Annotated in this window: 48 protein-coding genes, 1 pseudogene and 1 riboswitch (1 of these 50 running past the window's edge); of the genes and pseudogenes, 33 read left to right on the forward strand and 16 right to left on the reverse strand. The window is 34.2% G+C overall.

The window, feature by feature from the left end; genetic code table 11:
* The 6 genes from H603_RS0109570 to H603_RS0109595 form a co-directional block, all read left to right on the forward strand.
* Positions 1-1,618: the 3' portion of a phenylalanine--tRNA ligase subunit alpha gene (locus H603_RS0109570; RefSeq protein ID WP_026708390.1), read on the forward strand. The gene continues 17 nt to the left of window position 1, outside the view; 1,618 of the gene's 1,635 nt are visible here — the last part of the coding sequence; its start codon lies off the left edge, out of view; it ends in the stop codon at positions 1,616-1,618.
* Entirely contained in the window at positions 1,618-2,619 is a 1,002-nt protein-coding gene (locus tag H603_RS0109575; RefSeq protein ID WP_026708391.1) for a vWA domain-containing protein, read from the forward strand. The genes H603_RS0109570 and H603_RS0109575 overlap by 1 nt, the downstream gene beginning before the upstream one ends.
* Positions 2,620-2,719: 100 nt before the next feature.
* Positions 2,720-3,751, forward strand: a complete 1,032-nt coding sequence (locus H603_RS0109580) for a VWA domain-containing protein (protein ID WP_026708392.1) — start codon at positions 2,720-2,722, stop codon at positions 3,749-3,751.
* Positions 3,752-3,802: 51 nt separating this feature from the next.
* Positions 3,803-4,579, forward strand: a complete 777-nt coding sequence (locus tag H603_RS0109585; RefSeq protein ID WP_026708393.1) for a tetratricopeptide repeat protein — start codon at positions 3,803-3,805, stop codon at positions 4,577-4,579.
* An 88-nt stretch (positions 4,580-4,667) separates the two neighbouring features.
* A complete protein-coding gene (locus H603_RS0109590) occupies positions 4,668-6,422 on the forward strand; it encodes a BatD family protein (RefSeq protein WP_026708394.1) in 1,755 nt (584 codons plus the stop codon).
* A gap of 57 nt (positions 6,423-6,479) precedes the next feature.
* Positions 6,480-7,223, forward strand: coding sequence for a tetratricopeptide repeat protein (locus tag H603_RS0109595; RefSeq protein ID WP_026708395.1), 744 nt, complete (start codon positions 6,480-6,482; stop codon positions 7,221-7,223).
* A gap of 4 nt (positions 7,224-7,227) precedes the next feature.
* Here the strand turns inward: H603_RS0109595 and H603_RS0109600 are convergent, their stop codons facing one another.
* Positions 7,228-7,776, reverse strand: a complete 549-nt coding sequence (locus H603_RS0109600; protein ID WP_026708396.1) for a CvpA family protein — start codon at positions 7,774-7,776, stop codon at positions 7,228-7,230.
* Positions 7,777-7,919: 143 nt separating this feature from the next.
* On the opposite strand from H603_RS0109600, the gene H603_RS0109605 reads away from it, so the two are divergent.
* The 3 genes from H603_RS0109605 to H603_RS0109615 all read left to right on the forward strand — a co-directional run bounded on the left by H603_RS0109605 (position 7,920) and on the right by H603_RS0109615 (position 9,882).
* Entirely contained in the window at positions 7,920-8,276 is a 357-nt protein-coding gene (locus H603_RS0109605) for a hypothetical protein (RefSeq protein ID WP_026708397.1), read from the forward strand.
* A 101-nt stretch (positions 8,277-8,377) separates the two neighbouring features.
* Positions 8,378-9,397, forward strand: a complete 1,020-nt coding sequence (gene pheS / locus H603_RS0109610) for a phenylalanine--tRNA ligase subunit alpha (RefSeq protein WP_026708398.1) — start codon at positions 8,378-8,380, stop codon at positions 9,395-9,397.
* A 77-nt stretch (positions 9,398-9,474) separates the two neighbouring features.
* On the forward strand, positions 9,475-9,882 hold the full coding sequence (locus H603_RS0109615) for a hypothetical protein (protein WP_026708399.1): 408 nt from the start codon (positions 9,475-9,477) through the stop codon (positions 9,880-9,882).
* Between the two features lie 75 nt (positions 9,883-9,957).
* Here H603_RS0109615 and H603_RS0109620 read toward each other — a convergent pair whose 3' ends face one another.
* The 4 genes from H603_RS0109620 to H603_RS0109635 all read right to left on the reverse strand — a co-directional run bounded on the left by H603_RS0109620 (position 9,958) and on the right by H603_RS0109635 (position 14,029).
* Entirely contained in the window at positions 9,958-10,695 is a 738-nt protein-coding gene (locus H603_RS0109620) for a DUF6503 family protein (protein WP_051219262.1), read from the reverse strand.
* A 34-nt stretch (positions 10,696-10,729) separates the two neighbouring features.
* Complete coding sequence (locus H603_RS0109625; protein WP_026708401.1) at positions 10,730-11,725, reverse strand: NAD(P)H-dependent glycerol-3-phosphate dehydrogenase; 996 nt, start codon at positions 11,723-11,725, stop codon at positions 10,730-10,732.
* 286 nt (positions 11,726-12,011) lie between these two features.
* Complete coding sequence (locus H603_RS0109630) at positions 12,012-13,169, reverse strand: iron-containing alcohol dehydrogenase (RefSeq protein ID WP_026708402.1); 1,158 nt, start codon at positions 13,167-13,169, stop codon at positions 12,012-12,014.
* Positions 13,170-13,258: 89 nt separating this feature from the next.
* Complete coding sequence (locus H603_RS0109635) at positions 13,259-14,029, reverse strand: type 1 glutamine amidotransferase domain-containing protein (protein ID WP_026708403.1); 771 nt, start codon at positions 14,027-14,029, stop codon at positions 13,259-13,261.
* 87 nt (positions 14,030-14,116) lie between these two features.
* Here H603_RS0109635 and H603_RS0109640 point away from each other — a divergent pair, with 87 nt between their 5' ends.
* Complete coding sequence (locus H603_RS0109640; protein WP_026708404.1) at positions 14,117-15,013, forward strand: LysR family transcriptional regulator; 897 nt, start codon at positions 14,117-14,119, stop codon at positions 15,011-15,013.
* Here H603_RS0109640 and nadD read toward each other — a convergent pair whose 3' ends face one another.
* The 6 genes and pseudogenes from nadD to H603_RS0109665 all read right to left on the reverse strand — a co-directional run bounded on the left by nadD (position 15,014) and on the right by H603_RS0109665 (position 18,665).
* A complete protein-coding gene (nadD, locus tag H603_RS0109645; RefSeq protein ID WP_026708405.1) occupies positions 15,014-15,595 on the reverse strand; it encodes a nicotinate (nicotinamide) nucleotide adenylyltransferase in 582 nt (193 codons plus the stop codon).
* A gap of 32 nt (positions 15,596-15,627) precedes the next feature.
* A pseudogene (locus tag H603_RS17315) lies at positions 15,628-15,810 on the reverse strand (four helix bundle protein); the annotation flags it as partial.
* Positions 15,811-15,864: 54 nt separating this feature from the next.
* A complete protein-coding gene (gene gmk, locus H603_RS0109650; protein ID WP_026708406.1) occupies positions 15,865-16,437 on the reverse strand; it encodes a guanylate kinase in 573 nt (190 codons plus the stop codon).
* 42 nt (positions 16,438-16,479) lie between these two features.
* Positions 16,480-17,340 carry a YicC/YloC family endoribonuclease gene (locus H603_RS0109655; RefSeq protein WP_035675817.1) on the reverse strand — a complete coding sequence of 287 codons (861 nt, stop codon included), beginning with the start codon at positions 17,338-17,340 and terminating at the stop codon, positions 16,480-16,482.
* A gap of 76 nt (positions 17,341-17,416) precedes the next feature.
* Positions 17,417-18,313 carry a DMT family transporter gene (locus tag H603_RS0109660; RefSeq protein WP_026708408.1) on the reverse strand — a complete coding sequence of 299 codons (897 nt, stop codon included), beginning with the start codon at positions 18,311-18,313 and terminating at the stop codon, positions 17,417-17,419.
* On the reverse strand, positions 18,306-18,665 hold the full coding sequence (locus H603_RS0109665; protein ID WP_026708409.1) for an arsenate reductase family protein: 360 nt from the start codon (positions 18,663-18,665) through the stop codon (positions 18,306-18,308). The genes H603_RS0109660 and H603_RS0109665 overlap by 8 nt, the downstream gene beginning before the upstream one ends.
* Positions 18,666-18,737: 72 nt before the next feature.
* Between H603_RS0109665 and H603_RS0109670 the strand changes: the two genes are divergently transcribed.
* Positions 18,738-19,193 carry a DinB family protein gene (locus H603_RS0109670; RefSeq protein ID WP_026708410.1) on the forward strand — a complete coding sequence of 152 codons (456 nt, stop codon included), beginning with the start codon at positions 18,738-18,740 and terminating at the stop codon, positions 19,191-19,193.
* Positions 19,194-19,298: 105 nt separating this feature from the next.
* Here H603_RS0109670 and H603_RS0109675 read toward each other — a convergent pair whose 3' ends face one another.
* Positions 19,299-20,042 (reverse strand): DUF3298 and DUF4163 domain-containing protein, encoded by a 744-nt coding sequence (locus H603_RS0109675; protein WP_026708411.1) that lies wholly within the window; start codon positions 20,040-20,042, stop codon positions 19,299-19,301.
* Positions 20,043-20,146: 104 nt separating this feature from the next.
* Between H603_RS0109675 and H603_RS0109680 the strand changes: the two genes are divergently transcribed.
* Entirely contained in the window at positions 20,147-21,289 is a 1,143-nt protein-coding gene (locus H603_RS0109680; protein ID WP_026708412.1) for a cystathionine gamma-synthase, read from the forward strand.
* Positions 21,290-21,341: 52 nt separating this feature from the next.
* On the opposite strand, the gene H603_RS0109685 is transcribed toward H603_RS0109680, so the two are convergent.
* On the reverse strand, positions 21,342-22,139 hold the full coding sequence (locus H603_RS0109685) for a THC0290_0291 family protein (protein WP_026708413.1): 798 nt from the start codon (positions 22,137-22,139) through the stop codon (positions 21,342-21,344).
* 272 nt (positions 22,140-22,411) lie between these two features.
* Between H603_RS0109685 and gdhA the strand changes: the two genes are divergently transcribed.
* From gdhA to H603_RS0109740, 11 genes are all read left to right on the forward strand, one after another.
* Positions 22,412-23,755, forward strand: a complete 1,344-nt coding sequence (gene gdhA, locus H603_RS0109690; protein WP_026708414.1) for an NADP-specific glutamate dehydrogenase — start codon at positions 22,412-22,414, stop codon at positions 23,753-23,755.
* A gap of 169 nt (positions 23,756-23,924) precedes the next feature.
* Entirely contained in the window at positions 23,925-24,638 is a 714-nt protein-coding gene (gene recO / locus H603_RS0109695; protein WP_026708415.1) for a DNA repair protein RecO, read from the forward strand.
* Between the two features lie 123 nt (positions 24,639-24,761).
* Positions 24,762-26,084 (forward strand): TolC family protein, encoded by a 1,323-nt coding sequence (locus H603_RS0109700; protein WP_026708416.1) that lies wholly within the window; start codon positions 24,762-24,764, stop codon positions 26,082-26,084.
* Between the two features lie 4 nt (positions 26,085-26,088).
* On the forward strand, positions 26,089-27,303 hold the full coding sequence (locus H603_RS0109705) for an efflux RND transporter periplasmic adaptor subunit (protein WP_026708417.1): 1,215 nt from the start codon (positions 26,089-26,091) through the stop codon (positions 27,301-27,303).
* A 5-nt stretch (positions 27,304-27,308) separates the two neighbouring features.
* The gene (locus H603_RS0109710) at positions 27,309-28,055 is read left to right on the forward strand and encodes an ABC transporter ATP-binding protein (RefSeq protein ID WP_026708418.1); all 747 of its coding nucleotides are present in this window, start codon (positions 27,309-27,311) and stop codon (positions 28,053-28,055) included.
* Between the two features lies 1 nt (position 28,056).
* Positions 28,057-29,277 (forward strand): ABC transporter permease, encoded by a 1,221-nt coding sequence (locus H603_RS0109715; RefSeq protein WP_026708419.1) that lies wholly within the window; start codon positions 28,057-28,059, stop codon positions 29,275-29,277.
* An 11-nt stretch (positions 29,278-29,288) separates the two neighbouring features.
* Positions 29,289-30,323, forward strand: coding sequence for a sensor histidine kinase (locus H603_RS0109720; RefSeq protein ID WP_026708420.1), 1,035 nt, complete (start codon positions 29,289-29,291; stop codon positions 30,321-30,323).
* A gap of 58 nt (positions 30,324-30,381) precedes the next feature.
* Entirely contained in the window at positions 30,382-31,107 is a 726-nt protein-coding gene (locus H603_RS0109725; protein WP_026708421.1) for a LytR/AlgR family response regulator transcription factor, read from the forward strand.
* Positions 31,108-31,389: 282 nt separating this feature from the next.
* On the forward strand, positions 31,390-34,854 hold the full coding sequence (gene ileS, locus H603_RS0109730) for an isoleucine--tRNA ligase (RefSeq protein WP_026708422.1): 3,465 nt from the start codon (positions 31,390-31,392) through the stop codon (positions 34,852-34,854).
* A 10-nt stretch (positions 34,855-34,864) separates the two neighbouring features.
* The gene (locus tag H603_RS0109735) at positions 34,865-35,245 is read left to right on the forward strand and encodes a TraR/DksA family transcriptional regulator (protein WP_026708423.1); all 381 of its coding nucleotides are present in this window, start codon (positions 34,865-34,867) and stop codon (positions 35,243-35,245) included.
* Positions 35,246-35,332: 87 nt separating this feature from the next.
* Positions 35,333-35,929, forward strand: a complete 597-nt coding sequence (locus H603_RS0109740) for a lipoprotein signal peptidase (protein WP_026708424.1) — start codon at positions 35,333-35,335, stop codon at positions 35,927-35,929.
* A gap of 191 nt (positions 35,930-36,120) precedes the next feature.
* Here H603_RS0109740 and H603_RS16680 read toward each other — a convergent pair whose 3' ends face one another.
* The 3 genes from H603_RS16680 to H603_RS0109760 all read right to left on the reverse strand — a co-directional run bounded on the left by H603_RS16680 (position 36,121) and on the right by H603_RS0109760 (position 39,220).
* Complete coding sequence (locus H603_RS16680) at positions 36,121-37,263, reverse strand: hypothetical protein (protein WP_051219264.1); 1,143 nt, start codon at positions 37,261-37,263, stop codon at positions 36,121-36,123.
* Between the two features lie 107 nt (positions 37,264-37,370).
* A riboswitch (cobalamin riboswitch) is annotated at positions 37,371-37,574 on the reverse strand.
* Positions 37,575-37,683: 109 nt separating this feature from the next.
* On the reverse strand, positions 37,684-38,256 hold the full coding sequence (locus H603_RS0109755) for a 5-formyltetrahydrofolate cyclo-ligase (protein ID WP_026708425.1): 573 nt from the start codon (positions 38,254-38,256) through the stop codon (positions 37,684-37,686).
* Positions 38,243-39,220 carry a succinylglutamate desuccinylase/aspartoacylase family protein gene (locus tag H603_RS0109760; RefSeq protein ID WP_026708426.1) on the reverse strand — a complete coding sequence of 326 codons (978 nt, stop codon included), beginning with the start codon at positions 39,218-39,220 and terminating at the stop codon, positions 38,243-38,245. Before H603_RS0109760 ends, H603_RS0109755 begins: the two co-directional genes overlap by 14 nt.
* 136 nt (positions 39,221-39,356) lie before the next feature.
* On the opposite strand from H603_RS0109760, the gene uvrC reads away from it, so the two are divergent.
* The 10 genes from uvrC to H603_RS0109815 form a co-directional block, all read left to right on the forward strand.
* Complete coding sequence (uvrC, locus tag H603_RS0109765; protein ID WP_026708427.1) at positions 39,357-41,159, forward strand: excinuclease ABC subunit UvrC; 1,803 nt, start codon at positions 39,357-39,359, stop codon at positions 41,157-41,159.
* A gap of 44 nt (positions 41,160-41,203) precedes the next feature.
* Positions 41,204-43,405, forward strand: coding sequence for a patatin-like phospholipase family protein (locus tag H603_RS0109770; protein ID WP_051219265.1), 2,202 nt, complete (start codon positions 41,204-41,206; stop codon positions 43,403-43,405).
* Between the two features lie 182 nt (positions 43,406-43,587).
* Positions 43,588-44,745 carry a homogentisate 1,2-dioxygenase gene (locus H603_RS0109775; RefSeq protein WP_026708429.1) on the forward strand — a complete coding sequence of 386 codons (1,158 nt, stop codon included), beginning with the start codon at positions 43,588-43,590 and terminating at the stop codon, positions 44,743-44,745.
* Between the two features lie 246 nt (positions 44,746-44,991).
* Positions 44,992-46,152 carry a 4-hydroxyphenylpyruvate dioxygenase gene (gene hppD / locus H603_RS0109780; protein WP_026708430.1) on the forward strand — a complete coding sequence of 387 codons (1,161 nt, stop codon included), beginning with the start codon at positions 44,992-44,994 and terminating at the stop codon, positions 46,150-46,152.
* A gap of 290 nt (positions 46,153-46,442) precedes the next feature.
* Positions 46,443-47,210: a DUF3108 domain-containing protein gene (locus tag H603_RS0109785; protein WP_026708431.1), complete on the forward strand. Its 768-nt coding sequence runs from the start codon at positions 46,443-46,445 to the stop codon at positions 47,208-47,210.
* Between the two features lie 2 nt (positions 47,211-47,212).
* Positions 47,213-48,154 carry a tryptophan 2,3-dioxygenase family protein gene (locus H603_RS0109790; protein WP_026708432.1) on the forward strand — a complete coding sequence of 314 codons (942 nt, stop codon included), beginning with the start codon at positions 47,213-47,215 and terminating at the stop codon, positions 48,152-48,154.
* 18 nt (positions 48,155-48,172) lie between these two features.
* Positions 48,173-49,405: a M23 family metallopeptidase gene (locus H603_RS0109795; protein WP_026708433.1), complete on the forward strand. Its 1,233-nt coding sequence runs from the start codon at positions 48,173-48,175 to the stop codon at positions 49,403-49,405.
* A 180-nt stretch (positions 49,406-49,585) separates the two neighbouring features.
* Positions 49,586-51,229, forward strand: a complete 1,644-nt coding sequence (pgi, locus tag H603_RS0109805; protein ID WP_026708434.1) for a glucose-6-phosphate isomerase — start codon at positions 49,586-49,588, stop codon at positions 51,227-51,229.
* 538 nt (positions 51,230-51,767) lie between these two features.
* Positions 51,768-54,467, forward strand: coding sequence for a TonB-dependent receptor (locus tag H603_RS0109810; RefSeq protein WP_316930266.1), 2,700 nt, complete (start codon positions 51,768-51,770; stop codon positions 54,465-54,467).
* Positions 54,468-54,596: 129 nt separating this feature from the next.
* The coding region (locus tag H603_RS0109815) for a helix-turn-helix domain-containing protein (protein WP_245576105.1) at positions 54,597-54,862 on the forward strand (266 nt) is incomplete at its 3' end.

Genomic DNA, 54,862 nt, shown 5'->3' on the forward strand with positions numbered 1-54,862 from the left:
CCTACTTTTAATTCTATTTTGTTCTACTGTTTTTGCGCAACAAAAGCGAGTAGTAACTGCAATAGATACCACAAAAAACAAAATTGGAGCCGAATTTAAGCTCACCGTAAGAACAGATGTAGACACCTTGTCTAAAGTCGTTTTTCCAGGTTTAAAAAATATTGGAGCGTTAGAAGTTATTAAATCGTATCCTATCGATACTGTTAGAAAGAACGATCGATACGAACTAATAAAAAAGTACGGTTTAACTCAATTTGATTCTGGAAGCTACACCATTCCAAGTATCAAAATCATGATTAATAGCAAGCCGTATTACTCAGATTCAATACGTGTTGATGTTGCTAATGTGCAAGTAGATACATTAAAGCAAAAAATGTATGACATTAAAGATATTACAGCTGCCGAAAGCCCAATGGGTAACTGGTGGAAATATCTCTTAGTGTTCTTATTGCTTGTAGGAATAGGAGCATTAGTTTATTATATCGTTAAAAAACGCCAACAGAAAAAAATAGAAGAAGAGGTTTATAAAACTCCTATCGAAAAAGCGACAAGCTTACTAAATAACTTGGAGCAAAAAGAATTATGGCAAAAAGGAGAGGTGAAATCATACTACTCTGAACTTACTGATATTGCTAGAAATTATATCGAAGAAGCCATAGAAATTCCAGCAATGGAAAGTACAACGGCCGAATTAATTGCAGGATTGCGCGCAGCATCATTAAAAAAGAAAATGACGCTGACTCCTGAAACTATCGAAAACTTAGAACGTGTCTTGAAACAAGCAGATTTAGTGAAATTTGCCAAATCAAAACCATTAGATTTCGAAATTACAGAGGATAAAAACAAAATCCAACGTGTTATTTTGACTTTGGACGACGCCATTCCAGTTGAGGTTGAAGTGGAAGAGGACGCAATATTGAACGAAGCGCAAAGACAAAAACAAGTTGCAATTCAATTAAAGAAAAAAAGAACCAAACGTATTGCCACGGCTATAGCATCAGTGCTACTATTGATCATCTTAGTAACTACTTATTTTATTGCAACTAGAGGATTTACCTATGTAAAAGATAATGTTTTAGGAAATGTTTCTAAGGAATTGCTTGAAGGAGAATGGGTAAAAAGTGAATACGGAAACCCTGGTGTTATCATCGAAACGCCTAAAGTATTAAAACGTATTGATCTCACTAAGTCTCTTCCTAAAAACGGATTAGCTTTAATCAAGGAGATGAATTCATTTGCTTACGGTAGCGTTTCAGATAATTTCTATTTGATGGTTTCTACTTATAAATACAAGCAAGATACCACAACAGTAGACTTGAAAAAATCGATGGAGGTGAGTTTGCAAACATTAGAATCGCAAGGGGCCTTGAATATGATTGTTAAACAAGAGGATTTTCAAACTCCAGAGGGCGTTAGCGGTTTAAAAGGATATGGAACATTCTCTAGAGTTAATCAATTAACAAGTAGTAGTGAGAAGTTGTACTATGAGCTATTGTTATTTGGACAAGAGGGCGGTTTACAACAAATTATGATTTTTCATGAAGAGGGAGATGCCTACGCAAATCAAATTTCGGATAGAATATTGAGTTCTGTCGAATTAAAAAAAGTAAGTAAATAATGGGTAAGATAACTTTTTTAAATCCTGAATTTTTCTGGTTGTTTCTTTTAATTCCATTAGCAATAGTGTGGTTAATCTATACTAGAAAAGATCAGGCAGCAACTTTAAAAATCAGTTCGATTCAAGGTTTCAAAGCTAATGATACTTTCTGGGTTAAATTGAGACCTTATTTGAGTGCTTTTCGTTTATTGGCGCTAAGCTCAATGATTGTCGCTTTGGCTCGACCAAGAACGGTAGATGTGAGCAATAAAACTAAAACTACAAAAGGAATTGATATTGTTATGGCGGTAGATGTTTCTGGAAGTATGCTCGCAAAAGATTTAAAGCCCAATCGTATGGAAGCTTTAAAGAGAGTAGCGGCAGATTTTGCTGGTGAACGTCCTAATGACCGCATAGGGTTAGTTGTGTACGCATCTGAAGCTTATACAAAAACACCCGTAACAAGCGATAAAGCAGTTGTTCTTGAAGCAATTAAAAGCATTAAATATGATAATGTTTTACAAGATGGTACTGGAATTGGTATGGGTCTTGCAACAGCAGTAAATAGATTGAAAGATAGTCAAGCTAAGAGTAAAGTAATTATCTTACTTACAGATGGTGTAAACAATGCGGGTTTTATCGAACCTGAAACGGCAGCTGATATTGCTAGACAGTATGGTATCAAAGTGTATACCATAGGAATTGGTACAAATGGGATGGCTGAATTTCCTTATGCGATAGGCCCAAATGGACAGTTCTTGTTCCAAAGAATGAAAGTCGAAATCGACGAACGTTTAATGCAAAGTATCGCTAAAAAAACCGACGGAAAGTATTTTAGAGCAACTAGTAATAGCAAGTTAGCTGAGATCTACGGCGAAATAAATAAACTAGAAACTACCGAAATCGAAGAGCTTAAGTTTTATGACTATGATGAAAAATTCAGACCTTTTGTATTATTAGCGGGACTGCTTTTATTGATAGAAATAGGATTGCGAAATACAGTATATAGAAGTTTTATTTAGTATCCTAACCCTAGTCATTCCTTAAGGAAAAGGAGACTGAACGTGAAAATTGGAATCTAAAATTTGTCTTGATAGTACGAGACTGATATTTAAAAATAATATGGAATTAGACGAATCAAAATATTTATACCTGCTTTTCTTATTACCAGTGGTGGTGGCTTTATTCCTTTTCAATTTGTATTGGAAAAGAAAGAAACAACGCGAATTTGGAGATCTTGAATTAGTTAAAAAATTAAGTCCTGAAAGCTCTACATTCAAACCAGTTTTAAAATTGGTGGTTATAGTACTGGCGTTTCTTGGATTAATTTTTGGATTAGTGAATCCTAAGATTGGAACTAAGATGGAAACGGTAAAGCGTGAAGGAATCGATATTGTCTTTGCAATGGACGTTTCTAAGAGTATGCTTGCTGAGGATATCGCCCCAAGCCGTCTTGAAAAAAGCAAACAAATTGTTTCTCAAATTATCAATCAACTAGGGAACGACCGCATAGGAATCGTGGCTTATGCAGGAAGTGCTTTTCCTGTGCTGCCTATTACAAGTGATTACAGCGTTGCTAAGATGTTCTTGCAGAGCATGAGTCCTGACATGGTTTCTTCTCAAGGAACTTCGCTTGATGAAGCAATACAATTATCGGGTACGTACTTTGATGATAAAAGCAAAACAAGCAAATTATTGATTTTAATTTCTGATGGTGAAGATCATTCAGAAGGTGCTCAAGTTGCAGCAGAGGAGGCAAACAAACAAGGAATGCGCATTGTTACCATTGGGCTAGGAACCGAAAAAGGTGGAACAATCCCACTAAAAGTAAATGGTAAAGTACAAAGTTACCAACGCGATAATAACGATGAAGTGGTGGTGACCAAATTAAATCGTGCTAGTTTACAGGCTATAGCCAAAGCGACTAAAGGTGGTTATGTTGATGGAAACAATACTAAGGAAGTTCTTGAATACATAAAAAACACGCTAAATACCATTCAAAAAACAGAATTTGAAGCCACGCAAATGGCCGACTTTCAATCGCAATTTCAATGGTTTTTAGGGATTGCTTTTGCTTTGTTATTCTTAGACCTTTTCTTCTTAGAAAGAAAAACCGAATGGGTAAAAAAATTGAATCTATTTAATGAAAAGTAATTGCAAGCTATAGCAAATGCAGTCTTTTTTTGATGAACAGAATAAATGAAAATGAGAAATATTAAAATATACATGTCCGCTTTTGTGCTCTTCCTTTTTATAGGGATAGGTACTACATACGCTCAAGAAAAAGATAATATTTTACCAGAAGCTAATAAAGAATATACGGCTAAAAATTATGTTGATGCTGAGGCAAATTACAGAGTCTCAAATTCAAAATTTTCTAGTAAAACAAATTCAGCTTATAATTTAGGGAACGCGATTTACAGACAAAATCAAGCTTCAGAGGCAAAGTATGCTTATGCAAATGCTTTGAAAACGGCAATGACGGCTACTCAAAAACATAAAGCATTTCACAATTTAGGCAATGTGTTTATGAAGGAGAAAAATTATACTGAGGCTGTCGAGGCTTATAAAAATGCTTTAAGAAACAATCCTTCAGATGATGAAACAAGGTACAATTATGCTTTAGCTAAAAAAATGTTGAAAGAGAATCCGCCAAAAGACGATAAGGATAAAAAAGACGACAAAAAAGATAAGGATAAGAACAAAGACAAGAAGGATCAAGATAAAAAAGATCAAGACAAGAAGGACGATAAGAAAGACGGCGATAAAGATAAAAAGGACGACAAAAAAGACGGAGATAAGGATAAAAAGGACGGTAAAAATGATAACAATGGGGAACCTAAACAAGAACCTGGAGGAATGTCACCGCAACGTTTAAAAAATCTTTTGAATGCTGTTAATAACGAAGAAAAGAAAGTTCAAGATAAGGTGAATGCCAACAAAGTAAAAGGTAAAGCAACTAAAACAGAGAAAGACTGGTAAGATTTAATTGGCTATTTGTGGATTTGTTTCTTTCGAAAACAAGCACTACTCAGAATCATATTCGCGAATAAATGAATAAACATTAATAATGAAGAAATTTTTATTTTTAATACTGTTAAGCTTTCAGGGACTTCTTGCTCAGGTGCAATTTGAAGCAAAAGTTAGCAAGACAACATTAGGCCTTAATGAGAGGCTACGTATTGATTTTGCCATGAATATTGATGGAGATAATTTTAACGAACCTTCTTTTGACGGTTTTAGGGTTATCGCTGGACCTAGTCAACAAGTGAGTCAGTCGTGGGTAAATGGTAAGAGCTCTTTCGAGAAAATTTACTCTTATTATTTGTTGCCTACTCAAAAGGGGACTATAACCATTAAATCGGCTACGATTGAATATAACGGACAAGTTTTTAAAACGAGTCCAGTAAAAGTAAACGTTACTAACGCAGTTGAACAACCTAAGGATCCTAACGACACTAGTATTTCTGCTGATGATAACTTATATCTTGTAGCAGATGTTTCTAAGACAAATCCTTATTTGAATGAGCCTATATCGGTGGTTTATAAATTGTATTTTAGTAACAACATTGGGATTTCTAATTTAGGAGAATTAAGTAAGCCTAAGTACAATGATTTTTGGAGTCAGAATATTGACATGAACCAACAATTTACGGCGCAACAATCCATGTTCAAAGGACGTGAGTTTCGTTATATTGTTCTTAAAAAGGTGGTTTTATATCCTCAAAAATCAGGTAAACTAGCTATTGAGCCACTTGTGTTAGATGTAGAGGTGCAATTACCAACGAATAGACGTGATGTTTATGGTAGAATGCAAATTCGAAATGAAAATAAAAGAATTTCGGCTGGTGCCAAAACGATTGCTGTAAGAGCACTCCCTGAAAAAGGAAAACCAGATGACTTCACAGGAGCAGTAGGTTCGTTTGACTTTAAAGTGACGCCGTCTAAAACTAGTTTAAAAAATGGTGAAAGTTTAGATCTTACTGTAAGCGTTACTGGAAAAGGAAACATGAAATTGTTTAGTTTGCCAGAGCCAGTAGTTCCAAACGCTCTTGAAAAATATGATCCTGTTCATGAAGAAGATGTAAAAACTTCTCTTGCTGGGATGTCAGGTAAAATATCAGATCGGTATACTATTGTGCCACAGTACAGAGGAAATTATCCTGTAAAACCTATTCGTTTTTCTTATTTTGATGTTACTTCAGGTACTTATAAAGTCGCAGTATCACCAGAGATTATGATCAATGTGTTAAGCGGTCCAACAGATACTCGCGCTAAGGATAGTTTGAAAGCAAACTCAGGTAAAAATGCTATTGATATTGAGCAATTTAAATACATCAAACTAGATACACAATTGCAAGCGACAAATGAGAAAGACTTCTTTGGTTCTAAGTTGTACTTATTGCTATTGTTACTGCCGTTCTTATTAGTGCCAATTGTAATTTTAGCCAAGAATAAAAAAGATGCTCTTGATGGTGATGTAGTAGGAAATAAAATTAGAAGAAACAATAAGCTAGCTAGAAAGTATTTATCACAAGCTAAAAAACAGATCAATAATAAAGAACCGTTTTATGTTGCTCTTGAAAAAGCAATGCATAATTTCTTGAAAGCGAAGTTGCATATTGAAACTTCAGAGATGAGTAAGGACAATATTAAAATTATCCTGCTAGATAAAAATGCAAATCCTACTACTGTAGATGATTTTATCACGCTTACTGAAAACTGTGAAGTGGCACGTTATGCTCCGGCATCTAGCGCTACAATTCAAAAAGATTATGATAAAGCGGTAGCAATCATATCAGAATTAGAGAAAGAACTTAAGTAATTACTATTACTGCTTCAGGAATAAAAATTTCTTGTTGCCAAATCATAAATCATAAAAATGAAAAATATTCTATATCTATTTTTATTATTCACACAAGTTTTCTTTGCTCAATCGGGTTTTGATGCAGGAAACGAATTGTATAAAAATGGAAAATATGAAGAAGCAGTAAACGCTTACAACGCTGTTTTGAAATCAAAAAAGCAATCTGCTGAGTTGTATTATAATTTAGGGAATTGCTATTATAAATTGAACGAGGTAGCGCCAGCTATTTATAATTACGAAAAAGCATTGGTTTTAAAACCTAATGATGCCAATACAAAAAACAATTTACGATTTGCTCAAAAGAGAACTGTTGATGAAATAAAAGTGATTCCTAAAGTGGGATTTGCAAAGATACTTCGAGATTTTACAGCTTCATATAATTACAATATTTGGGGTTATATTTCTGTTGGATTTTCAGCCTTGTTCCTAGTAGCTTTTTTAGGATACTATTTTTCGAAAAACAGTGCAGTGAAACGTGTCTTCTTTTTTGGAATGTTTGTTATGGTTGTATTGATGGTGATTAGTATTCTTGCTGCAATATTTGAAATGGATCAATTTAAAAATGAGCGTCCAGCAATAGTATTTGCCGAAGCAGTAGATATTAAAAAAGAACCACAGAGTGCGAGTAAAACTATAATAGCGCTACATGAAGGCGCAAAAGTCTATGTGCAAGAAACAGTTAATAACTGGAAGAAAGTGCAATTAACGGATGGGACAGAAGGCTGGATAGAAAAAAGTGCGATTGTAGAAGTAAAATAACCGTTTACTTGCTTGGTTCTTCTTCTGCTTTTTCTTCTGGGTTTGCGGTGTGTTTTTCTTTGAATTCCACATACCATTTCTCAAGCGTAGGGTAAAAAAATCGAGAGGTCTGTTGGATAGGATTGTAAAAAGCAGAATTGTCCATAGTCTCTTGTTTCATCAACATGTTATTGAAATTCACTTTTTCGAACAAATTAAAAAGCACACTCAATAGCAAGACCGCTTTTAACACACTAAAAAAAGCTCCTGCAAGTTTATTAATCCATCCTAGAAAGGCAAAATCCATTATTCCCGTTAATATTTTTGCGAGTAGGTGAATCGTGACTACCACAGCGATAAATGTAAGAGCAAAGGCAAATATTTCGATATATTTAGGTGACCAAGAAACGTGATTTGCCAAAGTTTCTCTCACAATATGAGAACATTTTATAGCCAAGTAAATACCTAAAAGCAACGATAAAAACGAAGCTAATTCTACAAACAAACCATTTATAAGTCCTTTGTATAGCGCGTATATTAAGATTGCTGCTAAAAAAATATCCAATAAGCTCATAATAAGGTTCCTTAATTTAAGGGCAAATATAAAATAATTCAAACATCCATTGTCAATTTACAAGTCGTTATATTTGCAAAAATAATAGCTTAGTTGCAAGATATACAATGTTGTAATTGAAGCAAACCACAATAAATAAGACAATGTCAAGAGATATACAACTTAAAGAACGCTGGGAACAGCTTGTTGAAATGCTATCTAATCAATTTTCGCAAGGAGAAGATTTAGATTTAGATGCAATCATTTACCTAATAGGAGTTCAAGAATTAGGGAAAGTGCATCAAGAATATAAAAAAGATGAAAAATTAAATTTAATGCATATCGCTATTTGTAGATTATTAGAGCCTTATGGATTTTATGAATTTGAATTTTTTGATGAAGATGGTTGGCCTCATTACAAAGTGAAAGAAGAGTTACCGCCTTTAAAAGCTGGAGAACAGTCCGTTTTGATGAAAGAAGCAATTGTAAATTACTTTATCGAAAAAGACTTAATTTCGTAATTTACAAATGCAGTAACAGTTTTGAGTGTGAATCTACTTTGAACTGAGACTGAAAACTGAAAACTTTTCCCTAAATTTGCCCTCTCAATTACCGGACGAAAATGATAGATAAGATAAAAGAATATATTGGCGAAGCACAAGCTTTTTCAACACAAGACAAAGCAGAATTAGAAACTTTTAGAATTAAATTCTTAGGAAGTAAAGGACTTCTTAAAGATTTTTTTGCCGAATTTAAAAATGTACCAAACGATCAAAAGAAAGAATTTGGACAAGTAATTAATTTGCTAAAATCTTCTGCTGAGGAAAAAGTGAAATCTATTCAAGAAGCATTAGAAAGTAAGGAAGAAACTAAGGGTTTTTATGGCGATTTAACGCGTTCTGCAGAGCCAATCGCTATAGGTTCTCGTCATCCTATTTCTATCGTTAAAAACCAAATTATTGATATTTTTGCTAATATTGGTTTCAACGTTTCTGAAGGACCAGAAATTGAAGACGATTGGCACAATTTCACAGCATTAAATTTGCCAGAATATCATCCGGCGAGAGACATGCAGGATACATTTTTTATACAAACAAATCCAGATACCCTTTTGCGTACACACACTTCGTCGGTGCAAGTGCGTTACATGGAGGAAAATAAACCACCTATAAGAACTATTTCTCCAGGTCGTGTTTTTCGTAATGAGGCAATTTCATCACGTTCGCACTGTATTTTTCATCAGGTTGAAGGATTGTATATTGACAAAGAAGTGTCATTTGCCGATTTAAAACAAACGCTTTTATATTTCACAAAGGAGATGTTTGGTAAATCAAAAATTCGATTGCGCCCTTCGTATTTTCCTTTTACAGAGCCTAGTGCTGAGATTGATATTTACTGGGGATTAAAAACAGAGACAGATTACCGAATTACCAAAGGAACTGGTTGGTTAGAAATTGGTGGTTGTGGTATGGTAGATCCTAACGTTTTGAAAAATTGCGGAATCAATCCTGAAGAATTCAATGGTTTTGCATTTGGAATGGGAGTAGAGCGCATTGCAATGTTGTTATACCAAATTGGTGACATTCGTATGTTTTATGAAAACGACGTTCGTTTCTTAGAACAATTTAAGGCTTCGATTTAATACATAAAAAGAAGCATTAAAATATAAGAATAATTCATTTATAGACCAGTTGTTGTAATTATAGTAAGTTAGAAAGTATGAAAAAAGATATAGTTATTCCTGAAGTTGAAAACGTTTTTGTGGCGACAGTCCAAGAATGGAGCGATGACTTTATGGAAAAAGTATGGTATGCTTATTTAGTGAATGATAGTGATTTTCTTATCGAAAGCGTTATGGTTGTTTCAAAAGCTTTTGGTACAATCGATGGTGAAATGAAAAAGACTTCGCTATTGCGTCATGCTTTTGTAGAAGTTCCTGCTGTTTCGGTGGTTAAAATCGAAATGATTGAGAAAAGTGTATTAGTGCTTAACAATGAATTTTCAGTGTCTTATTTCATCGGAAATAAGATGTATGATAAGAAGTTTATTTTTAAAGCAAATGCAATGAATGAACAAGAACTTGAAGAAGTGCCTATTCTATTTGTAGATGGCCTAATCGTGAGATAACGGTAGCATAAAATATAAAAAAGCAGCAATCTTAGAATATTAAGGTTGCTGCTTTTTTTATTGCTTACTTTTAGTTTAGATTTTTGAAAGTGTATCTGTGGCTAAATATTTTTCGTCTTTGTTTAAATACCATGCTCTCACTTTTGGAATTTTAATCCCTGACAACTCTTCTTCTTCGCTTAAAAGAATATATTCTCCATCATTCTTTGTCTGGTCGTGGTAAAACTGATAGACTTTTAAAGCATATGTTGTTGGATCGAAATAAAAGAACCAAACGTCTTTACCAACGCCTTCTTCATACTTTACAGCTAATACTAAGTATTCTTTACCCATAAAGTTTTTTCGCTCGACTACAGGGTCGATTATAGTTCCTGAATCTTTCAATTTCATTGGTAAACCGTACAAATAAGTGTAATAGTTTTTCATGAAAATCGCTCTAGCTTTAGTAAGGTTATACGCTTTTGCTTCTTCATCGGTAAACGATGATTTACCATCTAGGGTAAATTGAACCGAATCATTTGTGATTTGGTATAAAACCTCCTTATCGTTACGAGCTGTTTTTAATTCAAAATTTTGAGCGGTTGCATCAATCTTCATGGTGCTTTTTCGTTCCTTTCCATCTGGAGTTTGGGTAGTAATAACTAAGGTGTTTTTAAATGTATCATAGTTATTCCCTGGATCGTGGTAGGCAATAGCTTTATTTAAAAGCTCGTTACCGCTAATCTCTTGTGCCTGTCCCTGACTAAATAGTAAAATAGTCCATACAAATGAAAATTTTACTATAGGAGAGAAAATGTTTTTAATACTAATCATAGACGTGCTTTTTAAATTTGAAATTATTTGGTATTTAGTCCAGTTGATCGGTCAACTTTTTAAAAGTAGCCTTAGCGTCTTTCCCCTCATATAGAATCTCGTAAACCGCATCTATAATTGGAGTTTTTGCTCCATAACCTTGATTTAGTTTGTAAGCACTTTTAGTAGCATAATAGCCTTCAGAAACCATGCTCATTTCAAGCATTGCACTTTTTGCCGTATATCCTTTTCCTATCATATTTCCGAATGTTCTATTGCGAGAAAACACAGAATACCCTGTAACTAATAAATCGCCTAAATAAGCAGAATCATTAATATTACGCTTCATTTTATGCACTTTCTTAATGAATTTTTTCATCTCTCTAATGGCATTACTCATTAAAACAGATTGAAAATTATCACCATATCCAAGACCGTGCGCGATACCTGCGGCGATAGCATAAATGTTTTTAAGCATGGCAGCATATTCTGTACCAATAATATCGTCAGTGATTTTTACTTTAATAAAATCTCCAGCTAGTCTTGAGCCTACAATTTCGGCTTTAGTAGCATCTCCACAAGCAATCGTTAAGTAAGAAAGTCGTTCTAGAGCCACTTCTTCAGCGTGGCAAGGTCCGCTAATTACGCCAATATTGTAATATGGAATATCATAAGTGAAATGAAAATGTTCTCCCACAATCATGCTTGTTTCCGGTACAATCCCTTTTATAGCAGAGAAAATAACTTTATCTTTTAGGGGTACCGTTAACTTTTCTAACTCTGTTGCTACAAATGCAGATGGAATTGCAAAAATGAGATAATCAGCATAAGCTATGGCTTCGTTTATGTCACTTGTTAACTTAAGTTTATTTGTGTCAAATTCTACAGCACTCAAGTAATTAGGATTGTGCTTGTATTTTTGAATATGTTCTATTGCTGATTCATTACGCATGTACCAGTAAACCTCATCAAGATTTACACATAGCATTTTGGTAATCGCTGTTGCCCAGCTTCCTCCACCTATTACTGCGAACTTTAAATTTTCGGCCATTTTTATTATAAATTTAGTCAAAAGTACTTAAAAATGCATACAATTTACAATTAAATTCTGCACACAAATACAATTGAATTAGCAGTATTTGCTGGTTCATGTTGTTAATAAATAAATTTTTTTTAATTTATATAAAATATTTATACAATATTAACGTTTGATATAACTAATACTCATTTTTTTAAATAAATATGAATATTGAGTTAGTTAAAGGTGCAAATAAAAAAGGCGCCTTAATAAATTAAGAACGCCTTTTATTTTCGCCGATAATTTTCGGTGCTTTAAACTAGTAACTCATCTCAACAATAGACTTCACTTTGTCTAATGTGATATTTTGTTTTTCTCCTAGACCTTTCCAACCTCTTTCATCAAAACGTTTTACAATAAAATCAGCAGTTTCACTGTACTCTTTTGTATAATCTGATAGTTTAGTATCCATTCCCATGGTATGGAAAAACTCTACTGTTTTATTGATTGCTTCTTTTGCAATTTCGTCATCCGTTCCTTCTAAGTTGAAGATACGTTTTCCGTATTGCGCTAATTTTCCTTTTTTAGTTTCGAACATCACCGTGTACAAACTTGGAGCAATTACAGCAAGAGTTCTTGCGTGATCGATTCCGTACATCGCTGTTAATTCATGACCTATCATGTGAGTTGCCCAGTCGCTTGGAACTCCTTTTTGGATTAATCCATTAAGCGCCATGGTACAAGACCACATAAAGTTTGATGCTAGCTCGTAATTAGCTGGATCTTCAACCACCTTAGGACCTACTTCGATAAGTGTATGCAAAATTCCTTCAGCAATTCTATCTTGTAAATGGCCTTCATGAGGATAAGTTAAATATTGTTCCATAACATGTGTATATGCATCTACAACACCATTTTGTAACTGTCTTTTTGGTAGCGATTGAATTACTGTTGGGTCAGTTATTGAAAATTTAGGAAACAAAGCAGAACCACCAAAAGCTAATTTCTCTTTTGTAGATTCGATTGTAACCACTGCTCCAGAGTTCATTTCACTTCCTGTAGCTGGCAACGTTAATACTGTTCCAAAAGGAATAGCATTCTCTTTAATCAAAATACGTTTTTGTAAAATTTCAATAGGATCTCCCTCATAATTTACAGCACCCGAAATAAATTTCACACCGTCAATTACTGATCCACCACCTACTGCAAGAATAAAATCTATATTTTGCTCTTTAACAATTGCTACTGCTTTCATTAAAGTCTCAAAGTGAGGATTTGCTTCAATACCAGCAAATTCTACAATTTCGTGTCCTTTTAAGTTATTGATAACTTGTTCGTGAATTCCGTTTTTAAAAATACTTCCACCACCGTAAGCTAATAAGATTTTTGCTCCTTTAGGAACTAATTCAGCTAATTTTTCCATTTGACCTTTACCAAAAACTAAGTTGGTAGGGTTATATAATTCAAAGTTTAACATAATGATACTGTTTAAATTAAGAAGGCTTTACCGCTCCTATTCTTAAAAAGAACAAGAGCTTGGTAAAGCCTTTTTACTATTATTAATTATTATTTTTTAGCATTCAATTGACCTAACAATTTTTCTGCTACTAGTTTAGATGAAGCTGGATTTTGTCCAGTGATCAATAAACCATCTTCTACTGCGTATGGATTCCAGTCTGCAACTTTAGAATAAGTAGCTCCATTTGCCTGTAAAGCATCTTCTAATAAGAAAGGAACAACATCAGTTAATCCTACTGCTGCTTCTTCAGTGTTAGAAAATCCAGTTACTTTTTTACCTTTTACTAGAAATTCTCCGTTTACTTTTACATCTTTCAACACTGCTGGTGAGTGACATACAAAAGCTACTGGTTTGTTATTGTTGTAAAAAGACTCAATTAATGTAGCAGATGTTTTGCTAGATGCTAAGTCCCAAAGTGGTCCATGACCTCCTGGATAAAATACAGCATCATAATCAGATTCTTTTACGTCTGCTAGTTTATGAGTTTTACTCAATTTAGCTTTTAACTCTGTGTCTTTGTCAAAACGTTTTGTATCCTCTGTTGCTGCAGATGGATCATCACTTTTTGGGTCAATCGGGGGTTGTCCTCCTAGTGGAGTTGCAATGTCAATTTGTACTCCTTTATCAGCTAATTCATAATATGGAGCTGCAAATTCTTCAACCCAAAATCCTGTTTTTTCTCCTGTGTTTCCTAGTTCTGAATGACTAGTTAAAACGAATAATACTTTTTTCATCTTAGTTTTTTTTGATTTTTGTGCCGTTGCTGTAAAACAACCCACAGTTAATACTAGTATTGCAAATAATGCGACTTTTTTCATTTTGATAATTTATTAATACAAATTTACGGCTATTATGCTATAGGTAAAAATAATTTAAATTATGTTTGTGATAAATATATTTATATCATGGTCAATCTAGAATGGTACAGAACCTTTAAATCAGTATACAAGAACGGCAATTTTTCATTAGCAGCTCAAGAGCTATTTATAAGTCAGCCAGCGGTGAGTCAGCAAATTGCTATGCTTGAAGCGCACGTGGGCTATAAATTGTTTAATCGAAAATCAAAAGGTGTTGATCCAACTGAATACGCTAAGCTACTGAATAATTTAATCATTGATGCGCTCGATCGATTAGAAAATGTAGAAAACGGATTTAGAGCAAAGGCCTTCAATGCTAATAGATTAATCACCATAGGAGTTTCTAAGGATTTCTACAGTAGTTTAGGAAGTGCCTTAGTTGGAAAGTTTGATTATATCGATTTTAGCTTTCATGAGAACGAAGCGCTATTCGAATTAGTAAATGATAAAAAAATAGATTTTGCTATTGTCACGCAACAGTTCGATACATTCGATACAATTAGTTCGAAAGTGGGAGTAATCAAGCAAATTATTGTGGGTTCCAGAACTGTAGAACAAAAAGATTTTAAAGAATTATTAAAAACTAATGACCACGAAACTATAGAGCAATGGTTGAATGAGCAAGTGTGGTTTACTCATGATGCGGGAATTCCGCATGTTAAATTGTTTTGGTTGCATGTATTCGATAAAAAGCGACCGGCAATTATTCCCAATTACATCATTCCATCTGAATTTGAGATGCTATCAACAGTGGCAAATAGTACTGGAGTAGCATTGACATGGAACTGTAACGCAAAATCATTTCTAGATTCAGCTAATTTACAAGTTCTTTGGGATAGTAAAAAAATGCCTGAAACAGCAGTTTTTCTATTGTCTAATAAAAACGATAATTTAAAAGAAGCTTTTAAAAAGATGGAAACCGTTTTACAAGAAATTCTCGAATAGTTATTTCTTGTAAAAAATATTGTGATCGATGTACTCCCAAACATTTGCGGGTAAAAGTGGTTGAATGTTCTTCCCTTCCTTTATATTGTTTCGAATAAAAGTCGAAGATATTTCAACTATAGGGGCATCGATTAAGTGAATTTTAGGGTGATTCTTCAATTCTAAATTTTCAGCTTCCGATGAAATTCGAGGATAAACGTAGATGTCGTGATTTTGTAAAATCACCTCATAGTTTTTCCATTTGTGTAATGACTTTAAATTGTCTTCGCCCATGATTAAAGAAAATATATGAGTGGGATATTTTTCTTCAAGATGAACTAAGGTATTCACCGTATAATTGGGTTGTGGCAGTTTAAATTCTATATCTGAAGGTTTTATTTTCGAAAATCCCTCAGTAGCAAGATATACCATATGTAATCTATGAAAATCGTCTAGGAGACTGCTCTTTTTCTTGTGCGGATTATGAGGTGTTACCACCATCCATACCTGATCAAGATCAGAGTGTTCTGCCATATGATTAGCGATAATCAAATGACCAACATGTATGGGATTGAAAGTGCCAAAATAAAGTCCTATTTTCATTCTTCGAGTAACTAGTGATTAGTAAAAAGTAATTAGTTTTTGAGCGTTTTCGTGAATGCGTTAAGCATCTTAGATTCTTCCTCAAATTGTCCTAAAACTTCTTTAAATAAAGGTTTATTTTTGATAAAACCAAGTTCATTAGCAATTAGTAATTGAGTTTCAATTTTGAATAATGAGCCTTTCGCACTGTCTAAAAAATGGTTAAATGATTTATAGGTTTTTCTTCCATTTTTAAGCTAATTACTAGTCACTCTTTACTAGTCACTGTTTTATTTGCTTACAAAATCCTTCACTAACTGTGATGCTTCTTCAAGAGCGATAGCTAAATCATAATTCTTTATAACTACGTCAAACTGTGGCGCTGTTGCTAATTCTACAGATGCTTTTGCAATACGCATATTGATTTTGTCTTCGCTTTCAGTAGAGCGTTTTTTAAGTCTGATTTTCAATTCATCAATACTTGGTGGTTTTACAAAAACAGCTAATGTTTCTTCAGGAAATTTCGATTTTATTCTTAATCCGCCGGCTACATCAATGTCAAAAATAACATTTTTACCTTTGGCCCAGATTCTTTCTATTTCACTTTTTAAAGTACCATAAAAGTTGTCTCTGTAAACTTCTTCCCATTCTAGAAAATCTTCGTTCTTAATGTGAGTTTTAAAATCTTCGGTAGAAATAAAATAATAATCTTTTCCGTTAACTTCTTCTCCTCTTGCATCGCGCGAGGCTGCTGATATTGAAAATTCTAAATTCAATTCTTCTTGCCCTAATAAATGCTTAACAATGGTAGTTTTTCCAGACCCTGAAGGTGCCGAAAAAACGATTAATTTTCCTTTTTTCATTTTATGCTGAATTTGTTTCAGTAACTTTTTTAGTTTTAAAAACTATAAAACGTTCAATACTTGTTCTTTAATTTTTTCTAATTCGTCTTTCATTTGAACGACTAATTTCTGCATTTGTGCATGATTTGACTTGGAACCCATAGTATTGATTTCACGACCCATTTCTTGAGTGATAAAACCTAATTTTCTACCATTAGCTTCTGTTCCATTTATCGTTTCTAGAAAATAATCTAAGTGATTAGTAAGACGCACTTTTTCTTCAGTGATGTCTAATTTTTCTAAGTAATAAATTAATTCTTGTTCAAAACGGTTTTCATCTACATTTACTTGTAGTTCTGCAATAGCAGTTTGTAAACGATCTTTAATTGCTTGCACGCGCTCAGGATCTAGAGCTAGTGCTTCAGTCATGTACTGACGAATATTCCCAATGCGCAATTGAAATTCTTTTTCTAGAGAAGCGCCTTCGTCTTTTCTAAACGTTAAGATATTTTGAACCGCCTCTTCGATAACCGCTTGTATTTCGATCCAATCATTTTCGTCGATTTCATCGCGTTCAATTTTTACAGCGTCTGGCATTCTAACCGCCATTTTCATTAATTCAGTTTCATCAGCTGCAGGATAAATATCTTTTAACTGACTGATATATGCTCTTACAATTGGTGCGTTTACCTTTGTAGTTGTTTGTTCTGCAGTGCTTTCGATAAAAATAGAAAAATCAACTTTTCCTCTCTCTAGTCTAGAAGCTAATTGAGTTCTTAGCCCTAATTCCATTTCGCGGTATAGCGAAGGCATTCTAACGTTTAAGTCTAAACCTTTGCTGTTTAACGATTTTACTTCAACAGTTATTTTTTTGTTGGGTAAATGCAAAGATGCTTTACCAAAACCGGTCATTGATTGTATCATATAGTTGTATAAAGGGGGCAAAGATAGCTAAAAGGTAGTAAACCCGCAAAACGAAGGTTTTTAAGTACTTATTAATTTATGAAATAGTTTTTGGCGTAGGCTTTTGTGTCACCATGTAAACGCCTATAAAAATTAAAATGGCAGATAAAATCTTAACAACCGATAACTCGTCTTTGCCTAAACCAATGGCAAAAACCGTAGCAAAAAAAGGTTGTAAATAGATAAATACAGCAACTGTTGTTGGTTTTAATTCTTTCATTGTAAGTAAGTTGAGTAAGTACGTCAAAAATGTAGATATTACAACGACAAAAATTATTTTAAACCCAATAACCTCTGGAACTGCTGACCAATTTACGGCTTCTACTTGGCTGTAGCCAAAAGGAATTACCATGAACAAACCAAATAAATATACCCATTTTACAAATGTAAATGCATTGTACTTATCCATTAATTTTTTAACAATGATTAAGTAAAAACCGTATGATATGGCGTTTACTAATACAAGTGCATTCCCTAAAGTCGCGTTGGCACCGTTGCCAATCGCTTTGCCATATAAAATTAAAGATCCCGTTCCTACGAGACCTAATAAAATTCCCGTAACCATTCTTGTGCGCATGCGTTCCTTCATGATTATTGCTGATAAAATCAAAACAATCATAGGAGTGGTCACCATAATCACCGATGCTGATATGGGAGAAGTCAGGCTCAACCCTTTAAAAAAGGTTAGCATATTAAATGCCACACCAAAAAAGGCTGCCGCTATAATACGAGGGAAATCTTTTAAATCTATCTTTTGCTTTGGAATAAAAAGCCAAATCAACCAGAAAAGTAACGTAGAACCGCTCACGCGCAGTAATATAAAGCCATAAGCATCTACATATGTAGGCATCACATCCTTTGCAATTGTAAAAGTAACACCGTAGATAATCGATACTAGCGTTGCACCAAAAAGAGCAATACTCCTTTTAGACATTGCCTAACGCTTTCATTACCTGCAACATGTTTTGTTGCGTTCCGCCTACATATACATTACCATCAATCATAAAAACAGGACGAGCTAAAAATGTATAATGCTCAAGAATGTATTTTTTATAATCTTCTTCGGTAAGCGATTTATCTTTAAGGTTCATCGATTTGTATAACTGTGCTTTTTTGCTAAACAAAGCTTCGTAGCTTCCTGATGATTGGTACATTTCGGCTAGTTCTTCCTCAGTTAAGGGATCTTGTTTAATGTCTCTAAAAGTAAGGTTGATTCCCTTAGGTAAGGTTTTTATAATTTTTCTGCACGTATCACAAGACGCGATGTAGTATATTTTGTTTGACATAGTATTTTAAATCTTTGTGCAAAGAAAAATCATTTGGAACTGAAAATGATTATTTTTAGCAAAAAAAACAAAATGAATGCAACGCTTGAATTAACAAGAACGAGTAGATTAATACTTTCTCAAATTTTACCCAACTATACTTTAGCACAATTAAATAAAATTCCCCCTGGATATAGCAATAATTTAATTTGGAATATTGCCCATGTGATTGTCGTACAACAAATGCTAGTATATGGACTGTCAGGCTTACCCATGAAAATCTCTAATGAGATGGTCGAAAAATATAAAAAGGGTAGTAAACCAGAACAAGATGCTACTCAGGAAGAAGTTGATGATATTCAAAGTTTACTACTTACAACCATCGATCAAACCGCTATCGATATTGAGAATGAAGTATTCAAAACTTTCAAAGAGTATCCTACCTCAACTGGTTTTACATTGAAAAATGCACAAGATGCCATGAGTTTCAATAACTTTCACGAAGGGATTCATCTAGGTGTCATTTTTAGTATTAGAAAATTTGTATAGTTTGGTTTTTAGGAGCTAATCCCGTCATCCGCTGTATCTTTTGTAGCCTAAAGACGGCTACAAAAGGATGCCGCTACTACCGGGGCTAAAGTTTGCTAGAGACTATTATTTAAACAATAAATACCCCTTTAATTCGTCATAAGTTAATAATAGCTCTTGAGGACCATCAGCATAAGAGGCGATTTCATATCTATTGTAATACAATAACAACCCTTTATCTGTGAAAAACATGTTTAAAGGTAGCTGAAATTTATCATCTTCAAACATGAACTTTGTGGCATTAATACCATGATTAGCGGGTATCTTAAATTGAAAGCGGAATTTCTTTTCGGCGAAAGCCTCAAACTCTTTGTAATTTTTAAACAATTCTTGATTCTCAATATTCTTTCCCGTTTTTGGATTAAATAATAAAGATCGCTTTCCTTGATAGCCGTGAGCGCCACCTGTGTAGCTGTAATGATTGATTTCGATATTCAAGATGCTATCGGTTTGATATTTTATACTTCCTTCGATATTTGCTTCCCATCCAAACTTATCTTCAGGAAATTCTGCTTTTAATTTTTCGTAAGAATTTATAAAAGCGACTAATAAAGAGTCATAAGTAGTGGCTGTATAAGGCTTCTCGCCAAAATAAACAATCTCCTTTAAAACATTAAATACTTTTTTGTTAATGCTATCGCTTACTTCTGCGTCACCTGTAGCAATAGGAATGATCACATTTATTTCGGGACATTTATCATCGCATAAGTAAGTGGATTTTTTATTATAAGTGGTTTCCTCAAAAGATAATTTCTTTTGGCAACTTACAAATAGTAAAAGCAATCCTATAAAGTAAAAGCAGTATTTCATTTTTTAAAAGTGTTAATTATATACAAAGGTGTCTACCCAGGGTAGCTTAAAAGTAAATTAAAAGGTAAATTTGGGTAATCAATACAACAGTAAAATTTAAAGATATGAAATTCAATACAAAAACCATACATGGAGGGCAACAACATGATCCGTCAACAGGTGCAGTAATGCCACCCGTATTTCAAACATCAACATTTGCACAAACAAGTCCTGGTCAACCTATTGGAGATTATGAATATAGTAGATCGTCTAATCCTACACGCTCTGCACTGGAAGAAGCACTAGCAAGTATAGAGAATGGTGCAAAGGGACTTGCCTTTTCGTCAGGACTTGCCGCGACAGATTGTTTGCTGCGCTCTTTTAAAGCAGGAGATGAAATCATTACAATGGACGATTTGTATGGAGGTACCTACCGTATGTTCACCAAAACTTATAAAGATTCTGGAATTAAATTCCATTATGTCGACATGAACGATTTAGACAATGTGAGAGCGGTTATTAATAAAAACACAAAAATGATTTGGGTAGAAACGCCAACAAATCCTTTGATGAAATTAGCTGACATTGTTGCAATCGCAAAAATTACAAAAGAGCATAATATTATGTTTGCAGTCGATAACACATTTGCAACACCATATTTGCAAAGACCGCTTGACTTGGGTGCCGATGTGGTCATGCACTCGGCTACAAAATATTTAGCAGGACACTCTGATGTTATTGCTGGTGCATTGATTGCTAAAACAGCTGAGCTGGGTAAGCAGCTGCATTTTCAACAATTTGCTACAGGAGCAACGCTAGGACCAATGGATAGTTTTTTGGTATTACGCGGAATAAAAACTTTACATTTAAGAATGCAAAGACACTGTGAAAACGGAGAAAAAGTAGCGCAATATTTAAACAAGCATTCTAAGGTTAAAACTGTGTATTACTCAGGACTTGAAAGTCATCCTTACCATGAAATTGCTAAGAAACAAATGAGCGCTTATGGCGGGATGGTCTCCTTTGACTTTACATCAGAGAAAAAAGAAGATGCTATTTCATTCTTAGAAAAATTAAAGATCTTCACACTTGCTGAATCTTTAGGTGGAGTAGAATCTCTTGCAAATCATCCGGCATTAATGACACATGCTTCAATTCCCGAAGAGAAACGATTAGAAGTAGGGATTACAAATCACTTAGTGCGATTAAGTGTAGGTATTGAAGATATAGAGGATTTATTGCAAGATTTAGAGCAGGCCTTGAAATAGGTTTTGCTATTAAAATAGGAAATGGAAAGTCTCAGTTTTGTCTGGGACTTTTTTATTGTAGGTAGTAAATGTACCCTACGTTGAACCACATTAACCAATCATTATTATTGTTTTCGGGATGTAAATTTTTATTAGGATTTAGACCATCAATCCAATCTGAGTTAAAATATTGAAAGCGCACATCAAGCATAAGATCTTGTAGCGCACTTAATTTATATCTCGTACCAATGCTTGCGGCAGCAGATACAGTAAATTTCTTTTCTGTTGTAAATCCTCTTTCCCTTCCATCTGACGGGCTCAAATATTTATAATAAACGGCATTATTAAGATCACGGATGTTTAAAGTGGAGTTAGTGGCTACATTATATTTGCTAGCAAAAAAACCTAGGCCAACATACGGAGCGAAACTATTTACGGTGTTTTCAAAATCATGAATATTCTTTAATTGGTACACGAGTTGCGTGCCTATATTTGTAATTCTGGTGCTCCCATACATTGCTTTTAGTTTTGTGGCATTTGTAGCTTCGGGATTTTGATCGATGTAATTGCTATTGTGTTTCAACTTAAACTGTGTATAGGACAAACTTGTTTGAAGTTTAAAGTGCTCTTTAAAATAGGAGGTTTCTCGTAAAGGATTTCTATTCGAAGAAAAATTTAAAAAATGAGCGATCCCAATTCCAAAACCCAATCGGTCTAAATTAGATGATAGTGTGGTTTTTTGACTGTAGTCAGATTGCAATGCTGCGGGACCAAAAACAACAGCAAGTTCATGTGCGAGTCTGCTTTGAGAATAGGAATTAATTGAAAAGCAATAACTTAAAATAATAATAAGTACAAAATTTTTGAACATATTTAAATTTTTCAGATTCAATCAAAGATATAAAATTGACCTAGTTATTTAGATAATAATTAAAAAATAGCTATGTTTTTCTCAAAATCACTAGTAAATATTCAACGTTTTTTAGGTTTAAACACTCAACAAGTACGTGTTTTTAAGGATTGCGTATATAAAATTTAATTCGTTCAGAAATAGTAAAAAAATGAAATAAAAATAATTTGATATATTGTACCTTTGTATTCAATAACGAAAACGTTTTCTTAAACGTTAATAATCTAAGAATCATGTCACAAAGTATATCTACTTTTATTGAAGCGGTTACTAAAAAGAACCCAAACGAGCCAGAATTTTTACAGGCAGTTCTTGAAGTTGCTGAAACAGTAATTCCTTTTATTGAGGAAAATAAAAAATATCAAAACAAAATGCTTTTAGAGCGTATGGTTGAATCAGACCGTATTATCATGTTTAGAGTGGCTTGGATTGATGATAAAGGTCAAACTCAAGTCAATAGAGGATACCGTATTCAAATGAATTCGGCTATTGGACCATACAAAGGTGGACTTCGTTTTCACCCTTCTGTAAACTTAAGTATTTTGAAATTCCTAGCTTTTGAGCAAACGTTCAAAAACAGTTTAACTACATTACCAATGGGTGGTGGAAAAGGTGGAGCTGACTTTGATCCTAAAGGAAAATCAGACAATGAAGTAATGCGTTTTTGTCAAAGTTTCATGACTGAATTGTCTAAACACATTGGTGCTAACACTGACGTTCCTGCAGGGGATATTGGAGTTGGAGGAAGAGAAGTTGGATACATGTTTGGTCAATATAAAAGATTAAGAAATGAATTTACTGGTGTTTTAACTGGAAAAGGAATTTCTTTTGGGGGTTCATTAATCAGACCTGAAGCTACAGGATACGGAGCAGTTTATTTTGCTCAAAGTATGCTTGAAACTAAAGGAAATAGTTTTGCAGGTAAAACTGTTGTTGTTTCTGGATCTGGAAACGTAGCGCAATATGCTACTGAAAAAGCAACTCAATTAGGTGGTAAAGTAGTTACTTTATCTGATTCTGCTGGATACATCTATGATGCAGATGGAATCGATGCTGATAAATTAGCTTTTGTGATGGAACTTAAAAACGAACTAAGAGGAAGAATTAGCGAGTATGTTGCAAAATATCCAAATGCAAAATATGTTGAAGGAAAACGTCCTTGGGAAGTTAAATGTGATATTGCATTACCATGTGCAACTCAAAATGAATTAAACGAAGACGAGGCTAAAGCACTAGTTGCTAACGGATGTATTTGTGTTGCTGAAGGTGCTAACATGCCTACAACTCCAGATGCTGTTCTTGTTTTTCAAAACGCTAAATTATTGTTTGCTCCAGGAAAAGCATCTAATGCTGGTGGAGTAGCAACTTCTGGTCTTGAAATGTCTCAAAACTCACTAAGATTAAGTTGGTCTTCTGAAGAAGTTGACGAAAAATTAAAAGGAATTATGCTAGCTATTCACGCTTCATGTGTGCAATACGGTAAAGATTCAACTGGATACGTAGATTACGTAAAAGGAGCAAATATCGCTGGATTCGTTAAAGTAGCAGATGCTATGTTAGCACAAGGAGTGGTATAATTGAAACTTTAATAGAGTACAATATAAATGCCTTTTGACCTTATGGTCGAAAGGCATTTTTTTATTAGATAAAGTAAACGATGCTAGCGATTGTGTATCTTTGTTTACCATTCGAAAATAATAAAATCCATTATATAAGACCATTCACGGACTTATTAAAAATTGCAAAATGCTTGTAAAAACTAAAGCTATCGTTCTTTCCTCGCTCAAATTTCAAGAAAAAAGCTTGATTGTAAAATGCTTTACATTATCAAATGGTCTTAAATCTTATTTCGTAAGAGATGCTTTTTCTGGTCGAAAGTCAAACCAAAAGATAGCGTATTTTCAGCCGTTATCTATTTTAGAAATAGAAGCTGTTCACAAAAATAAAGGAACCCTAGAGAATTTTAAAGAAATCAAAATCAGCACTCCTTTTCAAAGTTTGCATACAGATATTTATAAGAGTACTATTGCCATGTTTATTTCAGAAATCTTGTATTACTCTATTCGAGAGGAAGAGGCAAACGAACCCTTATTTAATTATTTAGAAGCCGCTTTTCAATGGTTAGACAACCACGACCAAATCGCAAATTTTCACTTGATATTAATGGTAGAGGTGACAAAGTATCTCGGGTTTTATCCTGATGTTTCCGATGTTGATATGCCCTATTTTGAAATGATTGAGGGAATCTTCTCCCCGTTGCATGCAGTAAGTTCGTTAACTGAGCATGAAACGTCTTTGTTTAAAAAATTGCTTGAATTGAAATTAGGCAATAATGAAAAAGTTTTTCATGTTATAGAAAGACAAATTTTAATTAAAATCTTGATTGAGTATTATCGATTGCATTTAGATGGATTTAAGCATCCCAAATCTTTGGATGTTTTGAAAGAAATTTTCTCGTAATACTAGTTTAAGTCCATTTTTCCATCTATAAAATATCCTTTTCTAACCCTAAAAAAACCTTCTCTATCTATTCCGGTTTGTGAGAAAATCTATTCTATTGAAATTTGATAAAAATTCTATCAAATGAAAATATATATAGTCATCGGGTTTCTATTTTGCTCCCTTTTTTCTTATTCACAAGAAGTGAAAGCAGAGAAATTATGGACATTAGAAGAATGTATCGCTTATGCTAAAGAGAAAAGCATTACCGTTAAATCAGTCGCTTTAACACTAGAATCTGCACAAGTGAATTATGAGAAATCAAAGTCCATGCGTTTACCCAATTTAATGGGTAATATTTCGCAAAATTTCTCTAGTGGTAATACGATTGATCCTATTACGAGTAGCTATGTATCCCAACAAATTAATTCTACCAGTCCTGTTTTAACATCATCTGTTACTTTGTTTCAAGGAAATCAGTTGAACAATCAAATCAAGCAAAATCAATTATTGGTACAACAAAACTCTTTGTATGTTGAGGAGGCCAAAAATAACGTAGCGTTAGGCATTACACAATCGTATTTACAAGCATTGTATAGCAAAGAAGGAATACGCATTGCTGAAAATAATTTGACTTCATCCGAAAAAGAAGTGGCACGTTCTAAAGCGCGATTGGATGCCGGTAGTATTGCTATGAAGGATTACACAGATGCGGTCTCACAAGCAGCAACCAATAAATACACCTTAGTAAGTGCAAAAAACAACTACGCGCAACAGTTGATTGTTTTGAAGCAATTATTAGAATTAACGCCTGAGGATAGTTTCGATATCGCTGATCTTGAAACTCAGAATAGCCTGCTGAGTGTAATTCCTAATAAATTGGAGGTCTATAATCAAGCTATTAACAATTTACCAGAAATTAAAGCAGCTACTTTAAGTAAAGCGGTTTCAGAGAAAGGACTAGATATTGCTAAAGGAGCTTATTTACCTACGCTTTCATTGTCAGGAAGTTTGGGTTCTGGCTATACAAGTATTCAAGACGCCGATTTCCTAGATCAAATGAATTTGAATTTCAATCAAAGAGTAGGCTTGTCTTTGTCGATTCCTATTTTTAATCGAAATCAAACCAAAGGACAAGTACAATTGGCAAAGATTAACATCGAAAGAGCTGACATCGAATCACAAACGGTTCGAAAAGAACTCTACTCAAAAATCGAAACGTCTTGGCAAAATGCAACTGCTTCTGTAGAACAATTAGAAGCTTCAAAAATGGCAACTGATGCTGCGAGTGAATCGTATAAGTTGGCTCAAAAAAGATATGAGTTAAACGATTTGAGCACAACAGATTTAATTGTGAGTCAGAACATGTTTACCAATGCGCAGCAAAATTACATTCAGGCTAAGTACTTGAACATACTATACTTTCAATTATTACAATTTTATCAAGGGAACGAAATTAAACTATAAAATCATGAAGAAGAATATCATTATAAAAGCATCCATTGCAATCGCAGTTTTGGCAATTGCGTATTTCGGGTTTACCTTTTTTTCGGGATCAGAAATTGCAACAATAAAAGCAGAAACGATCAAGGCTAAGAAAGGAGATGTAGTTACTACTGTTACGGCAACTGGAACTTTGCAACCTATTACAGAGGTTAGTGTGGGTACGCAAGTCTCGGGAGTAGTTCAGAAGATTTATGTGGATTACAATAGCGTGGTGAAGCAGGGACAATTATTAGCGGAGCTAGACAAAACTACATTAAATTCGGCAGTTGTTTTGGCACAAGCCGCTTACAATGGCGCAACAAATGAGCAACGCTATATGCAAACCGTTTACAGTCGTCAAAAAACATTGTACGACAGTAGTGTTATCAGTAAATCTGATTTTGATCAAGCTTTATATCAATTAAATAATGCAAAAAGTATTGTTTCACAAAGAGCATCAGATTTGGCCAAAGCCAAAACAAACTTGAGTTATGCCAATATTTACTCGCCAATCGACGGCGTGGTTTTATCAAGAGCGGTAGAAGAAGGGCAAACAGTAGCATCCTCTTTGAGTACGCCAACATTATTTACAATTGCTGAAGATTTAAGCGAAATGCAAGTAGAGGCAAATGTGGATGAAGCCGATATAGGTCAAGTAAAACAAGGACAACGAGTTTCTTTTACGGTAGATGCGTATCAAGGCGAAGAGTTTGCAGGAGTAATTACTCAAGTGAGATTAAACCCAACGACAACAGCAAATGTTGTGACTTATACGGTGGTGATTAAAGCAGAGAATCCAGATTTAAAATTAAAACCAGGATTAACGGCAACGATTACCATTTATACATTAGAATTAAAAAATGTGTTGACGCTTGAAGCAAAAGGAGTCAATTTCGAGCCAGACATGATGGTTTTGAATAACTATCAAAAAGCGAATGGATTTTCATCAATTGCTGAGGCTGCTAAGTCAGGAACTACATCAGGAACAGCTACCATTTGGGTAATGACAAGCCAAGGAATCGCATCCAAAACAGTAAAAACAGGTACTAGTGACGGTATAAATGTCGAAATTCTTAGCGGATTATCAGCGGGTGAAGAAGTTATATATAATCTAAAAGCGTTGACAAAAACCGAAGCAAAATCGGAAGCAGGAGATAATGCTAGTCCGTTCATGCCTAAACCACCAGGAGGGAAAAAATAAAAAATATGTCAAAAACAATTATAAAAATAGAAGATTTGAAACGCTCTTTTACCATGGGTGAAGAGACGGTTCATGCTTTAAAAGGAATCTCGTTTAGCATTCAAGAAGGGGAGTTTGTAACGATTATGGGAACCAGTGGTTCTGGAAAAAGTACACTCCTGAATGTTTTGGGATGTTTAGACCAACCCAATTCTGGTGTTTACCAGATTGATGGTGTTTCGATAAAGGAATTGACTAAAAATGAGTTGGCTCGAATTAGAAATGAGAAAATTGGTTTTATTTTTCAATCTTATAATTTGTTAGCCAGAACTACAGCTATTGAAAATGTGGAGTTGCCGTTGCTTTATAGTACGAAAACATTAACGGCAGAGGAAATTCATGACAAGGCTTTCAAAGCGTTGGAACAAGTGAACCTTTCGGACCGGTTAGACCATACGCCCTCACAACTCTCAGGTGGACAGCAACAAAGAGTTGCGATTGCAAGATCTCTAGTCAACGAACCCGTAGTGATTCTTGCTGATGAAGCCACGGGAAATCTGGATACGAGAACATCATACGAAATTATGGCTTTGTTTCAAGAGTTGAACAAGCAAGGAAAAACCATTCTATTTGTTACACACGAGCCTGATATTGCCACCTTCACAGGGAGAACTATCGTTTTAAAAGACGGGCATATTATCCAAGATTACATCAATAACAATGTTCAATCGGCAGCCGAAGCACTTTTGGCTTTGCCTATAGAAGAAGACTAATATGAGAACGCGAAATTTATTAAAAATATCCTGGAAAGCAATTGTGCTCAATAAAATGCGCACCTTTCTTACGATGCTGGGAATTATCATTGGGGTAGCTTCTGTAATTGCTATGCTTGCCATTGGGGAAGGATCGAAAGAGAGTATCAAAACTCAAATTTCGAGTATGGGCTCTAATATGATTACCATTAGACCAGGTACGGATGTGCGTGGTGGTGTGCGATTAGAAAGAAGCGCCATGGAAACCTTGACCTTAAATGATTATAAGGCGATTGAGAAAGAAACCAAGCTATTAACCTCCGTTTCACCAATGGTCAATAGTGGCGGACAATCTATTTATGGAGCGAATAACTGGCCGACTTCAGTTTATGGGGTGGCGCCAGAATATTTAAAAATCAAAATATGGGATCTAGCCGAAGGCAGTAATTTTACGGACAAGGAAGTGAGCTCGGCTGCGAAAGTCGCGGTTATTGGGCAAACAGTTGCTGAAAATTTATTTAAAGATGGAGAAAGTCCTATCGGGAAGATGATTCGTTTCAATAGTATTCCGCTTAAAATTATTGGTGTTCTAGAGAGCAAAGGAGAAAGTACTTTTGGTCAAGACCAAGATGATGTTATCCTTGCGCCTTATACCACAGTACAAAAAAGAATTTTGGCGATCACGCATTTAGAATCAATTGTAGTTTCATCGATAAGTGAGGAAGAAGCTCCAAATGCTGTAATTGAAATCACGGCTTTACTTAGAAAAAATCATAAGCTAACGACTAACGAAGAAGATGATTTTCATGTTATTTCGATGGAAGAAATGATTAAAACATTCAGTTCTACCAGCGAAATGCTAACGGTTTTATTAGTTGCTATTGCGAGTATCTCCTTGTTAGTGGGCGGAATTGGGATTATGAATATCATGTACGTTTCGGTAAAAGAGCGTACACGAGAAATTGGTTTGCGTATGGCAGTAGGTGGTCAAGGATCTGATATTTTGTTGCAATTTCTTATTGAGGCCATGTTAATCAGTATTACGGGTGGCTTAATTGGTGTATCTTTGGGTCTGGGAGCGACATTATTTATCGAAAATGTGCTACATTGGCCAACTTCGGTGACGAGTTCTTCCATTGTAATTTCGTTTGTAGTCTGTGCCATAACGGGTATATTTTTTGGATGGTATCCTGCTAAGAAAGCTTCAACATTAGATCCTATTACAGCGCTTCGTTACGAATAAAAACAGAATACATGAATTTTATAAAGAGTAAATCAGGCATCGTATTTTTTCATTTAATGGTTTGGCTACTATTGTTTAGTCTTCCGTATCTGTTGTCTTCAGGGCAAAGTCAGGAAATCAGGAATGTAATTGTGCATTCTTGGATTCCTCTGAGTTTGTATGCTGTGCTTTTTTATCTTAATTATTTTGTACTTGTTGATCGTTTTCTGTTTGAAAAAAAAATGGTGCTATACATTGTAGTTAATGTCATTTTGATTGTTCTTTTTGTATGGTTAAATGGTAAAATTAGAGAAGTTTTCTTCGCAGAATTTTTAGCAAATGAAAAACTCGATTTGAAGAAACCTCCAAGAAAGTTTTTCATTTATATTGATATGATAGCTTTTGGAGTGCCTGTTGTTTTTTCTTTGGCTTTAAAAACAATTCAAAGATGGGGCAAAACAGAAGCGGAACGCGTGGAAGCAGCCAACATAAAATTACAGTCTGAATTACAGCATTTAAAGTACCAATTGCAACCACATTTTTTCTTTAATTCACTTAACAATATTTACTCGTTGGTAGATATTTCGCCTGATATGGCCAAGCAAACCATTCATAGTTTAGGAAAATTGATGCGTTATTTATTGTATGAAACCAATAATGAAAAGGTGAGTTTAAAGAACGAAATAAACTTTATGACCAATTATATCGAATTGATGAAGTTACGATTGTATGAGAATACAACAGTGCAATACTCTTTTCCAGATTTAAAAACCGACATACAAATTGCGCCTTTGTTGTTTATTTCTTTAATCGAAAACGCCTTCAAACATGGAGTTTCGGCAGATAAAGCTTCTGCTATAGTTTTCGAAATGAAAATTGAAGACAAGCAATTGAAGTTCTATTCAGAAAATCAAAATTTCCCTAAGACGGATGTTGATAAAAGTGGCTCGGGTATCGGACTTGATAATGTTGAAAAACGACTTTCTTTGTTGTATCCAGATCAGTTTTCTTTTATTGAAAAGGTTGAGGAAGGTGTTTTTTCAGTTTGTTTAAAGATCGAAGTATAAGTTGGTTTGTTTGGAAAGCTTTAAATTTGGAGCAATAGCATAGTATAATTAAGTAAAAATGGGGGAGAAAATATCATGTTTGATTGTGGATGACGAACCAATGGCGTTAAACCTCGTGGAAAGCTATGTCTTGAAAACGCCATTTCTACAATTGGTTAAAAAGTGTCATAGCGGTATCCAAGCCTTATCTTATTTAGATGAAGAGAAAGTGGATTTGATTTTTCTAGACATTCAAATGCCTGATTTAACCGGTTTGCAACTAGCCAAAGTACTTCCTAAATCCACAAGAATAATTTTCACCACTGCTTTTGATCAATATGCTATTGAAGGTTTTAAAGCCGAAGCCTTAGATTATTTGTTAAAACCATTCGATTATTCAGAGTTTTTAATGGCAGCGACTAAAGCCAAAGAATGGTTTGAATTGGTTAAAAACCAAGAGAGAAAAGCACCCGAAACAACTGATTTTCTTTTTGTAAAATCAGAATACAAACAAATCAAAATAAACTTAAAAGACGTTTTGTATTTTGAAAGTTTAAAAGATTACGTCAAAATTTGGCTCAAAGCCGAAACAAAACCCATTCTCACTTTAATGAGTTTGAAAACCCTGGAGGAAGAACTTTCAAGTAATCAATTTATGCGTGTGCATCGTTCTTTTATCGTTGCATTAAATAATATCGATACCATCGAACGCAGTCAAATTCTGATCAATAATCAGCGCATTACAGTTTCCGACCAATATAAAAGTCGGTTTTTAAAATTTGTTTCTAAGAACTCTTTGGATTGATGTTTTAGAATTGTAAATCAATAAATAAGTGTAACTCGTTCATTGTTTATTTAAGCATAAAAGAAAAATTTTTAATAAAAACAAAAAGGGTTTTTATTAAAGCACTCCATAGTAACCGTATATTTATCACAAAAGCTACGGCAATTCATTGTTGCATAGGAGCAATACGTTCTATTAGATTCTTCAAAACAATATCAATTCTGTAAGCAACTTTCGACCTTCGACTTTCGACATTCGACATAATTTTATTACTTTCGCACTTCGATTAAAGAAAAGGATAAAATGAGCACAAAATTTACTGAATACAAAGGACTTGACTTACCTACAGTGGCGTCAGAAGTACTTGATTTCTGGAAGAAAGAAAACATATTTGAAAAAAGTGTAACTACCCGTGAGGGTAATGAGCCATTCGTATTTTTTGAAGGGCCACCTTCTGCAAATGGTTTGCCAGGTATTCACCATGTAATGGCACGTGCTATTAAAGATATTTTTTGCAGATACAAAACTCAAAAAGGGCACCAAGTGAAGCGTAAAGCAGGTTGGGATACTCATGGTTTGCCTGTAGAATTAGGTACTGAGAAAGAACTCGGAATCACGAAAGAAGATATTGGTACAAAGATTTCTATCGAAGAATATAACGAAGCCTGTAAAAAAACAGTAATGCGTTATACCGATGTATGGAATGATTTGACTGAAAAAATGGGATATTGGGTTGATATGGAAGATCCGTATGTGACTTACAAACCTAAATATATGGAGTCAGTTTGGTGGATTTTAAAACAAATCTATAACAAAGACTTAATGTACAAAGGCTATACTATTCAGCCGTATTCTCCAAAAGCAGGAACAGGATTATCTTCGCACGAAGTGAACCAACCCGGCAGTTACCGTGATGTTACGGATACTACTGTGGTGGCGCAATTTAAAGTCCTCACCCCAACCCTCTCCAAAGGAGAGGGAGACGTTGTGGAAAATACTTTTGCCAAAGCATTCGGACTAGACTCCCTTCCCTTCGGGGAGGGCAGGGGTGGGGAATTTTATTTCCTTGCTTGGACAACAACACCTTGGACATTGCCTTCAAACACGGCCTTAACTGTTGGTCCAAAAATTGATTATGTAATTGTAAAAACATTCAATCAATATACTTTCCTACCTACAAATGTGGTTCTGGCTAAAAACTTAGTTGGTAAACAATTTGGGAAAGGATTTTTTGCTAGCGAAGATGCAGCTGATTTTGAGAATTTCAAAGCTGGAGATAAAAAGATACCATACCAAATTATCGCTGAAGCAAAAGGGGCTGACTTAGTCGGAATCAAATACGAACAATTAATGCCGTTAGTATTGCCGTATCAAAATCCTGAAAATGCTTTTAGAGTAATTTCTGGTGATTTTGTTACTATCGAAGACGGAACAGGAATTGTACATACATCTCCAACATTTGGTGCAGATGATGCAAAAGTAGCTAAAGAAGCTACTCCAGAAATTCCACCAATGTTAGTTCTTGATGCCGATGGTACTCCGGTACCGTTAGTAGATTTACAAGGGAAATTCATCCAAGGTTTAGGGGAGTATTCTGGTAAATATGTTAAAAATGAATACTATGACGAGGGTCAAGCTCCAGAACGCTCTGTAGATGTGGAGATTGCAATTCAATTAAAAGAAGAAAATAAAGCATTCAAAGTAGAGAAATATGTCCACAGTTATCCACATTGCTGGAGAACAGACAAGCCTATTTTGTATTATCCGCTAGATTCATGGTTTATAAAAATCACAGAAGTTAGAGATAGAATGTTCGAATTGAACGAAACCATCAACTGGAAGCCAAAAGCAACCGGAGAAGGACGTTTTGGAAACTGGTTGAAAAACGCCAATGACTGGAACTTATCACGTTCAAGATATTGGGGAATTCCATTGCCTATCTGGAGAACTGAAGACAAACAAGAAGAGATATTGATTGGTTCAGTTGAAGAATTATACAACGAAATAGAAAAATCTATTGCAGCTGGTTTCCAAAAAGAAAACCCTTTTAAAGGTTTCGAAATTGGAAATATGGATGAAAGCAATTATGATTTAATCGATTTACACAAAAATGTAGTAGACGAAATCACCTTACTTTCTCCGTCAGGAAAACCAATGACGCGTGAAGCTGATTTGATTGACGTTTGGTTTGATTCTGGTTCGATGCCATATGCACAATGGCATTACCCTTTCGAAAACAAAGAAAAAATTGATCAAAACAAAGATTTCCCAGCTAACTTTATTGCTGAGGGAGTGGATCAAACACGTGGATGGTTTTATACTTTACACGCTATTGGTACTTTGGTTTTTGATAAAGTAGCCTATAAAAATGTAGTTTCGAATGGTTTAGTACTAGACAAAAACGGACAAAAAATGTCTAAACGTTTAGGTAACGCCGCAGATCCATTTAAAACATTGTCAGAGTATGGTCCAGATGCAACACGCTGGTACATGATCTCTAATGCAAATCCTTGGGACAATTTAAAGTTTGACCTAGAAGGAATTGCTGAGGTACGTCGTAAATTCTTTGGAACACTATATAATACCTATTCTTTCTTTAGTTTGTATGCTAATATTGATGGGTTCAAATATGAAGAAGCGGAGATTCCAGTAAATGAAAGACCAGAAATCGATCAATGGATCATCTCTGAGTTGAATACTTTAGTGAAGGATGTAGATGGTTTTTATGCGGATTACGAACCTACAAAAGCCGCACGTGCTATCTCTGATTTCGTTCAAGAAAACTTGAGTAACTGGTACGTACGTTTGTGTCGCCGTCGTTTTTGGAAAGGCGAATATGCACAAGATAAAATTGCTGCATACCAAACATTATATAGCTGTTTATTAACTGTAAGTAAGTTAAGTGCACCTATTGCACCGTTCTTCATGGACAAACTTTACAGAGACTTAACGCAAGCAACACAGTCTGAAAAATTCGATAGTGTACATTTGGCGGAGTTTCCAAAACACGTTGAAAACTTTGTTAATAAATCGTTAGAGAGCAAAATGCAAAAGGCGCAAACCATTTCATCATTGGTTTTATCACTACGTAAGAAAGAGATGATAAAAGTACGCCAACCGTTGCAAAAGGTAATGATACCAGTACTTGACAACAATCAAAGAGCTGAAATTGAGGCCATATCTGACCTGATAAAAGCGGAGGTTAACGTTAAGGAAATCTTATTGTTAGACGATGCTTCGGGTATTTTAGTGAAGCAAATCAAGCCTAATTTTAAAGCATTAGGACCGCGATTTGGTAAAGATATGGGTCTGATTTCTAAAGAGATACAAAATTTCATGGCAGAGCAAATCAGTGAGATTGAGTCCAAAGGAACCATAGATGTTGTTATTGCTGGAAATAGCATAACTTTAACACAGGAAGATGTAGAGATAACATCTCAGGATATAGAGGGTTGGTTGGTTGCAAATTCTAACGGAATCACCGTGGCATTAGATATTGTAATCTCTCCAGAATTGAAAAAAGAAGGAATTGCAAGAGAGCTTGTGAACAGAATTCAGAACATCAGAAAGGATTCTGGTTTTGAAGTAACAGATAAAATAAAAGTGTACTTGCAAAATAATAGTGTACTTGAAGAAGCAGTAGCAATTAATGCTGCATATATAAAGTCAGAAACGTTAACTGAAGAACTGATATTTTCAGATAAATTAGAAGATGGTGCTGAGATTGAATTTGACGAAATAACAACCAAAATTAAAATCACTAAATAAAAAAACGACCATGGTAGATGAAGCAACACGATACTCTGATGCCGACTTAGCAGAGTTTAAGGATATAATTCTTAAAAAAATAGAAAAAGCACAAGCAGATTTAAATTTAATCAAAAGTGCTTACATGAATGACTTAAACAACGGTACAGATGATACATCACCTACATTTAAAGCATTCGAAGAAGGAAGTGAAACAATGTCAAAAGAGGCAAACTCGCAATTAGCGATTCGTCAAGAAAAGTTTATTCGTGATTTAAAAAATGCATTATTCCGTGTTGAGAACAAAACATACGGTTTGTGTAAAGTAACAGGAAAACTGATAGGAAAAGACAGATTAAAAATTGTACCTCATGCTACAATGAGTATAGAAGCTAAAAACTTACAACGATAATCAACATCCAACTATACAATTTAACGCTCCTTTAGGAGCGTTTTTTTTGATAAAATAGTTACTTTTACGCCACTTAAATTAAAAAAAATGTCATTAAAGAAAGCTTACCTTCTCATATTTATAATATTAGTTGTTGATCAAATATCTAAAATATTTGTCAAAACAAATTTCATCTTAGGCGAAGAAGTCGAAATTTTGAGTTGGTTTAAAATTTTATTCATTGAGAATGAAGGGATGGCTTGGGGAACCGAAATTCCAGGGGCATATGGTAAATTGTTTCTAACACTTTTTAGACTAGTTGCTGTAGGTGGTATCGCCTATTGGTTGTATGATTCAGTTCATAATAAGCACAGTTCAAATCATTTAATCATCGCGATCGCATTAATCCTTGCAGGAGCATTTGGTAATATCATAGATTCTGTTTTTTATGGCGTTATTTTCGATGATAGTCACCAGCAATTAGCCACTATTTTCACAAATCAACCATATGGAACCTATTTTCATGGTAAAGTAGTAGATATGTTTTACTTCCCTATCTGGCATGGTATTTTACCAAGTTGGTTGCCTATTTGGGGCGGACGTGATTTTACATTTTTCAATGCTATTTTTAACGTTGCTGATATGGCAATATGCGTGGGTGTAGGAATTCTAATTTTCTTCAATAAAAAAGCTTTCAATAAGTAATATTGTAATTAGGAGCTATTTCCTGCTGTACACTATATCTCTTATGGCGAACCACGCCACAAGAGGATGCCGTTTCCATCAGGGCTAAGCGCAAAATATAAATTAGACACTATTAAAGGTTCAAGTAAATTCAAATAGAAAAAGGGTAACGATGTATAATCGTTACCCTTTTTTTCTATTTTGAACAATGCTTATTTAAGCATCGATAAATCAGCGGCTCCTCTTACCTCAGTAGAGATCTCACCTATCGCTCCAGCATTATATTGCGCGGCTGTATATACTTTTACAAAGTCGATTCCTTTTAGGTTAACAGGATTTCCATTGTCATCTACTGCCCAATTAATGTCCATTACATTACCGCCATATTTACTGTATTCGGCATCATAGTTATCAGCATATCCCCATTCTAATGCATCAATACTTACATATCTATCAACGTTAACAATAGGAAAAACTCTTGTTCCTTTAAAAACAAGTTCGGTTAAACTAGTTGCAAATAACGGGTAGTAATTTTGCGTATGATAACTATTAATTGCTACAATATCATTGCTTCCTTTATTGTCAGTCCAAGACACATCTTTATAACTTCCAGGATTTGTATAAGTAACTTGATAATTTTTAATAGTACGCTCATTAGTATAGTTGCTTCCTGCTAATTCATACCATTTGTCGTCTGCGATTCCGTTGCCGTTACTGTCAAATGAAACTTGAACAATACCAGGTTCAGATCCTCCTTTGAAAGCATTACCATAAACAACAAAATCTTTACTATCAACTGCATTTTCAATGGTGTGATCAAATGTAAAAATTACATAACCTCCCCAGGCTCCCAGAGATAGGGTATTGGTTTTAGAACCAACAATTTTTTCAGCAGCCTCTGGTGTTCCAAAACCACTATTGATGAATTGACCAGGAGCAGGTAAATACTGCATAACTTTAGAGATAAACTGTGAACTTGTTTCTATTTTGGCTCTAAAATATAAAGCATACGGATCAGAAATTTTTACTTCGTAACTTCTCTCGATAGTATTTGTATTAGAAATAGCTATAAATTGAAGGGTAAAAGCTTCTGCACTTTCAGATAAAAAATTTATTTCTTGGGTTGTAGCAATCTCAACTCCATCTTTAAGCCATTGAAACTTTACTGTTTCGTCTAGGTTTGAGATTTCAGGATTAATAATAATTGGATCTCCCAATGTTAGTTCATAAGTAACCTGATATTCGGTAGTGGTAAAAGCGATAGGTGTGCCGTTGTCATCATTGTCAGAGCATGAGCTCAGCAAAAGTAGGGCGCTGAAAAGTACCAAAAAATAATGTGTAAATTTGTTTTGCATTTGAATTGTATTTAAAATTAATAATTGTGATTAACTTAATTACAAAACAGTAAGGAATGAAAAATAGGAATAGAAAGACTACTCCAAAGCGATAACTCCCGAAAGCTTTGTTGTTGTGATTCTTGGCAGGTCTTCTGACTCATTCCACTTTTTATACCTTCCCATCAATTGTGACAGTGGTTCTTATAAAAAGTATTTCCTGATTACATCAGGTACGAATTTACAGCAGCGGGAACTGTTCAGGATTTACACCTGATTCCCTTTTAATGCTTTTCCTTGAAATAAAAGCAACCAAAAAGCGTGCAAAACTAAGCTTTTTTTCTGAGAGTAAATCTTACAATCTAGCTTTTTACATAATAATGATCTGCACTGAATATCATTATTATCAAATAAGAAAATATTTGGAGTTAAGTAACAGTATTAATTAAATGTGTAGATTTTTTCAGGAGTGACGCAATAATTCAAAGGAATGTCATTTTCAAAAACATCACTAATGATTTCCTCTGCTTCAAAAAAAGATAAACCTATCTTAATAGCGTCAGCAGTGCATTCAGATAAAAATTTGTCATAAAACCCTTTGCCATAACCTACTCGGTGACCTTTTAAATCAAAAGCTAAAAGTGGTACAAAAACAACTTCTATTTTTTTAGATGCTACTTCGATTCCGTCTACTGGTTCGGGAATGTTGTATTCGTTTTTTTTGATTTTAGTATTATCCGTTAATAGAAAATGAGTCATTTCTCGGGTTTCAAAATCAGATTTGGAGATAATAATATCCTTGTCTCTTCCTGAAAGCAAATGCAAAATCAATTCAGTATCAATTTCCTTATGTTCAGTTATAGACAAGAAAATATGAAAGTAATTTTTATCCCAAATAGGTAGTTTCAATAAGGCATTGGCTATAGCCATACTTTTTTCTTCAATAAGATCTACTGAAAGTTCCTGACGCAAACTTTTATACTTTTTTCTTAACTCTTTTTTACTCTGTTGCATCAGCTATTTTTTTTGAAATATGGTATACTGCATCACCTTGATAAGCGATAGGAGCTTGGTTTGCATTGATAACATAGCCATCATGAGGTGCTTTGATTTTTCGAACAAATTTCCCAAAAGGATCTGTAATTGTAGCGAGAACAGTGCCCTTATCTACAAAGGAACCCACTTTACCGTTATCGTGTAAAAGCCCTGAACATTTTGCTCTAATCCACACCGATCTCTCTATGTAAATTGTTTTCTGGCTAGGCTCTTTAATTTCGTGTTTAGGGTCAAGCATTTCAAGGTGCCTTAAAATTCTTTTGGCTCCATCAGTTCCTGCATCGGCAACGGGGTAATTTATATCTAGTGACTTTCCACCTTCAAAAAGCAGCATTTTCACATTTAGCTTTTGACTTGCGTTTCTAAAACTGCCTCCTATATTTTTTGAGAATAGTGTAAAGGGTGCGCTGAAGGCGTCGGCCAAAGTTTTTAATTCGTCATTGTTAGGAGCTAGTCTAATTTGTGGAGCATTGAATCTACTTGCGCCACCGGCATGAAAATCTACGGCATAGTCAACATGAGGCATGATTTCGGTAAGGATGTGGTAAGCAAATCGACTGGCTAGAGAACCTTTTTTGCTCCCTGGGAAAACTCTATTTAAATCGCGACCATCGGGGAATTCTCGAGATTTATTAATAAAACCAAACATATTAATAACGGGAATACAGATAATGGTTCCTCTCTTTGGTTTGTTTATTTTTCGAATAATTAACTGTCGTACAATTTCGATTCCGTTAATCTCATCACCATGAATTCCAGCCGAGAAAAGTACGGTGGGACCGTCAATTTTCGAGCGTTGCACAATGATTGGGATTTTCAATTTAGTAGTGTTGTGCAGTTTTGCAATTTCCATATTTATGGTCTTGCTCTCCCCAGGTAAAATGGATTGTCCTAGAATGGTAATCTCTTTTGAATTTTTCATATTGAATTAAAAGTTAAAAATAGAAATAATTATTTGGATTTCGTAAATTTGAAAATAAATCAATGGGCTTTAGTAGAATTTAAAGCATCTTCTAGGTTTGCAGCGTAATTTAGCGCTTTTTTACATATACATAACAATGCAGAAACCCACACTCGAACTTCAAATACAAACATTGCCAGATGGACCTGGTGTATACCAATACTACGATAAAGAGGGTAAAATCCTTTATGTAGGAAAGGCAAAAAATTTAAAAAAACGCGTTTCATCTTATTTTAATAAAGTACACGATACAGCCAAAACAAATGTTCTGGTTAAGAAAATTGTTACTATAAAACACATCGTTGTTCCTACCGAAACCGATGCGCTTTTATTAGAAAACAATTTAATCAAAACATTGCAGCCACGCTATAATGTATTGCTTCGTGATGATAAAACGTACCCTTGGATTTGTATAAAAAAGGAACCTTTCTCTCGTATTTTTGCCACCCGTAGAATGGTTAAAGATGGCTCAGAATATTTTGGGCCGTATACTAGTTTTAAAACAGTAAATACGATCTTAGAATTAATAAAAGAATTGTATCCTTTACGCACGTGTAACTATGATTTAACACCTTCAAATATTGATAGTGGGAAATTTAAAGTGTGTCTTGAATACCATATAGGCAATTGTAAAGGACCATGTGAAGGGTATGAAAGCCTTGAAAATTACCAAAAACAAGTGGACGCTATTCGCGAAATCCTAAAAGGGAATTTCAAAGAAAGCATGAAGGATTTCAAGCGCGTGATGATTGAGCTTGCTCAGGATATGCACTTTGAAGAAGCGCAAAAAATTAAAGAAAAGATAGAGGTTTTAGAAAATTATCAATCACGTTCTACAATTATAAACCCTAAAATCACCAACATCGACGTGTTCTCTATCGTATCTGATGAAGCGGCTGGTTTCGTAAATTTTCTCCAGATTTCGCATGGCTCGATCATTCGGTCACACACCATGGAAATCAAGAAAAAACTGGAGGAAACAGATGAGGAATTATTAGAATTAGCAATTATCGAACTCCGAGAGCGTTTTCAGTTACTATCTAAGGAAATTATTGTTCCATTTCAAGTGGACTTGGGTGAAAACATTAAGGTCACTGTTCCTCAATTAGGAGATAAAAAGCAAATTCTAGATCTTTCTATTCGAAATGCTAAATTTTATAGAATCGAACAATTGAAGCAATTGCAAATTGTAGACCCTGACCGACACACTACTAGAATCATGGCGCAAATGCAGAAAGATTTGCGACTACCTGTAGAGCCGCGTCATATAGAATGTTTTGACAACTCAAATATTCAAGGAACAAATCCAGTAGCAGCTTGTGTTGTTTTTAAAGATGGAAAACCTAGTAAAAAAGACTACCGACACTTCAATATAAAAACGGTAGAAGGACCTGACGATTTTGCGTCGATGACCGAGGTTGTTTACCGCAGGTATAAAAGATTGCTTGATGAAAACGAACCCCTTCCTAATTTAATTATTATTGATGGTGGTAAAGGGCAACTTTCTGCTGCTTTAAAAAGTTTAGACGATTTAGAATTGCGTGGTAAAATAGCTATAATAGGAATTGCAAAACGCTTAGAAGAGCTTTTTTATCCAGGTGATTCGGTGCCATTATATTTAGATAAAAAATCAGAGACTTTAAAAGTCATACAACAATTGCGTAATGAGGCGCACCGTTTTGGAATCACACACCACCGCGATAAACGTAGTAAAGCTGCACTGAATTCTTCGATAGAGTCCATTCCCGGCATTGGAGAAAAAACAATGTTAACGCTCATTCAGCATTTTAAAAGTGTAAAAAGATTGAAATTAGCGACAGAAAAAGAAATAACAGATGTGATTGGTGTGTCGAAAGCAAAAAAAATTGTCGACTTTTACAAAAACATAACTAAGTCATAGCTAAGAACTTATTACTATCTTGATTTTATAATCCACCTATTCCTATGAATAAATACTTATTGTTAGTTATTTCATTTTTTGCTTTTTCAACTGTGTTCGCACAAGAGCACAATCGTCCAAAAATTGGCTTGGTGTTGAGCGGTGGTGGAGCAAAAGGTTTTGCACATATAGGTGTTTTAAAAGTATTAGAAGATGCAGGTATTAAAATTGATTACATAGGAGGCACGAGCATGGGTGCGGTAATTGGAGGATTGTACGCCTCAGGATACACTGCTAATCAAATTGATTCGGTATTTCAAGTTACTAATTTTGATAAACTTATCAATGACTATATTCCGCGTTCCTCAAAGAATTTTTACGAAAAAAGAAATGACGAACTCTATGCCTTAGTGCTGCCTTTTACTAAATTTAGAGTGGGTATTCCTGAGGCCCTTTCTAAAGGGATGTATAATTTTAATTTGATAAGTAAATTAACGCGTCATGTACGTCATGTGCGCGACTTTAATCAATTGCCTATTCCGTTCTTATGCATAGGTACAGATATTGAAACTGGAAAACAAGTGATTCTTGATAGAGGGAATTTGGCGCAAGCAATTATAGCTAGTGCTGCTTTTCCGTCCCTATTTTCACCAGTTGAAGTGGATGGAAAACTACTTGTAGATGGTGGTGTAACTAATAATTATCCCATTGATGAAGTAATAAAGTTGGGCGCTGACATTATCATTGGTGTCGATGTTCAAGACGATTTGCTTACGCGTAAATCTTTAAAAGATGCTACACGCATATTAGTGCAGATAACAAATTTGCATTCGATCGAAAAAATGAAAGAGAATATCGCTCAAACAGATATTTATATTAAACCAGATATTAAAGACTATGGTGTGATCTCATTTGACAAAGGAAACGAAATTATTAAAAAAGGTGAAAATGCAACTTTTGCAGTCTACGATAAAATACAGTTACTAGCCAAAGATCAAGAACCTTATACAAAACCAAAATTAGTAGTTCCTAAAGACAGCATCGATATCAAAGAAATTAATATCAATCATCTTGATAATTTTACAAGAGATTATGTATTAGGAAAATTACGATTTAAACCGCAGTCAAAAATTGCCTACAGTCAGTTAGAAAGAGGAATTAATAACATTAATGCCACACAAAATTTTAGTACAATTAGTTATTCCCTTGAAGATGGTGGCGGAAAAGACAATTTAAAATTAGACTTAACAGAAAATCAAACTAAGTCTTATCTAAAATTCGGTTTGCATTTTGACGGCTTATTTAAAAGCGGAATCTTAATTAACTTAACAAGAAGAAAGACTTTTTTTAAAAATGATGTCGCTTCCTTAGATGTTATTTTAGGAGATAATTTCAGATATGATTTTAATTACTATGTAGAAAACGGATATAATTTAAGTTTGGGTTTTAAATCAAATTACAATCAGTTTAATAGAAACGTAGCTAGAGAATTGAGTGGAATCGATCCTACGGTTGTGGGAGCAAATACTATTAATGTCGATTTTTCTGATTACACTAGTCAAATTTATTTTCAGTCTTTATTTGTGCAAAAGTTCTTGATAGGTGGAGGTTTAGAATACAAATTCCTTAAAATTAAATCAGAAACTGTGGTGAATGCAAGTCCTATATTTGATAAGAGTAGCTATTTTAGTACGTTCGCTTATATGAATTACGACTCATTCGATAGTAAAAATTTTCCAACAAGAGGATGGTATTTTTCTGGAGATATCAAATCGTATTTATTCTCATCAGATTATACAAAAACTTTCGAACCTTTTAGTATTGTAAAAGCTGATTTTGGTGTGGCGGCTACAGTATTTAACCATGCGACAGTAAAATTACAAACAGATGCTGGATTGTCTTTTGGTAATGAGAGTGTGCCGTTTTTTAATTTTATTTTAGGTGGTTATGGTTATAAGCCTATTAACAATTTTAAACATTTCTATGGATACGACTTTTTGAGCATTGCGGGCGATAGTTATATTAAGACGGCGGTAACATTTGACTATCAATTATTCAAAAATAGCCACGTAAATTTTACGGCTAATTATGCAAATTTAGGAAACAGAATATTCGAATCTGTAGATTGGATATCGCTTCCTAAATATTCAGGATACGCGTTAGGTTATGGCTTAGAAACAGTAATTGGTCCTATCGAAATCAAGCATTCTTGGTCTCCAGAAAACTCAAAAGGCTATACTTGGTTTAGTGTAGGTTTTATGTTTTAAATTTTATATTATTCAATAATAATTCCGATATTTGTTATTATGAAAACGAAATGGGCAGGTTTATTAGAATATCTTCAATTCCTTATCAAGAGAAATCCTGAATAAGTCATCTTTTTTTGATTTAGAATAGCAAATTTCAAAGCGATCTCGCTTAATTTAGTTACACTTAAAACAAAAAGAACATGCCATTATACCATAAACTAGGGACATTCCCTCAAAAAAGACACACGCAGTTTGTAAAACCAGATGGAGGTTTTTACTACGAACAACTATTTGGTACCGAAGGTTTCCATGGGCACGCTTCATTATCGTACCACGTTCACAGACCCACTCAGGTAAAAGAAATTCTAAAGTCGTATTCGGTAGAACCAAAAATTGCTATTGGAAAAAACATTAAATCCTTATTATTAAAAGGGTTTGAGTTAAAACCAGCCGATGATTTCTTAGACAGTCGTAAAGCTATGTTAGTCAATAAAGACTGTACTATAGGTCTTGCTGCACCTAAAAAATCGCTAACAGACTATTTCTATAAAAATGCCGATGCTGATGAGATGATCTTCATCCACAAAGGAAAAGGAAAACTACGCACCATGCTAGGGAATATACCGTTTGAGTACGGTGATTACCTAATTATTCCACGCGGAATTATTTACCAGATAGAGTTTGATACCGAAGAAAATCGCCTATTTTACGTAGAATCTTTTGCGCCATTTTATACGCCAAAACGTTATAAAAACGAATCTGGACAGCATCTAGAACATGCACCGTTTTGCGAACGCGATTTTATCTTGCCGACAGAGCTAGAAACTCACGATGAAAAAGGCGACTTTTTAATCAAAATAAAAAAGGAAGGCATGATTCACGAAGTGGTTTATGCAACACATCCTTTTGACGTGATTGGTTGGGATGGATACAATTTTCCATACGGATTTAGTATTCACAATTTCGAACCTATAACAGGACGCGTACACCAACCGCCACCAGTACACCAAACGTTTGAGACGGCTACATTTGTGGTATGTTCATTCGTACCAAGGCTATACGATTACCATCCAAAATCTGTTCCGGCACCATACAATCACAGTAATATTGATAGTGATGAAGTACTTTATTATGTAGACGGTGATTTTATGAGTCGCAATAATATCGAGCAAGGGCATATTACCTTACACCCAAAAGGGATTCCGCATGGTCCAGCGCCAGGAGCTATGGAGCGCAGTATTGGTCATACCGGTACAGAGGAATTGGCTGTCATGGTCGATACATTTCGTCCGTTGATGGTTACTGAAGAGGCTATGGGACTTGACGATGGTCAGTATTATAAATCTTGGGTAGAGTAGCACTTGCTTGCAATAAAACAATCGCATTATAATTGTCATCTTGAGTAGTTTTATAGGTAGGAGCAAATTCCTGCTGTTCGCTATATCTTTATGTTTTTAAAGAAAAAACATAGAGGATGCCGCTACCATCAGGGCTAGGATTACGTGCAAATAACAAACAAATTTTAAATTAGAAAAAATCAGTGAAAATCAATTTTATCCGCGTCATTGCGTCTTTAAATTAGATTTCGCATAAAAATAAATAAAATGGCAAAAGAAGTAAAATCAGTAGAATACGGATTAGAGAAAATATTTGAAGGAGCACAAGATTTCCTTCCGTTGTTAGGAACAGATTATGTAGAATTCTACGTAGGAAACGCAAAACAATCTGCTCATTATTATAAAACAGCTTTTGGTTATCAATCATTGGCGTATGCCGGACTTGAAACTGGAGTTAAAGACAGAACATCTTATGTTTTAAAACAAGATAAAATACGCATTGTTTTAACAACACCATTAACGCAAGATTCTCCTATTCATGAACATCTTAAAAAACATGGAGACGGAGTAAAAGTAGCGGCTTTATGGGTAGAAGATGCAACATCTGCTTACGAGGAAACCATGAAGCGTGGCGCGCGCTCTTTTATGGAACCAACAGTAGAGAAAGATGAGCACGGTGAAGTGGTGCGTTCTGGAATTTACACTTATGGAGAAACAGTGCATATTTTTGTAGAACGTAAAAACTACAATGGTGTTTTCTTACCTGGATATAAAGAATGGAAATCAGATTATAACCCAGAACCAACTGGCTTAAAATACATTGACCATATGGTAGGCAATGTAGGTTGGAACGAGATGAATACTTGGGTGAAGTTCTACGAAGAAGTAATGGGATTTGTAAACTTCCTCTCTTTTGATGACAAACAAATCACCACAGAGTATTCGGCATTAATGAGTAAAGTAATGTCTAATGGAAACGGAAGAATTAAATTCCCAATCAATGAACCAGCCGAAGGAAAGAAAAGATCTCAAATTGAAGAATACTTAGACTTTTACGGCGGGCCAGGAATACAGCATATTGCTATCGCTACAGATGATATTATTAAAACGGTAAGTCAATTGCGAGCAAGAGGAGTGGAGTTTTTATCAGCGCCACCTCACGCATATTATGAAGCAATCCCAGAACGATTAGGAGATCACATGAACATGATGAAAGAAGATCTTGGTGAGATTGAAAAACTAGCTATCATGGTAGATGCTGATGAAGAGGGGTATTTATTGCAAATATTCACTAAACCGGTGCAAGATCGACCAACCTTATTTTTTGAAATAATACAAAGAATGGGCGCTAAAGGCTTTGGTGCCGGTAACTTCAAGGCATTATTTGAATCAATAGAGAGAGAACAGGAATTGCGAGGAACGTTGTAAAACGATGTTTTTTTTGCATTATGTGAAAAAATAACTGTTCAATCGATTCTAATTTTATCAATGTTTTGTTAAACTTTTTTTATTGAATATAGAAGTGAATTTGTTAGCTACCTTTGCACTCGCAAAATGGAAGGGGTGGTTTCCTTCCGATTTGATATAAATTTCATAATTTATAGTTTTTTGGTTAGTTAATAGCATAAAAACTCAGTCATTATTTGACTGAGTTTTTTTGTTTTAATATATTTGGAACAGAATTTGCTTTTCTATAAAGTAAACAGAAAAAGTACGTTATGAAAAAAGTTATTCTATTCTTTATATTGTTAGCAACAGTAAGCTTTGACACTCGCAATCAAGATGCTTACGACGTAGGTGAATATTTTAAATTTCGTATCCACTACGGTATTGTTAACGCCGGTTATGCCACTCTTGAAGTGAAAGATGCTACTCTTAATAGTAAAAAAGTATTTCACGTTGTAGGTAAAGGATACACAACTGGTATGTCTCGTTTTTTCTTCAAGGTAGACGATTTATATGAAACGTATATCGACAAAGATTCTGGTATGCCTTACCGATTTATTAGAAAAATAGATGAAGGTGGTTATAAGAAAAATCAGGAAGGTTTTTTTAATCAGTCTGCTAATAAAGTGACTGTAAAAGATTATAAAAACAACAATGAAAAAACCTTTGTAACACCTAGAAATACACAGGACATTTTATCGTCATTTTATTATTTAAGGAATTACCCAGGAATTGATAAAATTAAACCGGGTGAGTCAATTACTATAGACATGTTCTTTGATGATGAAACAACAAAATTTAAGTTAAAGTTTGTAGGTCGTGAAAATATTACAACTAAATTTGGCGTTGTTCCTTCTATGATATTTAAACCACTAGTGCAATCTGGTCGTGTTTTTAAAGAGAAAGAAAGTGTAACGGTATGGATTTCAGATGATGACAATAGACTGCCTATTCGAATAAAAGCCGACTTAGCAATTGGATCACTCAAAGCAGATTTAGATGCTTATAAAGGATTAAACAATCCGTTTAAAACAAAATAATAATGAACATTAGTGAGCATAGAGAAACTATTTTAAAGGACATCGAACTTAAATACGACGCTATAAATCAAAAAACAGATACGCAGCTTGAAGGTCTTCTTTATGCTAAACCAATTACTTATTGGGACTACATTCAAACAGATGCACTACTAAGTTTACAAACGCAAAGAACAACACTTCCTGACGAAATGGTATTTATAATGTATCATCAAGTAAATGAATTAATCTTCAAGATGATTCTATGGGAAATGCAACAAATATGTTATTGCGAGAATATTCAAACTCATTTTTTTACGGAACGCTTAATGCGAATAAGTCGTTACTTTGATATGCTTACCACTTCTTTCAGTATTATGGAGGAAGGGATGGAAGTAGAGCAATACATGAAATTTAGAAACACCTTAACGCCAGCAAGTGGTTTTCAAAGTGCGCAATATCGTTTAATCGAATTTACCTCTACTGATTTGATTAACTTAATCGATAATCGTTTTCGATCTAAAATTGATAGAAGTACGTCTTTTGAAAATGCCTTTGAGCATTTATATTGGCAGGCCGCTGGAAAAGATTACCATACTGGTACAAAGTCATATTTATTAGAAGAGTTTGAGAAGAAATATAAAAGTGCTTTTTTAAAGCATATGGAGGAATACAACACCATCAATATTTATCAAAAGTTCAAGCAGCTTCCCGTTGAAGATCAAAATAATCCTGAACTAGTTAAAGCAATGCGTCACTTTGATCATACTGTGAATATTACTTGGGTTATGCAGCATTTAAATGTAGCAATTAAGTACATAGATCACAGCGGTAAAGGAGATGGTGAAGCGACAGGCGGTAGTGATTGGAAGAAATACATGCATCCAAAATACCAACGAAGGATCTTTTTTCCAGATTTATGGAGTGAAGAGGAATTAGCAAATTGGGGTGTTGAAAAAGTAAGTTAAATACAAAAAAAATATAGTTTGAAGCAAGTATTAATGGTTATCGTGTTATTGACAACAATACTATCTTGTAATAAATCTGCTGACAAAGTTGAAAATAAGACTCCAATAAAGAAGGTTAAAACCAAAGCAGAAAATTCTGATTTTGGATTTAATTTTGCTGATTTTAATGTAGTTCAAGACACAGTTAGAAAAGGAGACACTTTTGGGACCATAATTAACAAGCAAAATATAGGCGATAGAAAAGTTTTTGAAATAGTTGAAAGTGTAAAAGACACTTTTGATGTTAGAATCATAAAACCCAATCGCATTTATACAATGTTGAGGTCAAAGAATAAAACCAATAAATTAGAAGTTTTTGTTTACCAACCAGATGCGCTAAGTTACTATATTTTTGATTTAAGAGATTCGGTTATAGTGGCTCATAAAAAAACGAGACCTATTACAATTAGACGTCGCACAATAGGCGGTGTAGTAAAAGGATCATTATCTGAAACATTGGGTGATGCCGGTGTTGAAGCCGCTCTAGCGAGTAGAATAACTAAAATTTATTCTTGGTCAATCGACTTTTTTAAATTAAAAAAAGGAGATCGTTACGGAATAACTTTTACAGAACGATTTATCAATGACTCCATTTATGATGGTGTTGACGAACTTGAAGCTTCTTTCTTTGAATATAAAGGCAAGTTGGTATATGCTTTTCCTTTTGTTCAAAATGAATCTAGTGGTAAGGTAGAGTATTATGATGAAGATGGGAAGACACTTAAAAATTTCTTTTTAAAAACCCCAATAAAATTCAGTCGTATAACGTCTAGGTTTACAATGAATAGATTTCATCCAGTTCAGCATCGATGGAAAGCGCACAAAGGTACAGATTATGCTGCTCCCACTGGTACCCCAATTACAACTACAGCTTCTGGAGTGGTAGAACAGGCGGGTTACACTGCAGGAAATGGAAATTATGTAAAAGTAAAACATAATGGAACCTACTCAACTCAATACCTTCATATGTCAAAAATTCTTGTTCGTCGTGGTCAACATGTTAATCAAGGAGATGTGATAGGTAGAGTAGGAAGTACGGGATTAGCAACGGGACCACATGTGTGTTACCGTTTCTGGAAAAATGGAGTACAAGTTGATGCTTTGCGACTTAACCTTCCATCGGGAGAGCCAATGACAGGAGGAAATAAAGAGCGTTTTTTAAAGAAAATAACGCCTTTAAAGAGAGAATTAGATAGTATTGCTAATTTATAATTGACAATTACAGCAACGATCTTAGAAATAGAATTAAAAGCGTCAAAGCATTCTCAGAATGTTTTGACGCTTTTTTTATTCGAAAAAGAATTAGTGGAAAGTTCAATTTGTGCAAACAATTTACTTTTTAAAACATAAATGAGTATTTTTACCTTACTTAAAAACTTGAACTAAATAAAAATGGCATTACAAACTAATAACCCTACAACGACGCAGTCTTGGAGTAAACTGCAAGAACACTATCAACAAATGAAAAACAGTTCTATTCAAGAAATGTTTGCTGCAGATAACACTAGGGTAGACAAGCTCAATATTCAGTGGAACGATTTCTTAGTAGATTATTCAAAGAATATCATTACTCCAGAAACGATGACATTGTTATTTGATTTAGCTAACGAGATGGGATTGAAAGCAGCTATTAACGATTACTTCGAAGGAGCACTTATCAATAAAACGGAGGGTAGAGCGGTTTTGCATACGGCTTTACGTGCAAAAGATTCAGCTGTGGTTAATGTTAACGGAGAGAATGTAATTCCCGAAATTTATGAGGTTCGAAATAAGATAAAGAACTTTACAAATGAAGTTGAAAATGGTGCAAGAAAAGGATACACTGGGAAAGTATTTACTGATGTTGTAAATATTGGAATAGGTGGATCTGATCTGGGGCCAGCCATGGCTGTAGAAGCTTTGCAGTATTATAAAAATAATCTAAATGTGCATTTTGTTTCTAATGTAGATGGTGATCATGTAAATGAAATAATTAAAAAATTAAATCCAGAGACTACGTTATTTGTGATTGTTTCAAAAACGTTTACTACTCAGGAAACTTTAACAAATTCAGAAACGATTAAAAAGTGGTTTTTAGAATCGGCTTCTCAAGATGATATCGCAAAGCATTTTGTTGCCGTTTCGACGAATATCGAAAAAGTAAGCGCTTTTGGAATTGATCCTCAAAACGTTTTTCCAATGTGGGACTGGGTTGGTGGACGATTCTCTTTATGGAGCGCTGTAGGATTAACAATAAGTCTGACTGTAGGATATGATAATTTTGATCAGCTACTAGCTGGAGCAAATGAAATGGATGAACATTTCAAATCGGCAGAATTTGATGAAAATATTCCAGTGGTTCTAGCGCTTTTAAGTGTTTGGTATAATAACTTCTTTGGAGCTGAAAGTGAAGCTTTGATTCCGTATACTCAGTATTTACAAAAGTTGGCTCCTTACTTGCAACAAGGAACGATGGAAAGTAATGGTAAATATGTAGGTAGAGACGGTGAGAAAGTGAATTATCAAACCGGAACTATAATTTGGGGAGAGCCAGGGACGAATTCTCAACATGCGTTTTTTCAGTTGATTCATCAAGGAACTAAATTAATTCCATGTGACTTTATAGGTTATGTGAAACCGCTTTATGGTGATAAAGAGCATCATGATAAATTGATGTCTAATTTCTTTGCTCAAACAGAAGCTTTGATGCAGGGAAAATCACAACAACAAGTACAAGCAGAGTTTGATAAACAAGGTTTAGAAAAGTCTGAAGCTGCTTCATTACTACCTTTTAAGGTTTTTGAAGGAAACAAGCCTACAAATACATTGCTTATAGATAAATTAACACCTAAGTCTTTAGGTTCGTTGATTGCCTTATACGAGCACAAAATTTTTGTTCAAGGAATTATTTGGAATATCTTCAGTTTTGATCAATGGGGAGTAGAGTTAGGAAAGCAATTGGCAAATAAGGTATTGGCAGAAATCAACGAAAACAAAGTAGCAACGCACGACGCTTCTACAAGCTTTTTATTAGATTACTATTTAAAGAATAAATAAAATTTATAAATTTTAAATATAATAGCCTCAGTAAATTGTTTTTACTGGGGCTTTGTTGTTTTAAGGATGTGAAGAGTTATTATGCGTAAACTGAATTGGAATGCATCTATTCAAAAGTTTACTATATGATAAAAATTGTTTTAAAAGGAGTGATATTAAAGTTAAGGTGATTCTTTAATTTATAAAAAAGGCTATTAAAGTTTCAAATCATAATAGTATATCGACAGGTACTTAGATTTAATTCCCTTAAGACTTACGTGTCAGCTAATTCCATCAAAATATAATAGCCGTTCTTTTAAGTTTAATAAAAAAAGGTCAAGTTGAAATTATTTTTTCAATTTTATTTTCTACAATTAATTGATTTATCATTATAAAATATGTGATTCTACGATAGAATGTATATTTATTTAAGGTAAACTGCAATTATAATAAAACTTCAATATTACTTAATCAAAAATTTATTAACATTGCCTTAACTTTTATAGCTAAAATAGTTATAATTTTGCCAAAAATAATAAACTAAACAAAAATGAAGACAATGAAAAATTGGTTATTCTCTGGAATGCTGTTTTTAGTAGCTGTAACGGCGTTTTCTCAAGGAAAAGTTACGGGAACTATTACTGATGGACAAGGTTCTTTACCTGGTGCTAACGTTGCTATTAAAGGTGCTACAACTGGAGTTTCAGCAGATTTTAATGGTAAATTTTCAATTAATTCTACTACAAGTAAAGGAGAATTAGTTATTTCTTTTATAGGTTTCGAAAATAAAATTGTGAAGTTTTCTGTTGCAGACGGTGGAACAGTAAATTTAGGATCTATTGTTTTAACGTCAAATTCAAATGAATTAGATGAGATTGTTGTTACTTCAAGTGTAATTGATATTGCAAAAGATAGAAAAACACCTGTAGCAGTTTCAACAATTAAGGCTTCGGAAATTCAAGAAAAACTTGGTTCTCAAGAGTTTCCTGAAATTTTAGCAAATACTCCTTCAGTATATGTTACTAAGCAAGGTGGTGGTTATGGTGATTCTAGAATTAATATTCGTGGTTTTGATCAAAGAAACATTGCTGTGATGATTAACGGGGTTCCTGTTAATGATATGGAGAATGGTTCAGTATACTGGTCTAACTGGGCTGGATTATCTGATGTTACTTCAGCTATGCAAGTACAAAGAGGTTTAGGTTCTTCTAAGTTGGCAATTTCTTCAGTAGGAGGGACAATAAACGTTGTTACAAGAACTTCTGATATGAAAGAAGGTGGTTCAGTATCTTCTACTTTTGGTAACGATAATTACTTAAAAGTGCAAGGTTCATACAACACAGGAGTGATGGATAATGGTTTATCTGCTTCTGTTTTAATTAGCTCTACAACTGGAGATGGTTATGTTAATGGTACTTCTTTTGAAGGTAAAAACTATTTTCTTGCTTTAGGTTACAAGGCTAATGATAAGCACGATTTTCAATTTACTTTCACAGGTGCTCCTCAATGGCATCACCAAAGAAGTTTTGCTAATAAAATATCAGAGTACATCAAATACGGTGATGCTGCTGCAAATGAGCCAAACATAAAATATAATTCAGATTTCGGATACAGAAATGGACAAGAGTTTTCTTATGCTAGAAATTTCTACAGTAAGCCTGTAGCTTCATTCAACTGGGATTTTAAAATAAACGACAATACAAAATTATCAGCAGTAGCTTACGGATCTTGGGGTCGTGGAGGAGGAACTGGTAGTATCGGTAGTAACCCTTATTCAGCAGCAAAAACTGCAGATGGTTTAATGCAAATAGATGAATTTGTTAAATACAATAATGGTCAACCTAATGCTGTAGGTACAGGAACAAATCTTTTTTTAGTTCCTAATGCTGATGGTCAAAATATTGCAAATAGCAGAAATGGGTATATTAGAAGAGCTTCTATTAACTCACACAACTGGTATGGTGCGGTAGTAAACTTGAACAAAAAATTATCTGAACAAATTACTTTAGATTTTGGAATTGATGCAAGAACTTACACTGGTTTTCACTTTAGAAACTTAAGTGATTTACTTGGCGCAGATGGTTATTTAGATAATGCAGATATCAATAACCCAAATAGGACTTTAACTAAAACGTATGATTCTTCAGCGAGTTTAAATCCTTTCAGTAATGTTAAAGATCAAGAAAAAATAGCTTATAATAACAATGGATATGTAAACTGGCTTGGTGCTTTTACACAATTAGAATACTCAGTTAATGATATTTCTGCTTTCTTTCAAGGAGCTATATCTCAACAAGGTTTTAAAAGAGAAGATACATTTACTTACCTAGAATCAGATCCACTTTACAAAACAGGTTTTGAAAACTTGATTGGAGGAAACGTTAAAGGTGGTGTTAACTATAATGTTAGTGAAACAAGTAATGTATTTGTAAATACTGGTTTTTATTCAAAACAACCATTTTTTAATGCGGTATACCCTAACAATCTTTCAGTAGTTGCTGAAAATTTAGTAAACGAAAAAGTATTTGGATTAGAAGGTGGATATGGTTTCCGTTCTAAAGTGTTTACTGCAAACTTAAATGTTTACTACACTTCTTGGAGAGATAGATACCAAAGAAATTCTGATCCGTCTATTGATAACGTTGGTGGGTATTTTGACTACAATGGTTTAACGGAAATTCATTCAGGTGTAGAGCTTGAAATGAATGCTAAACCAACACCAAAATTAAGTTTGAATGCGATGATTTCTATTGGTAACTGGTTTTACAAAGGAAATGTTAAAAGTAATAGATTTGATATTGATAATAACGTAATAGGTGATGGAGCTCCTACAACTTTATATTTAGATAAGTTAAAAGTTGGAGATGCTGCTCAAAATACAGCAAGTATAGGTGCTAAGTACGAAGTTGTAGAAAGATTAAGCTTAGATGCAAACTATAGAGTTTCTGATAAGTTATATGCTGCAATCGATCCGACAAAATTTACAACTGAGGAAAATGACGGAACATTACAGTTGCCTTCTTACGGTTTAATGGATGCTGGTTTGTCTTATAAATTATTACTTGGTGAAAACAAGTTGAGTTCATTAAATTTTAGACTTAATGTAAATAACGTTTTGGACGAGGTTTATATTTCTGAATCAAGAACTAATAATTTTGCAACAGCAACATCTGCTACTTACGATGGTGTTGATACTAGTAACCAAGTTTTCTTTGGTTTTGGTAGAACATGGAACTTAAGTCTTCGTTTCAACTTCTAATTAAATAATAATATTCATAAAAACCCTCATTTCATTAGGAATGCATTGCCCCCAAAAAGTTAGACACTATTTGGGGGCATTTTTATGGAAAGAAAAGTCAAGTATGATTACACATTTAAACTTGAATGTGTGGAATTAGTTATCAAACAGCACAATTGCTGTGTGTCTGTAGCTAATAAAAAGAAAGTTCATCCTTCGAGTGTTAAAAAGTGGGTTAGGCTATATAATCATTATGGTAAAGATGGATTAACACCTAGGAATAACCGTAGTTATAGTGTCGATTTTAAATTTAAAGTTTTGCAATCAATTCAAAAAGAATCCTTGTCATTTGTGGATTGTTGTTTGAAATTTGACATTCCTGATGCGGGAATTATTCTAAAATGGAAAAAAGATTT

It is taken from the genome of Flavobacterium frigidarium DSM 17623 (genome assembly GCF_000425505.1).
GTDB classification, from domain to species: domain Bacteria; phylum Bacteroidota; class Bacteroidia; order Flavobacteriales; family Flavobacteriaceae; genus Flavobacterium; species Flavobacterium frigidarium.

Excerpts from the sequence above, each read along its gene's own strand:
- recO (WP_026708415.1), top strand. The coding sequence starts at position 23,925 with ATGCTTGTAAAAACTAAAGCTATCGTTCTTTCCTCGCTCAAATTTCAA.
- H603_RS0109715 (WP_026708419.1), top strand. The coding sequence starts at position 28,057 with ATGAGAACGCGAAATTTATTAAAAATATCCTGGAAAGCAATTGTGCTC.
- H603_RS0109720 (WP_026708420.1), top strand. The coding sequence starts at position 29,289 with ATGAATTTTATAAAGAGTAAATCAGGCATCGTATTTTTTCATTTAATG.
- H603_RS0109605 (WP_026708397.1), top strand. The coding sequence starts at position 7,920 with ATGTCAAGAGATATACAACTTAAAGAACGCTGGGAACAGCTTGTTGAA.
- H603_RS0109585 (WP_026708393.1), top strand. The coding sequence starts at position 3,803 with ATGAGAAATATTAAAATATACATGTCCGCTTTTGTGCTCTTCCTTTTT.
- H603_RS0109665 (WP_026708409.1), bottom strand. The coding sequence starts at position 18,665 with ATGTCAAACAAAATATACTACATCGCGTCTTGTGATACGTGCAGAAAA.
- H603_RS0109735 (WP_026708423.1), top strand. The coding sequence starts at position 34,865 with ATGGTAGATGAAGCAACACGATACTCTGATGCCGACTTAGCAGAGTTT.
- pgi (WP_026708434.1), top strand. The coding sequence starts at position 49,586 with ATGGCATTACAAACTAATAACCCTACAACGACGCAGTCTTGGAGTAAA.
- H603_RS0109575 (WP_026708391.1), top strand. The coding sequence starts at position 1,618 with ATGGGTAAGATAACTTTTTTAAATCCTGAATTTTTCTGGTTGTTTCTT.
- H603_RS0109640 (WP_026708404.1), top strand. The coding sequence starts at position 14,117 with ATGGTCAATCTAGAATGGTACAGAACCTTTAAATCAGTATACAAGAAC.
- H603_RS0109655 (WP_035675817.1), bottom strand. The coding sequence starts at position 17,340 with ATGATACAATCAATGACCGGTTTTGGTAAAGCATCTTTGCATTTACCC.
- H603_RS0109755 (WP_026708425.1), bottom strand. The coding sequence starts at position 38,256 with ATGCAACAGAGTAAAAAAGAGTTAAGAAAAAAGTATAAAAGTTTGCGT.
- pheS (WP_026708398.1), top strand. The coding sequence starts at position 8,378 with ATGATAGATAAGATAAAAGAATATATTGGCGAAGCACAAGCTTTTTCA.
- H603_RS0109595 (WP_026708395.1), top strand. The coding sequence starts at position 6,480 with ATGAAAAATATTCTATATCTATTTTTATTATTCACACAAGTTTTCTTT.
- H603_RS0109630 (WP_026708402.1), bottom strand. The coding sequence starts at position 13,169 with ATGTTAAACTTTGAATTATATAACCCTACCAACTTAGTTTTTGGTAAA.
- gmk (WP_026708406.1), bottom strand. The coding sequence starts at position 16,437 with ATGAAAAAAGGAAAATTAATCGTTTTTTCGGCACCTTCAGGGTCTGGA.
- hppD (WP_026708430.1), top strand. The coding sequence starts at position 44,992 with ATGGCAAAAGAAGTAAAATCAGTAGAATACGGATTAGAGAAAATATTT.
- gdhA (WP_026708414.1), top strand. The coding sequence starts at position 22,412 with ATGTCACAAAGTATATCTACTTTTATTGAAGCGGTTACTAAAAAGAAC.
- H603_RS0109675 (WP_026708411.1), bottom strand. The coding sequence starts at position 20,042 with ATGAAATACTGCTTTTACTTTATAGGATTGCTTTTACTATTTGTAAGT.
- H603_RS0109705 (WP_026708417.1), top strand. The coding sequence starts at position 26,089 with ATGAAGAAGAATATCATTATAAAAGCATCCATTGCAATCGCAGTTTTG.
- H603_RS0109600 (WP_026708396.1), bottom strand. The coding sequence starts at position 7,776 with ATGAGCTTATTGGATATTTTTTTAGCAGCAATCTTAATATACGCGCTA.
- H603_RS0109625 (WP_026708401.1), bottom strand. The coding sequence starts at position 11,725 with ATGGCCGAAAATTTAAAGTTCGCAGTAATAGGTGGAGGAAGCTGGGCA.
- H603_RS0109680 (WP_026708412.1), top strand. The coding sequence starts at position 20,147 with ATGAAATTCAATACAAAAACCATACATGGAGGGCAACAACATGATCCG.
- H603_RS0109660 (WP_026708408.1), bottom strand. The coding sequence starts at position 18,313 with ATGTCTAAAAGGAGTATTGCTCTTTTTGGTGCAACGCTAGTATCGATT.
- H603_RS0109710 (WP_026708418.1), top strand. The coding sequence starts at position 27,309 with ATGTCAAAAACAATTATAAAAATAGAAGATTTGAAACGCTCTTTTACC.
- H603_RS16680 (WP_051219264.1), bottom strand. The coding sequence starts at position 37,263 with ATGCAAAACAAATTTACACATTATTTTTTGGTACTTTTCAGCGCCCTA.
- H603_RS0109670 (WP_026708410.1), top strand. The coding sequence starts at position 18,738 with ATGAATGCAACGCTTGAATTAACAAGAACGAGTAGATTAATACTTTCT.
- H603_RS0109770 (WP_051219265.1), top strand. The coding sequence starts at position 41,204 with ATGAATAAATACTTATTGTTAGTTATTTCATTTTTTGCTTTTTCAACT.
- ileS (WP_026708422.1), top strand. The coding sequence starts at position 31,390 with ATGAGCACAAAATTTACTGAATACAAAGGACTTGACTTACCTACAGTG.
- H603_RS0109590 (WP_026708394.1), top strand. The coding sequence starts at position 4,668 with ATGAAGAAATTTTTATTTTTAATACTGTTAAGCTTTCAGGGACTTCTT.
- H603_RS0109615 (WP_026708399.1), top strand. The coding sequence starts at position 9,475 with ATGAAAAAAGATATAGTTATTCCTGAAGTTGAAAACGTTTTTGTGGCG.
- H603_RS0109790 (WP_026708432.1), top strand. The coding sequence starts at position 47,213 with ATGAACATTAGTGAGCATAGAGAAACTATTTTAAAGGACATCGAACTT.
- H603_RS0109740 (WP_026708424.1), top strand. The coding sequence starts at position 35,333 with ATGTCATTAAAGAAAGCTTACCTTCTCATATTTATAATATTAGTTGTT.
- H603_RS0109725 (WP_026708421.1), top strand. The coding sequence starts at position 30,382 with ATGGGGGAGAAAATATCATGTTTGATTGTGGATGACGAACCAATGGCG.
- H603_RS0109760 (WP_026708426.1), bottom strand. The coding sequence starts at position 39,220 with ATGAAAAATTCAAAAGAGATTACCATTCTAGGACAATCCATTTTACCT.
- uvrC (WP_026708427.1), top strand. The coding sequence starts at position 39,357 with ATGCAGAAACCCACACTCGAACTTCAAATACAAACATTGCCAGATGGA.
- H603_RS0109810 (WP_316930266.1), top strand. The coding sequence starts at position 51,768 with ATGAAAAATTGGTTATTCTCTGGAATGCTGTTTTTAGTAGCTGTAACG.
- H603_RS0109775 (WP_026708429.1), top strand. The coding sequence starts at position 43,588 with ATGCCATTATACCATAAACTAGGGACATTCCCTCAAAAAAGACACACG.
- H603_RS0109700 (WP_026708416.1), top strand. The coding sequence starts at position 24,762 with ATGAAAATATATATAGTCATCGGGTTTCTATTTTGCTCCCTTTTTTCT.
- H603_RS0109685 (WP_026708413.1), bottom strand. The coding sequence starts at position 22,139 with ATGTTCAAAAATTTTGTACTTATTATTATTTTAAGTTATTGCTTTTCA.
- H603_RS0109620 (WP_051219262.1), bottom strand. The coding sequence starts at position 10,695 with ATGATTAGTATTAAAAACATTTTCTCTCCTATAGTAAAATTTTCATTT.
- H603_RS0109580 (WP_026708392.1), top strand. The coding sequence starts at position 2,720 with ATGGAATTAGACGAATCAAAATATTTATACCTGCTTTTCTTATTACCA.
- nadD (WP_026708405.1), bottom strand. The coding sequence starts at position 15,595 with ATGAAAATAGGACTTTATTTTGGCACTTTCAATCCCATACATGTTGGT.
- H603_RS0109785 (WP_026708431.1), top strand. The coding sequence starts at position 46,443 with ATGAAAAAAGTTATTCTATTCTTTATATTGTTAGCAACAGTAAGCTTT.
- H603_RS0109635 (WP_026708403.1), bottom strand. The coding sequence starts at position 14,029 with ATGAAAAAAGTCGCATTATTTGCAATACTAGTATTAACTGTGGGTTGT.